Genomic DNA, 57,671 nt, shown 5'->3' on the forward strand with positions numbered 1-57,671 from the left:
ATTATATTCTGAAAAGTATGACAAAAGTTATACAGGATACACTTCTGATTTAATAAGTCGTTTCAGATCTCATAATCAATTAGCTACAAAAGGATTTACAATACGGTATAGACCTTGGAAAGTTGTCTACATAGAGTTTCTTGAAACTAAAAAAGAAGCTTTGATTAGAGAAAAGTTTTGAAATCTGGTAAAGGAAGAGAATGGGTCAAAGATAAATTGATCAAATAGCGAAAGGATTCATATCCGCCTAAAGCGGACGGGACGTGCCCCCCTCTCGCTAAACTAATTCGTTAAAATCCTTATTTTTAAGGGCTTTTTTTTGTTTTTATGAAATAACTCTAAAACTAAAAAAAATCGAGATCAAGTCTCGATTTTTAAATTAACTTAAAATACAAGAAGCTTCATCCACTACCTCTCACATCAACAACTTTTTGAAGACCTGATTTACTTAGCGCCTGAGGTTCTTTAATTTCCTTTTTACCATCTAATTGAGTTTCCAGTCTCTCCAACTCTACCGTTTCTTCATTAATATTGGTTGACTCACAACTAATTAATGACGTTCCGAAAACTGCAAATAGTAGTAATACTATAAATTTTCTTGTTTCCATAATTAAAATAAATATTAATAATAAATCCTTTTCTACGATAATAGAACAAAAGACTGACTATTCTCCCACCCGAAATGGGTGGTTTTTATTTTAATAGATCAAAAAAAACTTTTATCTATACAGAATAAAGTTTCATTAAGTAGACTTTGAATTCATAAAACATCATTTTCAAATCACCTTCAATATGTTATTAAATTCGGATATTTTTAACTAAAACTAGTGTAACGATACTATATAATTTTGCGTCTATATTATATGGGAAAACTTTTGTGGGGGATATTATTTTTTAGTTTATCTGTTGTCAAAGTTGATGCAAACAATAATAATGATATCATTTTTGAAAAAAACAACAAGATAACTTTTCCAACTGCGGAGGTTCTTAATGAGTTTACCACTAGAATTCCCTTTAAATTAATTGATCACTTGATTGTTATAGAAGCAGCGTTATTGAATAAAAAAGGAAACTTCATTATTGATACTGGTTCTAAAACTTTAATTCTAAATAAAATTCATTTCCCTTCTAAATATTCTCACCGTAAAAAAAGAAAAGAAACTTCTGGAGTTCTTGATATTATCGAAGATACCGATACAAGAAAATTAAAAGAATTCATATTACAAAATTTTAATCTTAAGAATAAAGATTCTGATATAATAGATTTATCGCATATTGAAAAAGCAAAAAAAATGAACTTATTGGGAATTATAGGCTACAGTATTTTAAGGGATTATGAAGTTTTTATTGACATGCATCTTCATCAAATCACCCTTACCAAAGTTGATAAATTTGGTAATACTCTAGATAAAAAAGTTTATGCAGAAAAATTTACTGACACCATAAGTTTTAAACTTAAAAAGCACACCATTGTCTTAGACACCTATATTAATAAACAAAAATTAAAGTTTGGATTAGATAGTGCCGCTGAGTATAACCAAATTAACAAAAACAGCAGCAAAAAGGCACTAAAATATTTCTTTCCATCTAAAAGAATAATCTTAACGGGAGCTAGTAAAAATACAATTGAGGTTATGGCAGGAAAATTGTACCGTGTTAGGTTAAGTGAAACAACATATTGTGGGCCGATGATTACACTTCTAACAAATCTGACAAAAATGAGCGAGGCATTCGGGACTCAATTAGATGGCATTTTGGGTTATGAATTTTTAAGACAAAAAAGAACAATCATAAATTATCAAAAAGAAAAGCTTTACTTTGTTGATTATCCTATTATAATACATTGAAAAAAATAACATTATATATTATTTATTCCTTATTTGCTTTTACTAGTATATCAGTATACACTCAAAATGAGTACAAAAAAGTAAAAGGATACCGAATTGATGGCGATGAACTTGTATTTACTTTCGACAAGAGAGATTATGATAGGGTAACATCTGACTCCCAAGGAAGTATTCACGACTTTCAGGATCTAGACATAAAAAATGTAGTTGTTTCTGGTAAATTTAATAATTGGTCAAAAAAACAATGGAGAATGACCAAAATTGATGATAATATATATGAGCTCAGAAAAAATATCCAAGATTTTTCTGACGAACTCTCATGGGAATTTAAGTTTGTTGTTAACAACACCTATTGGGCCGAACCATCAAAAAAAGATCTAAATATAACGCAAGCCAGAAAAAATGGACAGCCTCTAAATGTATATAATTTAAAAATGTATACCGCAGCTTATCCTGATCATCAAGGTAACATGACCTTTAACTTACCTGGGCATACAGAAGCTGATAAAGTTATTTTAAGTGGAAGTTTCAACAAATGGAATGAACACATTTATGAAATGAATAAAACCGAAGATGGTTGGGTGCTAACATTGCAAATAAAACCGGGAGAATATCAATATAAGTTTATTGTAGATGGCGAATGGATGGAAGATCCTATCAACCCTAATAAGGTAGTGAATGAATATCAAGGCTACAATTCCATAATAAATATTAAGAAGCAAATAAACTTTGTTCTTAATGGATATTTAAATGCAGATAAAGTAATATTATCCGGTTCCTTTAATAACTGGTCGGAGAATGATTATGTTATGGAAAAAACAACCGATGGATGGAAATACACGATATTTCTTTCCGCCGGAAAACATCATTATAAATTTATTGTAAATGACGCATGGGTCTTAGATCCGTCAAACTCGGTTATAGAATATGATTATAATGGTAATATTAATTCAGTTTGTATGGTAAAATAAACCTATAATTTAATGATTCATACTATATAAAAAAACCACCTTAAAAAATAAGATGGTTCTCTAATAAAAAAAATATATTATTATAGATTTACATCTGTCGACTCAAAGCATCGATCTGTTTTGTTTTTTCCTGCATATATTTACTCATTTTCTCAATTTCTCCGGCAGGTAATGTAGATATTAATTTTCTATATTGCTTAGTTAAATCACTACTAGATTTGCTCAATTTTAGGAAAGCGTCCATATCCGCTTTGGATTCGACCGCTTTTTTGTATTTAGCAACATATGTTTCATAGTCTCTAACATATTTTCTAGCAGCAGTACTATTAAAAGAAGGCGCACCAGCTGGAACTTCTATAACGTTTGTTTTCGGCTTCTTTTTTGTTGTTTTCTTTTTCTTTTTCTTTTTTACCACTGGCTTCTTTTCCTCAACAACCTCTACTACATCTGTTGAGTCTGCAACCTCTTCTACAACTTCTACTTTATCAGATTTAGGGTCTTTTTTACAAGATACCACAGATACTAGCAAGAGACATAACAATGAACTCAATAAGATATTTTTCATAATTCTAATTTTAGGGTAGTTAAATAGTGTTTATTTTTAGTCTGGCAATTACATTATCTATTGTAAAAGTACTTTTAATTCTTTTAAATTCATTGCTTCCTGAGTACCTGTTTCCATATTTTTAACCGTAAAGCTATTGTTTTCCACTTCTGAAGCACCTGCAAGAATCACGAAAGGAACAGCTCTTTTATTAGCATATTTCATCTGCTTATTCATTTTTGCACTATCAGGATATAGTTCTGCAATCGTTCCATTACTCCTAAGTTGTTGTATAGCTTTTAAGCAATACAACGCTTCGGTTTCTCCAAAATTAATAAATAATGCTTTTGTAGATGGAGCTACTGTTTCTGGAAACAATCCTAATTCTTCTAACACAAGATATATTCTATCTAATCCAAAAGAAATGCCAACACCACTCACATCTTTTAATCCGAAAATTCCGGTAAGATCATCATAACGTCCACCACCTCCAATAGATCCCATCTTCACTCTTTCTGGAGCAGAAACTTCAAAAATCGCGCCAGTATAATAATTTAAACCTCTGGCTAATGTTACATCTAAATCAAGAGAAGTTTTATCTAAAGGAATTTCGTTAATCGTATCTATAATGAATTCTAACTCCTCCACTCCTTTCATTCCTTCTTCAGAAGAAGCCAACAATTCTTTTAGTTTATTTATTTTTTCAGAAGTAGTTCCGTTAAAATTAAAAAGTGGTTTTACTTTGTCAATTGCTGATTCAGAAATTCCTTTGGCTAACATTTCTTTTTTAACTCCATCTTCACCTATTTTATCGAGCTTATCCAGAGCAACAGTAAAATCAATCAATTTATCACTAGCACCAATCACTTCTGCAATACCAGAAAGAATTTTACGGTTATTCATTTTAATGGTAACCCCATCCAATCCTAATGTACTGAATACTTTATCATACAACTGTATGAAATCAACTTCTTGCCATAAAGACTTGCTACCTACTACATCAGCATCACATTGATAAAACTCTCTAAACCTACCTTTTTGCGGACGATCTGCGCGCCATACAGGTTGTATTTGATATCGTTTAAACGGAAAATCTATTTCATTTTGATGCTGTACTACATACCGAGCAAAAGGAACGGTTAAATCATAGCGAAGTGCTTTTTCACTAATCTTAGAAATCATCTTTGCACTTTCTTTATTAGCATACAAAGCATCATCAACTTTACTAAGATAATCTCCACTATTAAGTATCTTAAAAATCAATCGATCTCCTTCTTCTCCATACTTACCCATTAAGGTATCACTATTCTCGAAACTTGGAGTTTCTATAGGATGAAAACCAAATAACTGAAATTGTTCTTTGATTGTATTCATTATATAACTCCTCTTTGCTACTTCTATCGGAGAAAAATCTCGTGTTCCTTTTGGTATGGATGGTTTTTGTGCCATGTATGTTTTTTCTATATATTTTGCAAGATAGAGGTTGTTTTATTCCTATCTGCACCAATAATTATCATTTCTTAAAGGATGTAAATATCTAAAAAAGCTTTAAAATTTTACACGAAAACCATAAAGAGTTTTACTTATATTTAGAAAATTTACTTTTTTGAGTAACTTTAAGCTCGTTTTGTAGTCTTATACTGCAAATGATACTAATTCACCCACTATGTTTTCACTTTTTCGAGAGAATATCCGTATCGCATTAGATTCTATAAAAGGACAGCTTTTGCGTACGATTCTTACCGTTTTGATTATAGCCATTGGTATTACTGCCTTAGTTGGTATCCTAACATTTCTGGGTGCCTTGGAAAATACCATTACCGGTGATTTTGCCTCTATGGGTTCTAACACGTTTAACATTCAACGTTATGAGTTTACCACAAGGCGCGGCGGAAGCGGCGAAAGAGAGAAAATAAATCCTATTATTAGTTATCGTAATGTAAAACAGTTTAAAGAAAAGTTTCAATATCCATTTTCTAAAACTTCCGTATCCTTTACAGGAACTCGAAATGCCGAAGTTAAATTCGAAAATGAAAAGACGGATCCCGAAGCATCTGTAGTAGGTGTAAACGAAAACTATCTAGAGAATACAGGAACTGAAGTTGAGTTTGGAAGAAGTTTTACCTTTTTTGATATAGAGAATAACAATAACGTATGTTTAATTGGACCGGATTTCAAAAAGAACATTTTTAAAGACACCGATCCTATCAACAAAACTATCAGCATTAGAGGCGTTAAGTTTAAAGTTATTGGTATCTTAGAAAGCAAAGGAGCTACCTTTAGAGATAATCAAGATCTTAAAGTACTAATCCCACTGCAAGTTGCACGGTCTATTTACACTTTACCCAGTATAAATTACAATATCAGTGTAAAAGTTGATGATAAGCAATTCTTAGAAGGCGCACAAGACGAAGCAATTATAACCTTCAGAAAGATAAGAGGCTTAAGTCCTGTAGAAGAAAATGACTTTGGTTTAGAACGAAGCGAAGATCTTATTAACCGTATTTCGAGTATAACAGGATATCTATATTGGGCTGCATGGATTATAAGCATCATTACCATTTTTGGATCCTCCATAGCTTTGATGAATATTATGTTGGTTTCTGTTACTGAGCGAACCCGAGAAATTGGTGTACGCAAAGCACTTGGAGCCAAAAAGAACACCATATCGAGTCAATTCTTTATGGAAACTGTAATTATAGGTCAAATTGGTGGCGTAGTTGGTATTATACTTGGTATCACCATTGGAGCTATCATAGTAGCTGTTTCTGGTTTTGAATTTAGCATCCCGTGGTTAGCTATTTTTGCAGCCGTAGTTACCTCTTTTTTGACTGCCGTGGTTTCTGGATCATATCCAGCCGTAAAAGCCGCCAGACAAGACCCTATAGAGTCATTGAGGTATGAATAGTGAATAGTGAATAGTGAATAGTGAATAGTGAATAGTGAATAGTGAATAGTGAATAGTGAATAGTGAATAGTGAAATTAAGAACATAATTTTAAAGCTACCAATAACTTACATTAATGATCTTTTCAGAAAGATAATTTCAAAACGAAATATGATAAGCTTATCTAAATAAAATACAGACTTATACTCTTTCAATAGCCATATCCTATCTAACAAAGGTTTAAAACAATTGCTTACTAAAACTAAAAAATAAAGAATACTAGTTGTTTTTATTCTCTACAAGTTTTTCAAAATACTGATACAATTCCCCTTTAGTAATATTGGCTCCTTGCAAAATAAGCTTAAACTTATCCAAATTAGGATCTTCACTATAATCCTTATTAGCATTATAAAAAGCCACCTGATCATCTAATAGGTTATTTCTTAACCAATCATACCCTTCTTGCGTAGTAATATCTATATCAGGAACATTTACTTTTATAGCTATTAGATTCATTTCGGTTTCTCCCAAATAAAAAAGATGTATTTGATCTTTAGAAAAGTGTTCTAAAAACTGAGCACTACTTAATACTCCTTCCCAAACTAAATCACTAAAGACGTCTAGCTCTTCTTCTGCTACTTCAGGTTTGTTTTCTTTAATCTCACTCCACTCGTCTGCTGTAATAGATTGTGTAGCTAAAAAATTGATAAATTCCTGGTGTAATTCTTCTAATTGTTCTTTGGTAAGCCTTTGATATTTCATCTTTTCTGGTAAAATTGGCTGCAAAAATAAGCATAAATCAATAATCGTTATATAAGTATATTAAGTATGTTTAAAAAACTATTATCTTTTTTGCCGAAAACTCTCAAAAACAAAACTCTCTATGAGGGAAAAATCCGTTCCTAATAAATTAAGAACGGATTTTTTAAATCTGTATAAATCTAGTTATTTAGTTAAAGATGTATCGAAGCCCAACCTGTGCTTGCCATCTGGAATTTAAACTAAAATCATTCGTAAATGTACTTGTTTGAGAAGTATCAAAAGAATACGTAGGTGTATTAGTAGCATCTACGGTAACACCAATAGGCTGATCATTTACAGGAATCTCGATCACTCCCCAATCAGAATTCAACAAGTTTCCAAAATTCAGAACATCTATACTTAATTGTATCGTATTTGTCTTATCGCCGATTTGGAAATTATAATCCTGTAATAACTTTACATCCCATCTTCCTCTCCAAGGACTAAGAATCGCATACTTTTCTGCGTAATTTCCTCTGCGTTCTCTAAGATATTCATCTTGTTGGATAAATGCCTCAAAAGCCACCCTTTGATTTTCTTGTTCTATAGCTCCTCCACTAAAATTATAAGTAGCCAACTCTGCTGCAGTAGGAATATAAATTAAATCATTTAACACAGAACCATCATTATTAATATCTCCCGAATACGTATATGAGAATCTTCCTCCTTGAGCATATTCATAAAAAGCTCCTAATGAAGTTCTCCATTGTTTATTTTTCCCGTAACTAAAAGATTTATTGATCTGCCCTACTATTCGATGCTTATCACCATATCTGGATGCAGTACTTACCGCTTGATTGACATTACCTAAAGCAGGGTTTCTATCATACGCATCACTAGAAATTTCAGCATCTAGTGAGCTTGCGTCTTCAGCTTCTAAGAAATTATAAGCAATACTGGCAAATAATCCGTTTTTAAAATTCTTTTGCAGCTTAAATGACCAGTTAAACGAATATCCTACGTTGGTATTTGTAAATACATATGCATTCGTTGTACCGCCAAATTCATTTACCGCCCTATCAGATGGCAAGTAAATTGGTCTACCATCTGCTCCGCTTAGTGTTCCCGAAGGTGTCGCCAATCCATAGTTTCTAACCATTTGCGCATTGATATCTTCGGTATAAATAATATCTGTAGAAGCGATCAATCCATTTTTAAATTTATAATCGACTCCTAAGCTATTTCTAAACACCTGTGGAAATTGAAAATCCGGTGACGAAGTAGTATAAAAAAAGAAATTAGGATTCGCTACCTGATTCCCGATCCAAACAAAAGGAAGACGTCCCGTAAAAATACCAGTACCACCTCTTATTTGTATTGTTTTATCTCCTTTTACATCATAATTAAAGCCTAGTCTTGGAGAAATCAATAACTTTTTCGATGGTAAATCCAAACTATTCAGATTTGTTGGAGTTCCATTTTCATCAAAATAAGTGATTCCAGGTTGATAATTACCATCAGGAAATGTTCCGCCAGCAGCTCTTTCTATATTTTCTGCAATTTTATCTCTTGTATCAAAAAATAACGGCTGATCTACTCTAATACCATAGGTTAGCGTAAATTTATCGCTCATTCGCCATTTATCTTGAGCATAGAATGCTAATTGTCCAACATTCGTTTCGGCTAATGCCCAATTATCTGTAGCACTATTAGTGTCAAAAACGTTTTGAGCATTGATTAGCGCTGCTTCGATAGTACCATTATTAATTGCATCTTCAAAGCTAGTTCCGGGACTAGAAGGATCTATCCTTACACTTGCAAAAGCATCAAAAAATGTACTAACAGGCCCCAAACCTGCTCCTGGATCTCCTCCAAAATCGTAAACTCCAAGGTTAAAAGAGTTATCAAACTCAAATCGTTCAAAACTTCCTCCCAAGGTAATCGTATGCTTACCTGTTACAATATTAAGATTATTAGTTACCTGATACACTTTCTGCTCTAATCTATTATTAATAGAAAAAGGTTCGTGTCCTGCAACTATATATCGTACACCATCCTGCTGAATATTAATTGGCGGTGCAGGTGCAGAAAAGGGATCTCTACTATCATCAAAAAATGTATATCCAGCTTGAAATTTATTTGATATATTTCCTCTAAAATTAGAATTCAATTCTACCAAAAATGAACTGATCTTATTATTGATTCTATACCCCGAATTTCTAAATTGCAAGGTTGTAAAATCCGGCCCTCTTCTTCCTATTGCTTCAGGGTTTGCAGGTAGATCACGTGAAGCGTCTAGAAAATTATAAATCAGTGCCAGTCGATGATTGTTACTGATATTCCAATCTAGTTTTAAAATACCTTTTGTAGATTCTGTGTTATGCGTATAACCTTCATAAACTCCTGTTTCATATCCTAATAAACTAAGTTGTTGCGAAACATAATCCAAATCATCAGCTGAAACACGAGATACATTAGCTCCTGTTAATCCAGGTCTTGCTGCTACGAAATTAGAACCTAAATCCTCACGATCATCTATTTCGAAATTTCCAAAAACAAATAGTTTGTTTTTTATTATTGGACCACCAACACTTAATCCATATTGCGCTTGAGTCAAATCAGGAACAATAATATCATCATCACCTACCTTATCCCCAGTTAGATCCTGATTACGATAAAAACCATATACAGTGCCTTTCCATTCATTGGTACCACTTTTAGTAACCGCATTAACAGACGCGCCTGTAAATCCTGCTTGAGTTACATCATAAGGCGCTGTTGATACTTGAATTTGATCAATTGCATCCAATGAAATAGGCTGAGCATTAGTCTGACCACCAGGAGTTGCAGCATCCAAACCAAAAGGATTATTAAAAATAGATCCATCTAAACTGAAGTTGTTAAACTGATCATTTCTTCCACCAAAGGATCCATTGCTGGACGCTGTTGGTTCTAAACGATAAAAATCCGCTGCAGAGCGTGTTATTGTGGGTAACGATTTTAATTCTCTATTACCAATACTCGTTTCTGCTCCTGTTCTTTCACTACTAAAGGTAGCGTTCTTACTGGTGGTGATTACAACTTCCTCTAGCTGATTATCATCCTCTATCATAACGACATCTATATTATAGGTTTGCCCTAACTGAAGAAAAACCTCGTCATATACTTTTTTCTTAAAACCTACATAACTAATAGTTACTCGATATGGTCCACCGACTCTTAAATTAATAAGATCAAAACGACCATCAAAATTAGTAGTTCCTCCATACGTCGTTCCTGTTGGAGAGTGTACTGCCATAATGTTTGCTCCAGGCAATAATTGGTTTGCATTATCATATACTAAACCAGAAATGTTAGATGTTGTTACCTGAGCTTCAATTGTTATTGCCAATAATGCAAAAACCAGAGTGATTAGCGTTTTTTTCATTGATTGATATTTTTGTGTGAGTTACAATGAAAATAAACAAAAAAACCGCTCAAATGAGCGGTTTTCTATATTCTTATAAACCAGTTATTAACTGATTATCAGATCTTCAAATTATTTGGCTTGAGCTACAATCTCAAAAGCAACTGGAGCAATTACTGCTCTGTGCAAACGAACAGATGCTTCATACTGACCTAAGCGTTTGATAGTTCCACCAGGTACAGTAATAAACTTCTTTTCTAGCTCTACACCTTGTTTTGCTAAAGCTTCAGCAACATCAGCGTTAGAAACAGAACCGAATAATTTATCTCCAGATCCTACCTTAGCAGCTATCTTGATTTCGAATCCAGTTATTTTCTTAGCTATTTTCTCAGCGTCTTCGATTTCCTTCTTCTCCTTAAAAGCACGTTGTTTTAACGTTTCTTGTAATACTTTTTTAGCAGATGGAGTTGCCAATACAGCTAAACCTCCAGGAATCAAAAAGTTACGTCCATAACCGTTCTTCACCTCTACTACATCGTCTGCGAATCCTAGATTCTCAACGTCTTTCTTTAATATAAGTTCCATAATGTTATGACTAATTTTATTTTAATAAATCACCAACGTATGGCATTAATGCTAAATGTCTAGCTCTTTTTACAGCAACACTTACTTTACGTTGATATTTTAAAGAAGTTCCTGTAAGACGACGAGGTAATAACTTACCTTGCTCGTTTACGAAAGCCATTAAGAAATCTGGATCTTTATAATCGATATACTTGATTCCTGATTTTTTAAAACGACAATACTTCTTCGTTTTTGTAGTATCTATATTTAATGGAGTAAGATATCTAATCTCTCCATCTTTTTTTCCTTTAGCTTGTTGTTCTATAGATGACATAATTAAGCTTTTTGTTTGTTTCTATTTCTTCTCTTTTCAGCCCAAGCAATTGCATACTTGTCTAAACGAACGGTAAGATAACGCATTATTCTTTCGTCTCTTCTGAACTCAACCTCTACAGTGTTGATAGCTTCTCCTGGTACAGTGTACTCAAACATGTGGTAAAAACCACTTTTCTTGTGCTGGATTGCGTAAGCAAGCTTCTTTAGCCCCCAGTCTTCTTTTGATATCATCTTGGCACCGTTAGAAACAAGAATGTCTTCGTATTTCTTAACTGTTTCCTTTATCTGCTCTTCAGATAAAACGGGATTCAAGATGAAAACAGTTTCATAATGATTCATAAAAAATCTATTTTTAATTAAATTGGCTGCAAAAGTAACACTATTTTTTTGATTTTCAAACTAAAAAGCACTTCGACGAAACACATCTTTTATCGATAAAAAGCGTAAAATGTTTGTGGAAATAATATATATTCATTAATATTGTATAGAATATTAACCTATGCAAGTGGAACAATCTCAATTAAAATGTGCAGTAGTGGACGATTCCCGTCTGCAAAGACTGGCTATTGTTAAATTAATAGATGAACATTCATCACTAGAACTAGTGGCTGAGTGGAACAATGCTATTGAGACAAAAAACGGATTATTAGATACTCCGGTGGATTTATTATTTTTAGATATTGAAATGCCAATCCTTACGGGATTTGATCTTTTGGACGATCTGGAAAATAAACCTCATATCATTTTTGTTACCGGAAAAACTAAATATGCTTTTAAAGCTTTTGACTATGATGCTATCGATTACTTAAGAAAACCTCTTAAAAAGGATCGATTTAATGCTGCAGTGGAAAAAGCGTTAAGTATGTCTCGTCTAAATTCGGAACAAGCCTCTCTAGAAGATGATGATTATATTTTTGTAAAAAGTAATCTCAAAAAACGTAAAATATTTTTAAGCCAATTAAAGTATGTTGAAGCTTTAGGTGATTACGTGAAATTAATAATGGAAGATGGCGATCCAATAGTAGTATTGGCGACAATGAAATCTTTTGAAGCAGAGCTTCCAAGTGATCGTTTTCTCAGAATTCACAAATCCTATATTGTAAATCTCGATAAAGTAGAACGTTATAACAGTCGTAATATCGAAATTGCCGATGAGAAGATTCCTTTAAGTAGGCATAAAAAGCATTCTTTAATAGAAGCTTTAAGCGGATAAAAAATTACTATTGATATATTAAAAATCCTACTTTTTTTCTGAAGTGGGATTTTTTGTTTTTAATACAATTTCCTTCTAATTCAAACTGTTTTTTTAAACCTTGAAACGATCAAATTACAATCATTGCCTCACCTATAAATCTAATAATAAAAATAATACAGTAACATAAAGACCTAATACCAAAAACTTTACGACTCAATAAAATACTAAAATTTTATAGTGTAAGATCTTCTTAGTGTAAATACTTTCGGGTAGCATTCAACCAATAAAAAACCAAAAATAAAATAGCAGGAACTAGAAATAGGATTGAAATGGCAAAAGCAAGCTCACTTACATCACCTAAATATTTAATATCAGTATAAGAAAATGCTGCTATAGCTATGGTTATGATATACATTACTTGACTTACTGTATACACATAAAGTCCTATCCTTTTTCTTTTACCAACCATAATAATTGCGCCAATCAATGTTCCAATACCCGAAATAACATAGAGCCAACCTCTATAATACTCCTTATACAATATTGTATTTTGATCATACCAAATATCTGAAAACAATTGATACCAAAAACCTCTTATTATTACAAATAAAGATCCCACAATGGTTAAAACACATAATGCTATAAAAAAGAAGGATAAGGATTTCTTATTTTCATAATTGTTTAAACTTTTATTGGAAATAATGGTTCGATCAAAGTTGATCATATTTTCTCCTCTTGCCTCTTTACTAAGAGCACTATTTTCTTTCATAAAAGGATTTTAACTTCGTGCTAAAAAAATTAATTAGTTAATAATAGACACTAAATATACTTATAAAAACGAATTAATAATTATCTACATTAATTATAATTCTTACTCCCGAAAACTCTTTAATACTTCTAAAAGAGTTTTGTGTTTTTTTGATCACCTCTTTCGTTTTCTTTAGGGATTGTCCATGAGGTATTTTTATTAAAATATTCTTATTATACTGATTTCGAATTCTGGAAATAGGTGGAAATTCAGGTCCGAGTACATTTTCTTTAAAGGTTATTGCTAATGATTTTGCCAACCACATAGTGGCTTCATTGACTTTGTTATAGTCTTTATGACGACCTGTGATCTTAATAATCCGATGAAAAGGAGGATACTTGTATTGATATCGATCCTCTATCTGATCCTTATACATCGCAGTATAATCATTAACTGATACCTGTTGAAGAATTTGATGAAATGGATTATAAGTTTGGATCAATACTTTTCCTCTTTTACTTGTTCTCCCAGCTCTACCCGCTACTTGCTGCATTAACTGGAAGCTTCGTTCATGTGCTCTAAAATCCGGAAAATTAAGAAGATTATCAGCATTCATAATTCCGACCAGCGTTACATTTCTGAAATCTAACCCTTTAGTTAACATCTGGGTGCCAACCAGAATATCTATTTCTCCTTCTTCAAATTTATTTATTATTTTTTCATACCCATGTTTCCCTCTGGTAGTATCCTGATCCATTCTACCAATATTATGATCTGGAAATAACTCCTTGAGTTCATTCTCTATTTGCTCGGTTCCAAAACCTTTGGTAGATAACTCGTGACTATCGCACGCCATACATTTTTGTAACATCGCTATATGATATCCACAATAATGACATCGCAACTGATTACGATAATTATGATAAGTAAGACTAACATCACAATTAGGACACTGAGGCGAATGCCCACAAGTATTGCATTCTACCACTGGAGAATATCCTCTTCTATTTTGGAACAGAATAACCTGTTCCTGCTCTTTTAGCGCCTCCCGAATAGCTGTTAACAGCGTATCACTAAAATGACCGGTCATTTCCTTTTTTTTGTATTTGGTCTTCAGATCTACCAAATTTATATCTGGCATTAACACATCGCCATATCGCCTGTTTAATTCTACCAATCCATATTTTCCCTGCTTCGCATTATAATATGACTCTAATGCTGGTGTAGCAGATCCTAACATTACTTTCGCCCTGAACATATTGGATAACACCACAGCCGTATCTCTAGCGTGATATCTAGGTGCTGGATCATATTGCTTAAAAGAACTTTCATGTTCTTCGTCAATAATAATCAATCCAAGATTCGTAAAAGGAAGAAAAATTGAAGATCTTGCCCCAATAACAATTTGAGCCTTAGACTTAGCATCTTTTACATTATTCCAAGCTTCTACTCTCTCATTTACAGAATATTTAGAATGATATACCGCTAATTTCTCTCCAAAATATTCTCGCAACCTTGTTATTAATTGTGTGGTTAACGCAATCTCTGGCAACAAATACAAAACTTGTTTTCCTTTTTGTATTTCTTCTTCGATCAATTTCACATACACTTCTGTCTTTCCTGAAGAAGTTACCCCATGAAGCAAACAAACATCCTTTTCTATAAGACTTTCTTTAACCTCCTTTAGAGCTTGCTCTTGGTATGTATTTAATTCTTTGGTCGCACTAACTGAATCCTGTTCATATTGAATTCTATCTGTCTGTAAGTGATATTCTTCTAATATATTTTTATCTATTAACGTCTTAATCACTCCCGCATTACTATTTGCAGCTTTTACAAGTTCGCTCACTTTGATTGCATTCTCACTTTTGGCTTGCAGCATAAACAGGTGCATTAACACATCTCTTTGCTTAGGGGCACGAGTCAAGGAGTCTAATAACGATTGCAGACCTTCTTCGCTTGTATATTCTGTTTGTAGTTTAACGTATCTTACCAGCTTTGGTTTATATTGTTCATAAATTTCTTCTTGAACCGTAATGACTTGTTTTTCTATTAATCTTTTAATCAGAGGAAGTACGTTTTTCTTTCCAATGATATCCATTACTTCCTGTATACGCAGTAAACTTTGATGCTGCAGTGCTTCATATACCAGAAACTCATCATCTTTCAATAAGCTTTCATCAATTGAAGCTCTGTCATTTCTTAGAATAATTGTTTCGCTCTCCAATAAAAACGCACTTGGGAGTGCCGCTCGCATCACTTCTCCTTTTGAGCACATATAATATTGAGAGATCCATGACCAAAGCTCCAATTGATGTGTCGTAACTATAGGAGTTTCGTCCAAAATATGCTCTATTTCTTTAGCTTCGTATACCTGAGGAGCTATTTGATGTATTTTCGTAACCAATGCCGCGTACACTTTGCTTTTACCAAATTGTACAGCAACTCGCATTCCTTGTTTTAAGAAATGAGCCTCATTTTCATTAATACTATACGTAAACTCTTTATCAAGAGGAATAGGAAGGATTACATCTATAAAATACGCCATCGATACTTTTGATTCAAAACAAAAATACATCTTTAACCCTATTATATACAACAAAAGCCTGATCAAATGATCAGGCTTTTGTTTATTTTGGGGTAAATTTATTTATCCGTTCTGTCCCAGCATTCCACCTTTAATTAGCTTACAAGCCGGTTCATCACCTAGCCAAATCTTAAATAATGCGTATTTAAAATCTCTTCCTTCTATATATCCTACTTCTTCACCATTTTTAAAGGTTCTTATTCCTTTTCCCTTTATATATACCAGATCAAAAAAATCATTAATCTGAGTACTACTTCCGAATAACTCTAAAAACTGATCAATTCTTTTATCAAGACTTTGGGTATTACCAAACATTGCATCATCAAAACCTTTTCTAAATACTTTGATCATTCTCTTATTGGTTACTTTTTTAGAGTTAATAACCAATCGAATCGACATACTCTCATCTGCATCTAAAACTTTTCTATCATCAGAGTATTTATTAATAGTATATAATCCTCCTGAATATGTTTCAACTCCTAATACTTTTCGAACACCAGCTCCATTAAGGGTAAGTTCTTCTCCTTCAAAAGTTACTTTATATGGAACTACTGCATCTCCAACTCTAATTTGTGCAGTTGTGATAGTTGTAACAACTAATAAGATAGATAGGGTAATGATTTTTTTCATGATTTAGTTTTTAAAAATTACAAGAGCTTAGTTCTGTAATTCTTAAAAAACTAACAGCGAAAATGTTAAAATTTTCTTTAAAAAAAACTCAACATAAAGAAATTATGCTTTAATCCACTTCTGAGTTCTGAATAAAAATGCTATATACCCTCTAACATTCAAAGTGTTAGGATCATCTTCATCAACCCAGATTTTACATTTGTAGACTTTACCATTTTCTGGATCCATGATGGTTCCATCATCATATTCATCCCCGTCTTTCTGTAAACCTTTGAGAATTACCATTCCTTCTATAGGTTTATTATAATCCTCGCCTTCGCATTCTTTACATAGCTTATCCCTGTCAGATTCTTTTAGAATACGGTCAATTTTACCGTATATCTTATTTCCTGTCTTATAAATTACTACGATTGATTTGGCCTCTCCTGAATTATCATCGATAGTTTTCCATTTACCAATAATTTCGCTTTGAGCATTAGCAAACCCCGTTATAAATATCAATGCTATAATAAGAATTTTAGATATGTTCATCTGATTAATAGTTTTAAACTTTTGGGTTCAATATAGAAAATATGATGATAACAAAAAAGCTATCTGAATTCAGATAGCTTTTGTTTTTTAAATTTTATTAGGAAAGAATTACTGGATTCCTAACATTCCGTTTTTAATTCCTTCGCTAGCAGGTTCATCACCTAACCATATCTTGAATAATGAATATTTAAAGTCTCGTCCTTCTACAACACCAAGCTCTTTTCCATTCTTAAAAGCTTTCACTCCCTCATCTTTTATATATACAATATCAAAAATATCATTCTTAACGATAGGTTCATTAAAAAACTTAATAAACTTGTTTATTCTTTCATCTAACGATTTGGTATTGCCAAAAGTTGCTTTGTTAAAACCATCACGAACTGCCTTAATCATTTTCTTTTGTGTTACAAAACCCGAAACTATATTTAACTTTATAGCCATGGTTTCGTTTGCATCGAGAATCGCTCTTGGATCCTTACTCTTTTTTTGTAGATAAAGTCCTCCAGCATATAAATCGATCCAAAGCATTTCACGCATCCCCGCTCCGTTTAACTTAAGATCTGTATCTCCGAAATTTTCCTCGTAAGGTAATACAGCTTTACCGATTCTGATTTGCGCTGTAGCAGTTGTTAAAGAAATAAGTGCTACAACTAGTAAAGTAATTTTTTTCATCTTTGTTAAAGTTTTGTTGGGGTGTATTAATATTTAAATTTTTCCTTCTATTGCAAAAATAATAAAATTTATTATGCATGCACAGGAAAAGTTGAAAAAAAATGTTAAATTTGTGTATTTCACCGTCAAAACAATACTTTTTGTCTTAAGAACCACCTAGCATTTTATTTTTCAAATCTTTATCTGCAGGATTATCTCCAATCCATATGTTAAATAATGCTTTTTTAAAGTCTAATCCTTCTACATATCCTTTTTCTACTCCATCTTTATAGATAACGCTTCCTTTACCTTGCTCATAAACAATATCATAGATCTGTCCTTTTTCGATTTCATCTTTTATGAACCCAACGAACGTGTTGATTCTTTTATCTAAAGAGCTTGTGTTTCCTTTAGTAGATTTTTTAAATCCATCTCTTAACGCTGATTCCATTTTACTTCTAGACATCATACCCGATACTATATGTAATTTTATCGCCATTGTTTCGTCTGCAGCAGCAATTGAACCAGCACTAGCACTTTTTTTCTTAAGATATAATCCTCCATTATAAATATCGAAAAAGAACTTTTCTCTTATCCCTTCTCCATTTTTCATCAAGTCTTCTCCATTAAAAGTTACTGTATCCGGCAGTATAGCATCTTTATCCTGTGCCTGAGTAGTTCCTAGAGTTACTAAAAGAATAAATAATAAGCTTAATTTTTTCATTTTTATTAAATTAATTGTTTGTATAATGCTAAAATATTAAAAATTCTTCTTCAATTTTATAAGTGATGCATTTAATTCGAAACCTAATAACAGTAAATTTGCATTTAACCATATATATACCATTAAAATCAGCATAGCTCCAATTGATCCGTACAATTTATTATAGTTAGAAAAATTGTCTATGTATACACCAAATAAATATGTTGTTACCATAATAAGTATGGTAGTCATAAATGCTCCTGGTGAAAAAAACCTATTCATTTTTCCTTCTGTTGTACCAAAATAAAACAAAGTGGCTATTACCAGAAAAATCATTAAAACGAATAAACCATATTTTCCAAATTGTAACCAAAAAACAGTATTATCCATGACTCCCATCTCTTTTAAATCTTCTAATAAATAACTAAAGTATAGCGTCACTATTACCGTGATAAGCAATAACGATGCCACAATTAGCGAGACTCCTAAAGCTACTATATACTGTTTTACAAAATTACGATTCAGTGTAACGTGATATGAGTATTCAAACCCTGAAAACACTGCATTAATTCCATTTGTCATTAAAAACAATGAGAGTACAAAAACTGTAGATAATAACCCTGTTCTTGGGTTAGCGGAAATATCACTATATATTTCTTCAAAGAATAATTTGGATTGATTGGGTAAGGCTGAAGTTATGAATTCGAAAAAATTCTCCTGAAATCCATCAATGTGTATTATAGGAATTAGATTTAATAAAAATAACAGAAAAGGAAACAGGGATAAAAAAAAACTCCAAGAAATCGCACTGGCTCTTGCAGAGAATGTTCCTTTAACAATTCCTATTGTATAAATTTCAACTAAATCATAAAGAGAAAGACCCTCAAAACCTGGAAGAATAATTTTCTTTCCGATTTTAATCAAAATATTTATAATCGGAATCTTATTGAGTTTATCTTCAACTGCTTTTGACATACGCTATATTGCTTTCAAGCTCAAATCGAGATTATAAACAGAATGGGTTAAAGCGCCACTACTAATATAATTGACACCGCATTCTGCATATTTCCGAACAGTTTTTTCATTTATTCCTCCACTGGATTCCGTAAGACAAGTATTTCCGATAAGTTCCACTGCCTTTCTAGTGTCATCATAATTAAAATTATCTATTAGGATTCTATACACTCCAGGAGTTTTCAATATTTCTTTAATTTCATTGAGATCACGAGCTTCTACAATAATCTTAAGATCTCTATTAGTATCTTCCAGATATTTCTTTGTCTTTTCTATAGCATTGGTAATACCGCCTGCAAAATCAATATGGTTATCTTTTAGCATAATCATATCATACAATGCAAATCTATGATTCTCTCCTCCACCGATCTTCACTGCCCATTTCTCAAGAGCTCTGATTCCTGGAGTGGTTTTTCTTGTATCCAAAATCTTAGTTCCTGTTCCTTCTAATAACTGTACGAATTGATTTGTCTTTGTAGCAATAGCACTCATTCTTTGCATAGCATTAAGAACTAACCTTTCTGCTTTTAGAATCGATTGGGAACTTCCTGATACATAAAAAGCAATATCGCCATATTTCACCTTTGATCCATCTTCAATCTTTACCTCAACCTCCATTTTCGGATCTACATAGTTAAATACTTTTTTAGCAAATTCTACACCTGCTAATATCCCTTCATCCTTCACTAATAATTTAGCTTTCCCTGTTGCTGTATTAGGAATACAGGCCAACGAACTGTGATCTCCATCACCTACATCTTCTCTAATAGCATTTTCAATTATTAATTCAATTTCGTTATCAAATTGAGCTTTTGTAATCATATTGAATGGTTATTTTTGCTAAAGTAGGAAAAGAAGTTGGAAGTACGAAGTTGGAAGTACGAAGTTGGAAGTACGAAGTTGGAAGTACGAAGTTGGAAGTACGAAGTAAGAAGTCAATAAAGAAACTATATCAATGACAATTAAATTAATCGCAGTAGGTAAAACGGATCATAAACAACTAGAGAATCTTATTGCTGAGTATATCAAAAGGTTAGGGTTTTATATCAAATTCACGTTTGAAATCATATCCGATATAAAGAATTCCAAAAACCTAAGCGAGGCACAACAAAAAGATAAAGAAGGAAAATTAATTTTAGCTAAAACCAGTACTTCTGATGTTTTGATACTATTGGATGAAAATGGCAAACAATATGATTCTGTTGCTTTTTCCCAACTTTTGCAGAAACATATGAATAGTGGCATCAAGCAATTGATATTTGTAATTGGTGGACCTTATGGGTTTAGTCCTGATGTATATAATAGAGCTAACAGTAAACTTTCATTATCAAAAATGACATTCTCTCATCAAATGATTCGTCTATTTTTTATTGAGCAATTGTATAGAGGTTTTACTATTCTAAAAAATGAGCCCTATCATCATCGATAAGGCCCATTTAAACAGTTATCCTACTTATTAATCCTTGATTAGTTCTCGTAAATCACTAAAAGCATCTATCAAATCTTCTACCAAATCAATAGACACAGCTTCTTTATCCAAAAAGACAGATAGTTTTCCTTCTCTTAATTTAACTTTATATCCTTCTTCTCCTTTGTTAATATAGTTCCAGGTATAGGATCCATAGTTTTTAGACATTTTTGTATCCAGATGATCATTTAAAAACTTTTTAACCTTATCCGTTTTGTCTGCAGGAAAACTTGCCTTTAACGTATAAATATCATCCGTATTGGAAATAGAAATATTTATTTTATATCCATTACTATCGTCATCGCTAGAATAATTAACGGTTACTTTAGAATTGGAACTTGTTTGTCCGTTTACTGCTGGTATAGCTAACGCTATACATAACATAAAAATGATTGTTTTCATAATATTCGTTTTTTGATTAATGATTGATGTTTATAATTACTTGATTTTAGATCTCTTCTGATTTAGAAGTTATTTTTTTTAATTCTTCTCCTACTTGTTTAAACCTTTTAATCAGTTTATCGGATGCTAATTCTTTACTGACATTGATTCGTAATTTGTTTCCTTTTAATTTTATCTCATACATCTCTTCTTCATCTACCATTTCTGCCCAAAGAAATGTACCGTCTTTGATCTTCATTTTTTCTTCTCCAAACTGATCTATTAAATATGATTTTACATTAGATTTTAAGGATTTCATAAATCTAACTTTTATCCTATAATCATCATCCATGTCTAACACCGTAAAAGATCTATAATATTTTTTATTAGGTGAATCCGTGTCGTATGTAATCGAAAACTCTGATGAAGATTTTGATGAACTAGTTTCTGTTGTCTGCGCCATGGTTGTACATATTCCTAAAATAAGATTGGCTGTAATTAAAATTAATGTTCTCATGATATTTGTTTTTTGATCCGCCCGAGGCGGACAGATTATTGATTGATATATTTTATATGGTATTTATATAATCCTTTTTGTATTGTTTGATCAGCTTCCAAATACTCCTAACAGAATTGATAATATCTTTATCTTCATCTATACCTGTATTCATAAAGAACACTGCTCCTACCTTATCTTTCTTATTAAAATACATAAGCGTTAGAATCCCTGGATCAGATCCATTATGACCCATTTTTCCAGAAGGAGAAACCTCCCAAAAGAATCCATAGTTATCTTTTATTTCCTTTTTAGTATTATACTGCTCTTTAGTTAACTTTGGGGACATCATATCCTGAAAAGAAGTTGTTTTAAGAATACTATCCTCTCCATAATATCCTCTCATTAACTTTTGAAGATATTTAGATAAATCTTCGATAGAGCTTCTAAATCCACCATCGGGATAGGTAATTAATTGATATCTTGGAATTTTATTTCCAGCCTCAGTGTATATAGAAGCATGCTTAGTTTTATCAATAGATTTATATGACCAACCTGAATCTTTCATCTCTAATGGATCTAAGATATATTGTTGTGTATACTCCGTAAAAAAAGTATTTGTAGCTACTTCAATAATATATGCTAATAATGCTGATCCAACATTAGAATATTCATATCTATCTCCCGGTTTTTGCTTTAAAAAATTACGTTGATGATACCATTCACCTTCAGGAGTTAAATGATTTTTAAGAAAGTTTTCCAAACTATATTTTTTATTAATCCCCATCGCCTTCAATTCTTTATATTCGTTTTTAGTGAAGTTTTCTTCCTTTAGTTCAACTTCTTCTTCCAAAACATAACTTTTTTCATACGCATCGGTATCTAAAATTGAAGATGTATGGGTTGCTAAATGTTTTATAGTAATTGGAACTTCTGGGTACTTTGGGTGATTTATGGTAAAAGGTAAAACATCATTGATCGGTGTATCTATTCTTAGTTTACCATCTTCAATGGCTTTCATTAAAGCTATTCCAATAAAAGTTTTAGAAACAGATCCTATATTTTGTATGGTATTTACGGTATATTTTTTCTTTGTTTCTATATCAGCGTAACCAAATCCATTTTGATAAAGTATCTTATCAGGTGTCATTATTGAAACTCCAAAACCAGCTATCTTACTTGTTTTGTATATGGAATCTATTTTTTTATTTAACTGATCAACTGATGTTTGTGCACTGACATAAAATGACACTACAATGCACAGAATTATACTAACTGTTCTCATAAGTATTCGTTTTTTGATTGATGATTGATGATTGATAAAATTTCTTTATTTCAAATTAAATGTGAGACCTACTCCTCTTACACTTTCTATTGTTATATTATTATCTTCCTTAAAATATTTTCTTAATCTACTTATAAACACATCCATACTCCTTCCTGAGAAGAAATCATCATTTCCCCAAACATCCTTTAATAAACGCTCTCTTTTTATCATAGTGTTTTTATGATCATATAAGTACTGAATTAAGATAGCCTCCTTTTCTGTGAGCTTCTGTCGTTCTTCATTTAGTTTTAAGCAATGATTAGTTGCATCAAACTTATAATCTCCAATGGTAATGACTTCTTCCCGTATAGGCTGAACTCTTTGCGATCGCTTTAGAATATTCTGAAGTCTTAGAACCAAAATATCGGCTTCAAAAGGTTTTACGATATAATCATCAGCACCGAGTTTTAAACCACGAATTTTATCTTCTTTCATTTTTTTTGCAGTAAGAAAAACAAATGGAATTTCTGGGTTTAACTCTATTACTTTTTCTGCCAATGTAAAACCATCCATTTTGGGCATCATTACATCAAAAACACAGATATCAAATTGTTCTTCAGAAAAGATTTGCAAAGCTTCTTTACCATCTTGAGCCCAAACTACTTTGTACCCATGCAGCTCTAAATATTGTTTTAAAATGCTTCCAAAATCAAAGTCGTCTTCTGCTAATAATATATGCTGCATAATTATTCGGTTATTGGTAATACTATAGTAAACGTAGTTCCTAAATCAGGTTTGCTCTCTAAAGAAATTGTTCCTTGATGTGCCTTAACGATCTGACTGGTATAAAACAATCCTAAGCCTAAACCCTTTACATCGTGAACATCTCCTTTGCTGACACGATAGAACTTCTCAAAAATCTTACGCTGCTCCTTTTCAGAAATTCCGATTCCGTTATCATGAATAGATATCTCATAATGATCGTCTTTAAGGTATGTTCTAAAAACGATTTCTACTTTTTCTTTACCGTATTTTACTGCATTATCTAAAACATTTAATAAAGCTGTAGTAAACATAAATTTGTCAATGTTTAAATGCACCTCTCTAAATTCAATCTTTGAGACAATACTAACGCTTTTGTTCTGAACAGATAATTCAAAATCCTTCAAAACATTCTGAAAATATGTATCATCTAATACTTCTTCTTTTTTAAGTACTATTTCTTCAGAACCTAAACTATTAGTAACTACCTGATCAACAAGATTCTGCAATCTAATATTCTGACGATCAAGAATATCTAATGTGTTAGCAAATGCATCAGAAGAATTCTGTATTTCAGCTTTTCTTAAACTCTTAGAAGCGATCCCTAAAGTTGCCAATGGAGTTTTAAGCTCGTGTGTAATATTATTTATGAAATCAGTTTTTATATCTGCTAATTTTTTCTGACGAATCAAATTCCTAATAGAATAGAAAAACAGACTAACTACGAAAAGAAATAATAGCACCGAAAAAATAAATAACGTAGCCATCTGTTTAAACACTATTCGTTTCCACCCTATTATATTTATGTAATCTACAGTTCTCACTTCTATGTCCAAAGACATTTTGATTGATCCTTCATTAATTTCGTTTTCATAATCAAGATCAGTAAACCAGCGAGCTTTACTCATCATTACTTCATCTTCCTTAGGAAATTTTTCGCCAAACACATATGCATCTCCTCCAGTAGCAGCAGAAAAAATGGTATCCATCTTTTCTTCTTCAAAAATAACGATACTCTTAATATCCTTTTTATACTGTATATCATATTCTAAATTACGACTTGCTATTTCTTTTTTGTAATACGATATGAATAGATCATTTAAAGAATCAGTTTTAGGTTTAAACCTATTCAGCGCCTCTTTTTTCTGGATATTATTTTTCTTATACTCTGCAAGACTTTCGCTTAAGTACGTATACCAAAGCTCCGCTAAGGAATCCATCTCTTTTGTATTATCAATGTTATTGATAGCACTTTTTGTCTCTCTAATAAATACATCCTTCTTTAGTTGGTATGTATTGTGTATTAGATACGCTTGTATACCACATAGCGCTAACAAAGCTATGATAGATGTAATGATGAGTGTATTTACTTTTTGCTTCATTATAAAGATTCTTTAATGATATCAATCGCTTTTTGCAACTGATCCTGGGTATCTAAGATATAATGTTTTGGACTAAAATCTTCTCTAGGCATTCCATTTATGTGAAATAACTTTTCTACAGGAATCTGAAATCCAATGTTGGTTTCTGGCAATGTGTAGTTATAGATAGCGCCTAACAAATCTCCCATATCTGTACCTACTATTTCTGCTCTATTCAATCCATCAAAACCAATAGTCATACCTTCTCCCATACTGCCAGTCCATCTACCACAGAGAACAACCAGTGGCTTTTCATAAGTTTCTCCTCTTGAAGAAACCAATTCAATCGTATTTCTCCTAACTCCGTATAACTTTTCTTCATATACAAAACTATGACGTTGATAAGGAGCTTCTTTTGCTATAAACCTTCCTATTATAGCTCTTGCTACGGTTGTATTTCCGCCACTTGGTGTATCTCTAAGGTCCAAAATGATTCCATTAGTATTCCATAAGCTATCTAAAACTTTATCGAAAATCTGGATCGTATTATTATCACCTAGAGAATTATTGATTTTTATATATCCAATATTATGATCCATTACTTCTGCTTCTACAAGCGTTGCTAGGCCATTATTCTTTACATTTTCCAGATTGAATGTTAATGAGTCATTAACATTCAATCTCCTTTTTGTATTATGAGTTCCAGCTATTAACAGATTCGCTGCATATTCATACATTCTATTGGTGTGTTTTTTAATGCTTTTAGGCAAAAATCTTTTTATGGCTTCAGAAATTACAATACCATTATATCCTGTTATTTCCATTCCTAATAATAAACCGGATTTTTCTGCAGGAAACCCTTCTCTAATAGCAGATATAATAAAACAATTATTCTTGTATGACACCCATATATCAGTTCCTGTTGGCAATAGTCTACTTGATGAAGCCAGGTTTGTATTTAGACCTATATGACCATTATAAAGTTCATTATTAGTCATTTCTAACAAACGAATAAAATCATCATCATTTTGAATTGTATCCACAGAAGGTTGATAAATCCTTCTTACTTCGTTCCAATCTGTTTTCTGAACATCAAAATATGCAAAGTATTGATCAACTATTTTCCAATAATTTTCAAAATCTTTCTGATACTTAGTTTGTCCAAAGGAACTAGACACTACACATAAAATGATGATGATTCTTAGCATTACTATTCGCTTTTTGATTGTCGATGAGATCAAAACTATAGCATAGTCCTAAATAAACCGAAGAATTCAGTCCTGTTAACCCACCGTTAACGTTAATAAATCTTTATCATCACATAAAACAAAGGGTTTAAGAGGATAAGTTAATGGCGCATCCAAAAGGATAAATTATTACATTTGCGGACTAATACAACCTATCTTTTCATGCAAGCATATTTAAAGCTAATTAAATTCGATAATCTCATTCTTATAGCCATAGCACAATTATGTATTAAATATGGTCTTTTTGAACCTTTTGACATTGCTATTACATTAAATGGATTCGGGATTTCACTTTTGATTATCGCTACAATTTCTTTGGTTGCAGCGGCAAATGTTATGCTATATATTGAAAACAAAGAATATGCTATCAAGAAAGAAAACACAAATGCAATCATTTCGGAAAAGATCGCTAATCGTCTTTTTATAATTTTTAATGTTATTGGAGTTGCCGTTGGTTTCTATCTATCCAATAGTATAGGAAAACCTAAGTTAGCCGCTTTATTTATCATAGTTTCCGGTATATTTTATATCTACGCTACGTATTTAAAGGAAATTTTAGTTCTAAAAAATGTAGTTATAGGCATTCTAATGGCTTTAGGGTTAATTTCCGTTGCCATTTTTGATTTACTTCCTGCCATTACTGATCAGAATAGAGCTTCTCAGAAAGTTATCTTTCTAATTATAGTAGACTATTCTGTTTTTGCTTTTACTATCGTTACTATTCGTGAAATTGTAAAAGACTGCTTCTCAATAGACAGGGATCATAATGCTGGCATACAAACAATCCCTATAGCTTTAGGAAAAGATCGCACTGTAAAACTCATTGGTGGATTGACGATAATTCCGATTGGATTAATTATCTACTATGTTTATACATATCTATTCAGCAATTCTACTGCAGTCGTTTTAGTTTTGGGACTCTTGGTAGCACCTTTATTATATTTTATGTTCAAAAGCTGGAGTGCAGAAACCAATAAGGACTTTAAAACGTTAAGCCTTATTTTAAAAATGGTATTGTTTTTAGCCTCCCTATCTATATTGTTATATCAATTTATTCTACTTTAACATATGCTAAGAGAATTATTAAAGAATCATAACCTTATTCTAGCGTCCGGATCACCTAGAAGACAACAATTTTTCAGGGATTTGGATTTGGACTTCACAATCCAATTGAAAGAAGTCAACGAAATATATCCTGATCATCTTAAAGCATCAGCAATATCTGATTATCTGGCAAAATTAAAAGCAGATGAATTCATACAACTAAAACCAAATGATATTTTGGTTACCAGTGATACGATCGTTTGGCACCATAATAAAGCTATCGGAAAACCTAAAGACGCACAAGACGCTAAAAATATGATAGCCTCATTATCCGGAGAAACTCACGAGGTAATTACATCGGTATGTTTTAAGACGGCTACTACTACCAAAATTATAAATCAAACCACAAAAGTTACTTTTAAACCGCTTACCACCGAGGAAATAGACTATTATGTAGACACCTTTTCTCCAATGGATAAGGCAGGCGCCTATGGCATACAAGAGTGGATTGGATATATAGGTATTACCAACATAGAAGGAAGCTATTTTAATGTTATGGGACTTCCCGTACAACTTGTTTACGAAACGTTAATGAAACTTGCCGGATCATAGCTTTATCGTAATTTGCTATATAAAAGCATAAAAAACATATTATGAAAAAGTCATTGCTCCTATTCGGAATATTAGGTGTTTTGGTAATTATTGCTTGCAGTAATATCAAAGCAGATGAAAAGACCAAAAATGCGGAAAAAGTAATTACCGAAAACACAACATCAGCTTTAAAACCAGCAAAAGAGCTTTCGGAAAGTTTTAAAAAATACTGGTATGCCGGTAATGCAGAAATTACATCTTATCAGTTAGAACAAGCTCGATATGGTGAAATCAGAGAAGGAAAAGCTGTTCTTATTTATGTAACTGAAGATTTTCTTAGCAAGGAACAAGTCAAAGCGGATTATCAAAACACAGAAAATGTACCCGTTCTAAAGCTAAATGCTACTAAAAAGTTTAATACAGGTATATATCCATATTCAATTATGCAAAGTACCTTTTATCCTGTTGCAGACAACCAACACGCTATTAAAATATCTAGCTCAATGCAAGAGTGGTGCGGGCATGTGTACGCACAATTAAATAATCGCAAAAAGTTTGATGTGATGTCTCACTCCTACTTTCAGGGAGAAGCAGATCAGAATTTTGCATTAGAAAAAGATATTCTAGAAAACGAATTGTGGGCAAAAATCAGAATCGACCCTGATAACTTACCGCAAGGAGACTTAAAAATCATTCCTTCTTTTGAATATTCTAGACTCAAACACAAAGAGATTAAAGCATATTCGGCAAAAGCTACCTTACAAAAAGATGCAACTTCTAATATTTATACCATAAACTACCCAGAATTGAACAGAAGTATCAGTATTACTTTTAATAGTTCTTTCCCATACGAAATAGAAGGCTGGTCAGAAACTTTTAAAAGTGGTTTTGGTGCTAATGCTAAAGAATTAACCACAAAAGCTACTAAACTAAAACGCATCAAATCTGCTTATTGGGGAAAGAACAGTAATAAAGATGAAGTGCTAAGGCAAGAATTGGGACTTTAAAACAACATTACAAATAATAATTTTAAATAAAAATCATACTATTATGAAACTAACTGAAACTGAAATTGCCTCTCGACTAGAAAAAATGGATGGTTGGGAATATGAAGATAATGCACTTCATACGTCATTCGAATTCGAAAACTTTAAAGATGCTTTTTCAGCTATGTCTCGTATTGCTTTTGAAGCTGAAGCCCTAAACCATCACCCCGATTGGTCCAATGTCTATAACGTAGTTAATGTAAGTCTATCTACACACGATGCCGATGGTGTTACTGAAAAAGATTTTCAACTTGCCAGAGCCATTGACGGAATTGTAGAAGAAGAATAAAAATTAAGTGGAAATGAATATGTATTTGTGAAACATTTGGTTTCTACTTATGTTTGTATTCAGATTTTAAATTTAGATTATGGGAAGAGCTTTTGAGTTCAGAAAGGCACGTAAAATGAAACGTTGGTCAGCAATGTCCAAAGCATTTACTCGTATTGGTAAAGATATTGTAATGGCGGTAAAAGAAGGTGGTCCTGACCCAGCTTCTAATTCACGCTTAAGAGCAGTCATACAGAATGCAAAGGCTGTAAATATGCCAAAAGACAATGTAGAGCGTGCTATTAAAAAAGCTTCTGATAAAGACCAAAGTGATTATAAAGAAGTACTGTTTGAAGGATATGCTCCACACGGAATCGCTATACTAGTAGAAACTGCTACTGATAACAACAATAGAACAGTTGCTAATGTGCGATCTTATTTCAATAAGTGCGATGGCAACTTAGGAACATCTGGTTCTGTAGAATTTATGTTTGATCATACATGTAACTTTAGAATTAATGGAGAAGGTCTTGATCCTGAAGAATTGGAACTGGAATTTATAGATTTTGGAGCAGAAGAAGTGTTCCAGGATGAAGATGGAATTTTAATTTACGCTCCTTTCGAAAGCTTTGGTGCTATCCAAAAAGAATTAGAAAGTAGAGAAATTGAAATCTTATCATCCGGTTTTGAACGTATTCCACAAGTAACTAAGAAACTTACTCCAGAACAAGCTGCTGATGTAGAAAAGCTTCTAGAAAAAATAGAAGAAGATGATGATGTACAAAATGTATATCATTCTATGGAAGAGTCATCTTCTGAGGAGTAAACAAAAGAATAACAATACTTTATGAAAAGACTGTCTGATAAGGCGGTCTTTTTTTGTTATGTTTAAAAAGTATTTACGACCTAATTAAAAATCAATACAATTATGAAGCATTGGATCTTTTTGGTATTTCTTTCTATGGGATTATTTTCTCAAGCTCAAAACATGAATAATGACACCTTAGGTGAGATTATTACCAAAAAAGCTGATACCTTGACTGGAATCCTGGGAAACTGGCAGTTTGTTTATAAAGAAACTCCAATGTTATGTATTACCGATGCAAAAAATAATAGAATGCGAATTATAGCTCCTATTACGGAATCTAATAATCTTGATAAAGATTTGTTATTAGATTCTATGACCGCGAACTTTCATTCGGCTCTTGATGTTAAATATGCGATTTCTAATGGAATTCTTTGGTCTGCGTATGTACATCCTTTAAAAGAGCTAAGCACAGAACAAGTAGAAAGTGCTATATCTCAAGTTTATCTTGCAGCAAAAACTTTTGGAACAACATTCTCCAGTACAGAATTGCTTTTTGGGGCAAGTGCTTTAGAAGAAGAAAAAGAAGAACCTAAAAAGGAGATAATTAAAAAAGAAAATACTAGAAAGTTTTAAATATCTGGTTCAAAACTATATTCAGGAATCTTTCCTTTTACACCTTTAAAGAAACCATACATAGATTGTAAGTCTTTATCAATATCATCAGTAGGATAAAATGGAGGTGACACTACTACTTGCTTCTTTCCAAAGTCAAAAGCAACCATAAGGATAGGTACATTAGCCGCCTGAGCAATATAATAAAACCCCGTTTTCCAAGACGACACCTTTTTCCTTGTTCCTTCTGGAGCTAAGGTTAATCTAAGCTCGTCACGCTTCTCAAACTCTTTTGCGATGGCTTCAACTTTATTTTGACCGGGAGTTCTATCCAATGCAATTCCTCCAACTTTTCTAAAATACCAACCAAATGGCCATTTAAAAAGTTCTTTCTTGCCCATAAAACTGATTTTAACACCCGCAACCTGTCGGATAAGTAAACCTATATAAAAATCATGCCAACTAGTATGTGGAACTGCAATAACAACACACTTCTTTATATTATCACCATCAAAATCTCCTATCATCTTCCACCCCATAATTTTGTGAAATATAAAAGATGATAGTTTTCTCATTGTTATCTGATTATAGGATTATAGTGTACGATAAATTGCCTTCAAAGTATCAGCATTCATCTTTTCTTGCCAATTTTCGCCTAAAGCGTTTTCCCACAAAGGGACTAAACCTAAGGCTACAGATGCCATAGTATCTAACTGTTGTTCTGTTGCATTAGCACAAATTCCTGCAGGCAGTTCAATATTATGAACTTCTTTCATTTTCTTAAAAAGTGCTACACCCTCAGGGTAATAATCTCCAAGCTTGTCAAAAACAATACAGTTTCCTATTCCATGCTTAGTTCCTAAAACGTAAGCTAATCCATAACTCATAGCATGTGCAACTCCAACCTGCGAATAAGCAATACTCATACCTCCATGCCAAGAAGCCATCATTAGTTTTGCGTCTGCTTCTTCTTTATCTAGCGTGTTTTCTAAAAAGATCTCTTTGCAAAGGTCATATGCTTTTTCGCCATAACTTTGACTAAATGCATTCAGATACGTACCATTTAAAGATTCAATACAATGAATATAACAATCCATCCCTGTATAAAACCATTGATCTTTAGGTACCTCTTTTATTAATTCCGGATCCAGAATTACCTGATCAAAAGGGGTGAAATCAGAATTGATACCTAATTTTTTTTCAGGGCCTGTCAATACTGTTGTTCTTGACACCTCTGCTCCTGTTCCAGAAATTGTTGGAATACCCACATGATACACCGCTTTATTATCCACAAGATCCCAACCTTGGTACTCTGTAGCACTACCAATATTGTTCATCATAATAGCTACAGCTTTTGCCAGGTCCATTATAGATCCGCCACCAATACCAATAATACCGCTTGGTGTAAAACTGTATGCACTTTTAAATTCTGATACCAGTTGGTCTACCTGAGACGTTTTAGGTTCTTCTTTTGTAGATACGTAAACTATATTATCATTACCTGATAAATTTATCCTATCTTCAATAAACGTTTTATTATTTTCAAAAACATCATCAATAAGATAAATAAAAGGGGCACCATTTTTTCTTTCTGGAGAAAGGATTTGCTCTAGTTGATTAAAGGATCCTTTGCCAAAAACCACTCTTGGCACCATAGGAAAATTCTTATGGATTGATTCTTTAACCTTAGAAGTAACCGTAGATGTAATGTTCAAAAGATTTTGTTTATTAATTAAATTCTTTGCTTTTTCTAAATCTTCCGGGGTATCTATTTCCACACCTTCGTGATGTGTTTCTATCATTTTTATATTCTTACCATATTCCAGATATCTAATACATTCAATCTTTTCAGAAGCCTCTAAAGTTCTCATCGGTAGGCGATAAAAATCTAGAATTGCTTGCTTTCTGAATGCATAAATTCCTTTATGTTTATAATATGTATGACTAATTTCTTTATCTCTAGGATATGGAATTGGAGCGCGAGAAAAGTATAAAGCATAATCATCTTTATCTACAATTACTTTCACGCTATTTGGGTTCACTATATCATCCCAATCATTCATTGGGGTCATAAGACTTGCCAGATCTATTTTCTCTGCATCATCTCCTTGAAATACTTCCAAAACCTTTTCAAGGCTTTCTCTTTCGGTAAAGGGCTCATCTCCTTGAACATTGACTACAATATCAATATCCATATTTTCTACAGCTTCAGCGATTCTATCACTTCCGCAGTCATGCTCTTTAATACTCATGATAGCTTTACCGCCATGAGCTGTAATTTCTTTAAATATAATATCGCTATCAGTAACCACATAAACCTCACTAAATAATGATGTACTTACTGCGGCTTCGTATGTTCTTAGAATAACAGATTTCCCTTCAAGATCCTGCATTAATTTCCCAGGAAATCGGGATGCAGCATATCTCGCAGGAATCATTGCGATGGTTTTCAGATTAGTTTTGTTCAAAATTGTGTGCTTTTCGAAGGTCCAAAAATAACTTTTTTAAATCGATTTTCAAGAAGAGCGAGTAAATAGTTTTTTATAAACTTTTCTTAAACCAAAGAACAGCAGTATTACCAAAATAATTGCTAAGGGTGCTATAAAAATAGATATCAGAGACATCACAGATGCTGTTCCCGTTTCTACAGTTGCGATAACAGGATTTGCCAATCCTCCTGTAGTTGCTGTAGATGTTAATCTAGATGCTCCCATTGTGCTTTTTACTGTGGTTGCTGTTCCTCCACCTGCAATAATGGCCAGTGCCCAAGTTACTATAGGACTCAAATTAGCAACAGTTGATACCATAACTGCCGTACCAGCTATTGCAGCAAGTGGAATCGCTATAGTATCGAGTAAATTATCAAACCAAGGGATGTAATAAGCTAAAATTTCAACTACTGTAGCTATAGATAGAACGATTAAGGCTACATTACTCCCTACCCATTGCCAACTAGAATTTAAAGGAATAACACCATAATGACCTGCCAAACTAACTGCTAATAATGGCAGAAACACCCTAAAACCAACAGAAGCCGCTAGTCCAATTCCTAAACATATGCTTAAAATTGTTTCTTGCATTTATAAATAATTTAATTCTCAATAAAAAAATCGTCTTTAAACCCAATAAGATACAATTTTTCTTTAGCTCTAGTAACCGCAGTATATAACCAACGTAAATAATCTTTATTGATTCCATCCGGAAGATAAGGTTGCTCTATAAAAACCGTATCCCACTGCCCTCCTTGTGATTTATGACAGGTAATTGCATAAGAGAATTTTACTTGTAACCCATTAAAAAACTTATTGTTTTTCACTCCAAGAAACTTCTTGTATTTTGATTTTTCTCCTTCAAAATCTTTCATTACTTCCTGATACAACTTATTGGATTCTTCATAGGACAAAGAAGGTGTTTCTGAAGTTAACGTATCCAAAATCAAAACGGTTTCCAATGGTTTTTGATCTGGATAATCCACCATAGCAATTTTCACTTCCGCGAAACGAAAGCCATACAATTCCTTTATAGCATATATTTCCAGAATTTTGATAATATCCCCATTAGCTATAAATCCTGCATCACTCTTATTGTCTAACCAAAAATAATTATTCTTTACAACCATCAAGTAATCTCCGGCAGAGAGTTCTTCTTCCTGAAAAAGTATTCTGGAACGAATCTGTTGGTTGTATATATTGGCTCTTTTGTTCGACCTCAAGATAATTACCGATTCCTCGTGACCAGAACTAGCATACGAATCATTTAAGGCATCCATAATATCATGTCCATCAATCAATCTTATAATGTCAGGATACCCTTCTATATTAAATTGAAAAGACTCATAAAACCCATCATTCAGCAGTTCTCTTAATGATGTTGCATTCATTAGAATACCACTATCTTCAGCCTGTCTTACTACTTCATCTAATTCAATTTGGGTTACATCCTTATTAAAACCCATTGATAAATTATCAGCATCCAAAGCAGGACTTACTTCTAACCTAACTGGTGGTAACTGAGCTGTATCACCGATAAAAAGGATTTTGCAATTATGACCTGAGTACACATACATCATTAAATCATCTAATAATGATCCATTCTCGAATAGTTTACTATCACTAGGTGTGTCTGGGATCATAGAAGCCTCATCTACTATAAATATGGTATTTCTGCTCTTGTTTTGTTTTAATTGAAAAGCAAGACCTCCACTACTTGTTTTTTTTGGATAATAAATATTTCTGTGTATCGTTTGTGCTTGCCTACCCGAATAATTACTAATTACCTTCGCAGCGCGACCTGTAGGAGCTAATAAAACAGAATTTAATTTCGCTTTTCCCAGATTTTTGACCAAAGTTCCTATTAAAGTTGTTTTTCCTGTCCCCGCATACCCTTTTAATAAAAAAAGTGAATCTTTTGTGCCTGATAAGATAAAAGCGGAAAGCTTCTGAAGTACAATATCCTGTCTTAGAGTAGGTTCAAAAGGAAAATCGTCTTTTAATAACTGATAAAACTCTGTTTCCCTCATGAAATATCCATAATCCTTAAATTCATATTCTGTTAATAAATCAAAGATAGTAATGATTTTTTGGCTATAAACTTTTACGATTGAAAAAAAATTGTAGATTTGCGTATACACTAATGTCTAAAAGCTAAATTATAAAATGAAAATTGTTCTTCAATTAGTTCTATGGGTAGTTATCGCAGCCTTGGGTTACATGGTATACAATTCTGTAATGGGTCCTGTACGATTCAACAAGATTAAAAAAGTGCGTTATGCAAAAGCTATCGAAAACTTAAGAGATATTCGACAAGCAGAACTAGCCCATAATACGGTAGTTGGTAGATTCGAAAAAGATCCGGCCAAGTTAATTGCTTTTATAGATACTGCTAAATTCACTCTTACTCAACGTAGAGATTCTAGTTTTATCAGATTTAATAAAATTTTACAAATAGACGAACCAAGAGATACTGTCGTAGTAGATACGCTTGGTTATGCGGCTATAAAGGATTCTTTGTTTGGAGGAAGTGATCGTTACAAAACTATGATGAATGTACCTGTAGATGGTAAAGATGCTAAGTTTGACCTTGATGCTGGTTTTATTGATAAAAATGGAATTAGAATTAGCGTTTTTGAAGCTAAAGTATCTAAGGATATTCTATTACACGATCTAGATAAAGATTTACTATATCAGGAAAAACAAGTAAAATCTGTGGAAGGTGTAGATGGACCATTCTTATCAGTTGGTTCTATGCAAGAAGTAAATACTACCGGAAACTGGCCAAAAACTTATGACTCAAACACAAAACAAGAAGAGTAATACTTTTGGTAATACAAAATATACATTGTCCATTCAGGTAAGCCTGAATGGACTTTCTTTTTGTACAGTAAATTCCGATAATGAGATAATTGCTTTAGAGCAAGATGATTTTGGTATACATTTATCTCCAGAACAAGTATTAGAAAAAATAAAATACAACTTCGATCACAATACAGATCTAATACACAACTTTGATGTTGTAGAAGTTATTTATCAGAACGATCTATATACTTGTGTTCCTAAAGCTTTGTTTAATTCTGAATCTCTAAAAGATTATTTAAAACACAATATTAAAGTATTAGAAAATGATTTTATAGCGTATGATGAATTGGATCAACACGAAATAGTGACCGTTTATATCCCGTACACCAATATTAATAATTTCTTTTTTGAAACTTTCGGATCATTTACCTACAAACACGCTTCAACGATACTCGTCGATAATGTTTTATCAAAAGAGAAGAATAGTGAAACTACGAGAGTTTTTGCACATATGAATTCTAAAACATTTGATCTCGTAATTACTAATAAAGGAAAACTGCTATTGAGTAATTCATATATTTATGAAACCAGTGAAGATTTTTTATATTATACAATGTTTGCTGCAGAGCAATTAAGATTGAATCCAGAAGAGTTTAAATTAGTTTTCTTAGGTGATATTTCGAAAAACAGCCCTTGTTACACCATTGCACACAAATACATACGTCATGTGGATTTTGGGAATAGAAACAACGATACCAAATTCTCTGAAGCTTTACCTCCTATTGATGATCACCAACATTTTGTTTTATTAAATCATTTTTAGTATGCGAATTATCTCCGGAAAGTATAAAGGAAAAAGATTACAGGCTCCCAAAAGATTACCTGTGCGGCCTACAACTGATATGGCCAAAGAAGGATTGTTTAACATCCTTAATCATCATTATGTATTTTCTCAGGTTACACTGCTTGATCTTTTTGCCGGAACAGGTAATATTAGCTATGAATTTGCCTCACGCGGTGCAGAACATATTACAGCCGTTGATACGCACTATGCCTGTGTTGGCTATATAAAAAGTATAGCCAAAGAGCTTGATTTCGATATCGATACCATAAAAAGTGATGTATATCATTATCTGGGAAAAGTAAAACGGAAATCAGATATTATCTTTGCTGATCCACCTTATGACTTTACGAATGAGCAGTTTACAAAAATTGCCGAATTAGTTTTTGAGCACGATTTACTCAACGAAGATGGTGTTTTGATCATAGAACACTCTAAGCACACCAAACTGGATGATGTTGCCAACTTTAGCAATGCTCGCAAATATGGAGGTTCTGTTTTTAGTTTTTTTGAAAAAAAATCACCTTAAATCATTCTTTTTCAAGGTTAACCTCTTAAAAAGACCATCCTTTTACACAGTTACTAGAATTAACAAACTATTCTTCTAAGGAGCTATTATGTTAAAAAATAATATTATTTATTTTTTGATGGTAACAAAGTTGCTACTTATGACACTATTCAATGTAGCATCACTCAAATAACATCAATAATATAAACATCAGAACCTTAGGAATATAAAAAAAGTATATTTTTGCACACCTAAAAATAAACTATCAATTAATTTATGAATAATAAATATAAGATATACAAAATCAAAGCATTTAACCTTCAGGAAATGCTTTTGGTTTTAGCAATTATAGGAATATTATTACTAATAGCATTACCAAACTTCTTACCCCTTATTGCGCAAACCAAAGCACAAGAAGCTAAAATACAATTGAAAACAATTAGTAATATGCAAACTCAGTATAGGTATCTTAATTCTAAGTATTCTTTAGACTTTAATGAAATAAATTATGAAGCTCCGAACACAGTAAAAAATGGAGGTACTGCGAACTACAGTTATGAAATCCTCGAAGCGTCTATTTCTAATTTCAAGGCTAGAGCAACGGCTGTAGTAGATTTTGATGGTGACGGAGTATTTAATATCTGGGAGATTGACGAAAACGGAAGCCCCAAACAAATTACTAAGGACTAATGCTGATTCTAAAAGGACTTATAATTTTGAATTTAGGATATATTACACAACAAGATCTCCGCAATCGAGAAGTCTACTGGTTTTTATTTCCAAGCCTCACTATTTTACTAGGATTCTTTCATTATCACAATGTACTCCCGCTTCATTTTAAAAATACTATTTTAATGAATACAGGACTAATACTTTCAATACTCTTGGTACTTTATCTATATACACTAATACGAATAAAACGTCCATTTTTTAAAGAAGTATTCGGTATAGGAGACGCTTTGTTCTTTTTAGCCTTAGCAATCGCTTTTCCAACCATAACTTTTATTATACTGTTTGTATTTTCTCTACTGTTTTCTTTAGGGATTTGGTTAATCGCAAAAAACAACACCAAGTACAACACTATCCCATTAGCCGGATATATGTCTTTATTTTTAATACTAATTTTTATGGGTAGTTGGATTACACATAAAATTAACCTGTATTTACTATAATGAAAACAAAATCTTTCGAAATACCGGTTCATATCAAACAGCTGATTACTCCAAATCAAGCATTTCATTATAGAATAATTCCATTTTCTAAAGAAGATGATACGATACAATTCAAAACAGATTCAGAAAATCTAGATAATCTTCAAAAAGAGCTTTCTATAATTCTCAATCAAGAGGTTGTACTCATACCAGAAACACAAGAAAACTTACAATCATATCTTACACTAAATTATAGAAAAACAACCGCTAGCTCTAATCAAAAACTACATTATGAAGACAATTTTTTACAAAAATTAATTACAACTGCAAAAGATTTTGGCAGTAGTGATATTCATATGGAACCCTATGAAAAATTTTGTAGAGTACGATTAAGACTGGATGGAAAATTGAAAGAGCAGTATACTATTAGTAATAAAGAATATCCTCAACTAGTTAACCAAATCAAGATACAATCAGGATTGGATATTTCACAAAAAAGACTGGCTCAAGATGGGCGAATTACCTTTAAAAATGGTTCTGAAGAGTTTGATATTAGGGTATCCACAATGCCTACACTATATGGAGAAAAAATTGTATTGCGATTATTAAGTAGAGACACACAAGACGTACAACTTAATGATCTTGGATTTACTAATAAAGAACTAGAATTATATAGAGAAGCCACCAAAAAACCACAAGGAATTATCTTAATATCGGGTCCAACTGGTTCTGGAAAAACGACAACGCTGTATGCTACTTTAAAAGAGCTTAACAAAGAAGTTTCTAATATTTTAACTATAGAAGACCCAATTGAGTACACCTTAGAAGGTATAAATCAGGTACAACTTAGAGAAGATATAGAATTTGATTTTCCGGCGGCGCTTCGAGCTTTTTTACGTCAGGATCCAGACATAATTATGGTTGGTGAGATTAGAGACGACAAAACCGCTAGTATGGCTATTAAAGCAGCATTGACTGGTCATTTAGTCTTATCCACAATACATACCAACTCTGCTTGGGCTACTATCTCCAGGCTTATTGATATGAAAGTTCCATCTTTTTTATTAGCAAGTACACTGACAATGAGTATTGCGCAGCGACTTGTGCGCAAGCTGTGTCTGCATTGTAAAATAGAGAAGAAATCAGAAACCAAAGATTTTCCTTTAGGATATGATATTCCTGAAGAAATAAAGACACATTATATCGCAACTGGTTGCAATCATTGTTATCAAACGGGATATTTTGGTAGAAAAGCAATATATGAACTACTACCTATTACCAAACAATTAGAGACCGCAATACGTCATAATGAGTTGCAAATTGATGACTACATTGCCACCCAAAATATTGATACGCTACAAATTAATGCAATACGCCTGGTAAGGGAAGGTGTAACTTCTGTAGAAGAAGTATATGCGTTATTGGCAAACAACTAATACTATGAAAAAAAACATACTTTTAATATGTTTCATTTTTAATTTTGGAATACTATCCTATGCTCAAGATACTTTTCAAAATCAATCTGAAAACAACACCAGAATTGCTACACTGGAAAATAAATTACAATTACTAAGTGTAGAGATTCCTGGTTTAACAGAAAAAATAAACGTAAACATTTCTAATACTACGCTAGTTAATTTTTTAAGAGCAGTTTCGCAGGTTCATAAAATTAATATTAATCTTTCTGATCAACTTAACTCTATTAACATAATTAATGGTTTTAACGATGTTACTGTACAAGACTTGTTGATTTTCCTGGTTAAAGAATATCAACTCGACATTCAATTTACTGGCAACATACTATCTATAAAAAAGTACGCTCCACCTACAGAAGTAGTAAAGGAGAAGGAACTCATCATTAATTATGATTTGGCAGCAGGTACTATATCAACAGACCTAAGAAACGATCCATTGCCTAAAGTATTCAGAAAAATAACAGAAGTTTCAGGCAAAAACCTACTATACACTCCAGAATTAAACGCTAAAAACCTGTCATTATATCTAAGTAATGTACCAATTGAAGTTGCATTACAAAAACTAGCAGAAACCAATGATTTGGATTTTAATAAAACCAGAGATGGGTTTTATGAATTTGAAAGCATTCCTGGTTTAAATGATGGTTCAAACAATTCTAGTTCCAGAAGCCGAAGAAATAGACGAAACGTTAACTATAAGATTGTAGACACATTAAATAGAGTATTATCCGTTGATTTAAAAAATTCTTCCGTTGGAGAACTTATTAATAATCTATCAGAAGACTTGAAACTAAATATTTTTACAGCTTCTCCACTAGAGAATGCTGGTAATGTTACTGTAAAAGCAGAAGCCATTAGTTTTGATGATTTACTAATCAAAATTTTTGAAAGTAATTCTAATGCTGCAACGCAAAATCCTGCACCAAATAATCAAAACAACAGAAATAATAGTCCTAATCAACAAGGAGGTTTTCAAAGTAGTCCCACTACTCCAACGTCTAATAATTTCACCTTCAAAAAAGAAGGAGATGTTTATTATTTTGGAACAGAAAATCAATTGACCATCAAAAAAATAGAGATGGTTCAGATGATGCACCGATCGATTGCTATGTTGGGTGATGCCAACCCTGCGGGAGGACTAGGAGGAAATAGTTTTGGAAACAATAATTTTGTAACTGGAGGAACCAATTTCTTTGGAAATCAAGGAAACTCTAATCTTAATCAAAATAGAGGTAATAATAGAAATCAAGTAGGATTGAACTCCGGAACATCAAGAAACTCCTCGAGCACTAGCACTAACAGTGCACAGGCTGGATCTATTTCAGATATTTTTCCTGCTTCTATAACAGAAGGGCTAGATATTAAAATAGATACTGAACTAAACAGCTTTGTAGTAAGTGGATCTGGAACAAGAGTAGAAAAATTTAAAAATTTCATAAAATATATAGACAAACCTGTTCCACTCATACTAATTGAAGTTATGATTCTGGAAGTTAGCAAAAGTGCAACTGTAGAAACAGGCGTAGAATTTGGAATAGGCAAAGAACCCACCACTACAGAAGGAGCTACTTTTCCAAATACGAATATCACTCTTGGCGCACAAACAATCAATAGAATTATAGGTGGCTTTGATGGTTTTGGATCCTTAAACCTTGGTAATGTGGTTCCTAATTTCTATATGGATATAAAGGCTATGGAGTCTAACGGAAATGTAAAAATATTGTCCACGCCAAAACTAAGTACATTAAATGGTCATAAAGCTTATTTGTCTAGCGGACAGACAACGTATTATGCAGTTACTAGTCAGAACATTTTTGGATCACAAAATCCTCAGACTTCAGAAATCGTCAATTACCAACCTATAGATGCAGAATTAGCCTTAGAATTTAAACCTTTTGTTTCCGGAGATGGTCAGATTACGCTGGATATACAAGTGATACAATCTAATTTTAGTGGTGAGCGTATTGCAGAAGATGCTCCACCGGATATTAATAGCAGACGATTTTCGTCTATTATGCGAATGCAGGCCAATGATGTAGCAATTTTAGGAGGTATTGAGGAAAAAGTAAAGAATGATTCCGGATCAGGAACACCTATATTATCTCGTATTCCTATAATCAAATGGCTATTCAGTAAAAGAAGAAGAGAAGACTCTAGGAAAAAATTAAATGTAATTATAAAACCCACCGTGTTTTATTAATGGGAGCATCATTATTATCATATAATCCAATAAAAAAGTCTTTTCTTGCTTTTGAGCAATCAGAACGAGAAAACAATCCCATAATCATCGGGATCGAGGTAGAACAGAAGAAAGATGAGCTAGATGTTATTCAACATTTCGTTCTAAAAGATCTTACTATGCTATCTCAGTATATTAAGATTACTACAAAAGCAAATCTTAGTATTACTGATAGTAATGTATTAAGTAAAGAGATACTCTCTACTGGCACTGATCAAGAAATTCTAACTGAAGCTTATCCTAATCTGGATCTAAATGATTTTTATTACCAAATCTTAAAGACTTCAGAAAAGTCTTTTGTTGCAATTTGTAGAAAACAATATGTCGACACACTCATTTCAGCCTATAAAAAAGTAAATATTCAGATCACTAATATTGATTTGGGAGATCTTAGAATCTCATCATTATTATCTTATTTTCGGGACACAGAATTATTAACATATTCTTCTACTATCCTAAGTAACAATGGCGAAATTTCCTCAATTGAATCCAACAATAGTAGTATTGAAGAATACAAAATTGAAACTATAGTTATTCCCAGTACGCATACATTACCTTTTGCGTGTATTCTGGATACGGTGACCAATCAAACCTCTATTTCCGGCAATACTGAGGAGAAAAACGCAGAACTTCTACACACCTATAAAGAATCTCAATTCTTTAAGAAAACACTACAATACGGAATTGGTTTTTTGCTAATCTCATTGTTAATCAACTTTTTTGTCTTTAATAGCAAGTATACAGCCTGGCAAGAATTACAAGAAGAGCAGCAAATATATAGTACTCAAAAAAAAGGGATTGAAAAACAACAATCAATTGTTAATACGAAAGAGGCGATTGTACAAAGTATTGTAAATACAGGGTTCTCTAAAAGTTCATATTATATAGATCAAATTATACAATCGTTACCAACAACGGTAACGCTAAATTCTTTTACATATCAACCGATTGCAAAGACCATACGCACTGAAAAACCTATTGTTATTAGAGAGCGCACCCTTTTAATCACAGGTAATTCATCAGACAAAGCTGCTTTTACAGCCTGGTTAGATAGCATAGAAGATGTATCCTTTGTAAAGGCAACCACAATTAATTATGGATGGGATAAAAAAAATACGTCCGCATTCGAAATAGCAATTAATCTAATTGATGACACAGAAAAATAAAAACATAGCGTTAATCATAGGCCTGATTTTAGTCTTATTCATTGCCTATCAATATGGTTTTTCTAAAACCTTTGCTGTGAGTAAAAAAGTAGCTACACTCCAAAGTCAAAAAGAAGCGTACCAATCTGCTCCTGCACAATTAGCAACATTAGCCAATAAAGAAAAACAACTGGATGAAATTCTGAAAAAAAATAATGTAGAAGGAAACTCATTACAGAATAACATACTTAAAGTCCTTAACACCTTGTCTGTCAATTCAGAATTTAAGATAATTATTTTTGAAGAACCACACGTTTATGTTGATGAAACCTCTAAAGAAACGACGACAACTTATAATTTCACATTACAAGGAGATTATAAATCTTTGATCAATGTGGTATACGCTTTGGAACAAAAATATAGTTTTGGCAATGTAATCCATGTTAGCTTCGAAAAGAAAAAAAATTTCAGAACCGGAAAGAGCTTTTTGCAGTGCGGTGTTTTATTGCAACGATTGAATTAAAAACACTTCGTTTTAAACCACTAAACCCTCGGACTTCGAAACTCTAACTCCTGACCTTCAACTTTTTACCCTGAGCTTATCGAAGGGCTGACTCCTGACTTACGACTCCCTACTTTTTACCCGGATCGCAGTCGAAGGGCTCACCTCTAACCATTATTTATAAAATAATTAAAAAAAAAACGGATTTCTCCGGTAACATTTATCCTATTACTGACACTTTATTATATAAAAAAGAAAGTAACAGTTAGAATTGAGAAGGAAAAGATAAATTTTAACAGGGAAAAACACAACAAAACATTGATTAACAACTACTTAAATCTAATAGCTTTTTACACTATTAAGAAACTATTAACTAAAGTAAAAATTCCCTTACGGTTATACCATAAAACTTTATATTTGCGCCTTCTTTTTTTTAGCCCAAAACAGAAGATTTTATAAGAATTTTTAATCATATCATTTTTTAAATTATGAGAAACTTATTATGTAGTAGTATCACTTTAATTTTATTCAGTGTTTGCACTTCGCAAACCGTCGATGTCACTTATTTAAACCCTAAAATAACATCCGACACTAATTATGAATATCTAAGATTTGGTAATCCCTCGGCATACAAAGGTGGATTAATGTGGAATAAAACTTCTCAATATTATGGAGATGGGGATGATATTTCTCTTTTTACCTATAACAATAGAGATTTAACTTTTTTTACAGGAACGGGAAACTTTATTGTTTTTCCTCACAGTGGAGGTAATGTAGGTATTGGAACTGCTAACCCTCAATCAAAACTTCATATATCCAATGGAAGCTCTGGAGGTATAGTACACGATTTTTCAGATCTAACTATTGAAGATAATGACAATACAATGATGAATCTATTATCACCAAATAACAAAACAGGATATTATGGCTTCTCTGATCCCGAAGACAACTATGTTGGTGGAATACAATATGTGCATTCTACTAACAGCATGATATTTAGAGTTAATGACCATTTAAATGATATGGTAATCGATGCAAACGGAAATTTAGGTATTGGAACAACAAACCCTAGAGCAAAACTACAAGTAGAAGGACAAACCAAAGTTGGAAAATGGGGTGTATTAACATTAGATTGGACCAACGAGACCAATTGGGGAGGAAGTTCTAACAAATGGGCCGGTTACATCGGGTTCAATTCTTCTAGAAATAATGAAGATCCTAAAGATCATTACAAAGGAACAAATAAGTACACTTCAAAAGGTGTTTTTGAAGGTTCTAATTATGGTTTCCGATGGTTATATAGAAATCATAATAATTACGATTCTGATGCACAACATCAACTTACTGAATACATGCGTTTAACAAACGATGGAAATCTTGGTATCGGTGTAACAAATCCAGACGCAAAACTCACCGTAAAAGGGAACATTCATACCCAAGAAGTAAAAGTAGATCTTAACGGAGCTGTGGCACCAGATTATGTGTTTTTAGAAGATTACAAGCTAAAATCAATCAATGAAGTTGAAGCTTATATAAAAGATCAGGGACATTTACCAAATATTCCTTCTGCAGCGGAGATGGAAGAAAATGGTATCGAATTAAAACAAATGAATCTTAAACTCCTAGAAAAAATCGAGGAGTTGACACTCTACACGATTGCTCAAGAGAAAGAACTTAAGAAACAGGAAGAAAAGATTAAGGCTTTAGAAAAACAAAGTAATAAAATCAAACAATTAGAAGAAAAACTAGAATTAATTCTAAGCAAACAATAAACAAATCCACTATCCATGAAGAAAATAATCCTATTTAGTTTCGCTGTACTAGTTGTAAACATACTGACCGCCCAATCTTTGAATCCAAATGATGATAACGCTACCACCGGAAATATAATAGCAAAAAATCCAAATAATACAGAAGCTGTAAATATGCTTTCATGGCATAACGATATAGCCAGAATTCGTATCGGTGGAATGGGAAATGGAGCAAGTAATGGTTTTGTTTTTCAAGGGCCTTCTGATACCAATTTATTTAGGATTATGGGAAATGGAAATGTAGGTGTTGGAACAACAAATCCAGCTGCAAAGTTGCACGTAGTAGGAGATGGAATTAGGGCTGATCGATTTTCTCTTTCTAACATAACAGACCAAACGAACGCCAGTCCTTGGTATGGTTTAGGAAGAGGAACCTTCACAGATCTTTCTAACGACGACACAAAAGCTTCCGTCCAACTTGCAGGTTATTATGGACTTTTATTAAAAACTGCTGCTGGTTCATTGGGAATTCATCAAAACGGGAATGTCGGAATTGGAACAAACTCACCAACAAGACTATTAGACGTATATGGAGATGCAAAAATAGGAAAAACAAATTCCCGTCATTATTTAAAAATTTCATCTTCACAATGGCCTGAGTTACGTTTTCAAACTCCCTTAAGTAATGAGAAAATAAGAATTGGTGTTGCGCATGAAAATCATACAGGTTATGGAGTTTCCGAAGGAGATTTTTATGTTTTTACTTCAACAATAAGCTCAATGCCCTTAATTGTAAAGAAAAATGGTGATATCTCCCTTAGTTTAAAAAATGGTAATGTTGGAATTGGAACAAACACTCCAGATGCAAAACTAACTGTAAAAGGGAACATTCATACGCAAGAAGTAAAAGTAGATCTTAACGGAGCTGTGGCACCTGATTATGTGTTTTTAGAAGATTATAATCTAAAATCTATTAATGAAGTAGAAGCCTACATAAAAGATCAGGGACACTTACCTAATATTCCTTCTGCGGCAGAAATGGAGCAAAATGGTATCGAGCTAAAGCAAATGAATCTCAATCTTCTAGAAAAAATTGAAGAGTTAACACTCTATACAATTGCACAGGAAAAACAACTCAAAGAAGCCAACAACAAACTTCTGATATCCGACACTCGACTTCAGACGTTAGAAGACAAAAACAAAGAGCTCGAAACTCGATTAGAAAAATTAGAAAAAATATTAATTAAAGAATAGAAAATTAGAAATTAAAACTGTCACTGAGCCTGTCGAAGTACAGACCAAAACAGACTAACTAAAAATTAAAACTGTCACTGAGCTTGTCGAAGTGCAGACTAAAACAGACAAACCCAAAATAAAAACCGCCACTGAGCCTGTCGAAGTGCGGACTTAAAAACAAAAACATGAATAAAATAGCATTACCCATCGCCATTATTGCACTAGTAGCATCCGTAGCCTCTTTTTTCTACTTACAATCTTCATCGGATCTTGTATATGTAGATGTAAACAAACTTTTGGATGGTTATAAAAGAACCAAAATCGTAAAAGCTGAGTTTGATGAGAAAGCAAAAACTATGAAATCAAATGTTGATAGTCTCTTAGCGGATTGGCAAAAAGAATTGAAAACATACGAAAAAGAACGTAGTGGTCTTAGCAAAAAGGAATTAGAGCTAAAACAACAATTACTTGGTAACAAACAACAACAGATCAACAATTACCAACAAGCAGTACAAAAGCAATTACAAGAAGAAGATAAAAAAGTTACACAGACTGTTATTAATGATATCAATGATTTCGTCAAAGAATACGGTAAAAAGAACGGATACAAAGTGATTTTTGGAGCAACCGGTAGCGGAACCATTATGTACGGAGAAGAATCTGCTGATCTAACCGATAAAGTACTGGAAGAATTAAATGCTGAGTTTGAAGGGAAGTAATTGAAGACGGAAGTCAGAAGTCAGGAGTCAGAAGACGGAAGACGGAAGTCAGAGGGCTGAAGTCAGAGGTAGGAAGATGGAAGACAGAAGCTTCGCTTCAAAAAAACTTCGGACTTCTGACTTCGGACTCCCGATAAAATAATAAACCATGAAATTTAAATTCGAAGAACTAAGAATTTGGCAAAAGGCGATGGATTTAGGAGAAGAACTCGATAAAGTATCTAAGTCTTTTCCAAAAAATGAAATGTACAATCTCACCTCTCAAATGATGCGAGCAATTGATTCTGTTGCTTTAAACATTTCTGAAGGATCTATCGGACAAACCAATCCAGAATTTAAAAAGTTTATGGGATATAGTATACGTTCACTTGCTGAAGTAGTAACCTGTTTACATAAAGCAAAAAGACGAAAATACATACCGGAAGAAGAATTCGATAAGCAATATATAAAATGTTTTGATTTAACGAATATGATGACAGCATTTAGAAAGAAGATTAATTGATAAAAAGTCAGGAGTCAGAAGGCGGAAAAAATGAAAAACAGAAGAAGCTTCGGACTCCCGACTCCAGACCTCTGACTTCTGACTCCTGACTTCGGACTTCCGACTCAAAAAAACAACACTATGAAACAAACATTATACATCATACTGGCAGGTCTGCTTCTATCCTCCTGCTCCACTAAAACCTTCGACAACAAAGAAGAACTATGGAACTATCTCAACAATCCAGAGAATGAATATATCCATACCAAAACTGTAAACGGGGTAGATTTCTCTCTTATATATAAGCCTACTGATTTATTGGTAGATCAAGAATTAAGTGGAGAAACGGATGATGCTAAAATCGACAGTTTACGAAGCAAATATGATCAATATCTATATTTCAATTTGTCTATGTCCAAAAACAACCAGGAACTCTTGAGCAATGTAGCGGGCAACAAACAGCGATTTGGAGCAATGGTGAATCAACTAGCTTTTGGGATGGAACAAAAGGTATATCTGTATACACCCAAAAAAGATACTATTGAGATGGCGGACTATATCTACCCCAGAATGTATGGAATGAGTGGGGCTACTACCATTTTATTAGTATATCCTAAAGATTCTATGGTAACAAATGCCGAACATATGACACTTAGTATAGAGGACCTTGGATTTTACACAGGAGAAGTAAAGTTTAAGATCCCAACAAAAATATTTAAAAACGAAATACAATTAAAGTTTGAATGAAGACGGAAGACGGAAGTCAGGAGTCAGAAGACAGAAGACAGAAGTCAGAAGACAGAAGTCAGAGGTCGGAAGACGGAAGACGGAAGAAGAAACTTTATTTCGGACAACTGACTTCGGACTTCGGACATAAAAACAAAAAACACCTGACTTCGGACATCCGACTTCAGGCATAGAATAAATAGAAACTAGAGAAACACCAATGAAAACCAAAAGCTCTATGAAGATTATTAAATTACTAAAAGAAAAACTTTCCACTTTTAATACCGAGCGCGGCCGAAGGGCGGACTCACGACTTGTCACCCTGAGTGCTACACTGAGCGGAGTCGAAGTAATGCCGAAGGGTCGAACACCCGTTCGCCACCGGGCAATCGCAATGTTTTTCGTACTAACATTTTTAAACACACTGATTCCTTATAATCAGCTTTGGGCCAACAATAATGGACCAAATGCTCCGGAAGCTGCTGCTTTCGAGCCCGTAGATGCTACAGATATGGTAAATCTTTTAACAGGTGATTTTTCTTACGTTTTACCATTATTGAATGTCCCTTCTCCAGAAGGAGGTTACCCATTAGCATTATCATATCACGGTGGTGTCGCTCATAATCAAGAAGCATCATGGACAGGATTAGGTTGGAACTTAAATCCCGGTTCTATAAACCGTAATATAAATGGGTTTCCTGATGATTGGGGAAAAACGAACTATGAAGAGTTTTTCTATGATGCAGGATGGGAGGAAAACGAATATAACTTTAGTTTAGGTATAAATATTAATGGTTTTAACATTGGACAAGGTGTAGCCTGGGGCTCGCATAGATCTACTGGTGGTTTTGTATCATTAGGATATGGATTTAATGATGTCGGTGCAAATGTGACAGTAGCGTCAGAAGGTTCAAGCATTGGTTTTGGGTATCAAGGGTTTAACGTGAATGTAGGAACAAATGGCGTTGGCATAGGGTATGGTAGTGATTTCAAAAACAGTGAGTTAGGCTATGGCATCAGTCTTAATTATAATTATAATTCTGGTTTATCAGGAGGTCTATCATTAGCAGGAACAGAATCAAATAAATCTTCAAAAAGTATTTTAAAATCTACATCTGTCGGGATAAGTTTTAGCTCAAATGGTCCTTCCTTAAATGGGTCAATTAATGGAAAAGGAGGAGGGATATCCACCGCAAATTATGGAGTTTCGAGTAATGATTACAATGTAGATGTAGATGGATTTCAAACTTCAATCCCAGTCTATATTTTTTATGTAGGTTTTGGTCATAAAAGAATTACTTATTCTTTGTTTAAAAAAAACAACCTAACTACATCAGGATCCGTGTATCCTTATCATGCTAATGAAACTAAATCATTTTCTGACGGTTCAGAACCAAGCTATTTAATGAAAGAAAACTATTTTATGGATGTAAATGAATTCCCTGCTTTTTCCCATAAAAACATGAGTCTGGATTATTTGGTAGAACAAAATTATAAGATTGATAAAAACAATATATCTCTACCAGGCTATGATAACTATACTGTTACTTCTCAAGGATTATCTGGAAGCATAAAACCTGCAAGCTATTATGAACTTAACTTAGTAGATAGAGGAAGAGCGGAAACTAATAATGATAATATCTACACTACATATGTTGCCGATAATTTTGACAGTTATTTAGATGAAACAAATGATTTAGGAGGAACAACTCATTTTTATTTTGAAAATGAAATCAACTCATTTTTAAGATTAGACCGTACAAATATTTATAAAAATCCAACAACCAATGGAATAACGAATCCATCTGATAGGGTTTTACTCGAAGGCTTTGAAACTTCTAATACAAGTTTATATAATCAACAAATATCTCCAAAAGGTGATCAATTAAAATTGGGTAATAGAAAACGTACAGGCAATTACATAGAAACTTTTACGAATAAACAAATTCGGGATAATAATACTATTGGTTTTATTGAAGCAAAAAACATTAATAGAAATGGAGAAATCGATACGTTTTTAGATGAGGGGATTGGAGCCTTCAAAATTACAGCGTTAGATGGTAAAACATATCATTATTCTCTCCCTGTTTATAATTTTGAAACATTTTACAAAAACTTTAAAACCGAAAATCAAGAGAATACAAACTTCTTTGAAATCAAAAAGACCAAACCCTATGCTACACATTGGTTATTAACTGCAGTTACTGGTCCAGATTACGTAGATATAAATACTAATGGACAGGTAGATAAAGAAGATTATGGATATTGGGTAGAATTCGATTACGGAAAATGGTCTGACGGCTATGTTTGGAAAGGCCCTTTTGATGGATATGAAGAGCATGAAAATAAAGAAGATCCTAATGATAAAACCTACTCTTATTATTGGGGTAGAAAACAGATCTACTATCTGGATGCAGTAAAAACGAGAAGTCATACGGCATTGTTTGTAAAAGATCTTAGAGCCGATAATACATCTAAAGAATTAAACATCTACAAGAAATTATATACTGGAGGCACCTTTAAGGCCGATGAATATAGCGAAGAGATTCAATCTGGTAAAAGTATATATATATCTCCAACCATAGGCGAACCTGGTGATGTTGTTTATAAAGGTGATGGCAATACATATACACTTCCCGATTATCCCTTTATGCCAGTCCATTCAGGGTCCAATTATAAAGAAGTATTAAAAGGAATTAAAATGAGTTCAAAGTATATAGATATTCCAAAAAACAGGCTTTTAAAGCTTAGCAAAATTATTCTTCTTAAAAATGATCAATCAAATATAGATAAAGGGAGAGGTAACATTACATCAACACTTACCGGGTATTCAAGTATCAACAATGGTTACAAGAACATACAACCTTGTGAATACGATACGATTGATCAAAGCACTAAATTATGTGCAGAAGTGGTAGTGCTATCAAACGGATATTTAGATCCTATCATTCTTAAAAGTTTTCAAATACATCAACATGACAAAGTTTTAGATATAAAAGACATTGAAGGATTAAATTTAGAGGAACAGGCAGCCCAAGTAATTGATTTTAATTATGACTATTCATTAGCGCAACAATCCCCTAATTCAGTAGCTTCAACTAAAGGAAGATTATCTCTAAAATCTGTAGATTTTGCTGGTAAAAAAGGAATCTCTTTAGTACCACCATATAAATTTAATTATAATTTACCATATGTTACCTATAATAAGGAAAATCAAGATGAATGGGGGTATCATAAAACTAATCCTGAAGCTTGGAGTTTAAATGAAATTACTACTCCCACTGGTGGGAAAATTAAAATTAATCACGAAGCAGATTCGTATTATTCTGAGGCAGCTTATAACTCCTCTGAAATCTTCAATAATGCTATAATAAACAAGAATGAAAACAGTGATATTATAGAAATTGAATTTCTCAATTCAAACATTAATTTAAATGAATATTTCAATCTAAATGTAGAAACTAATTTATTTTTAAACTTAAGAATTAGATCTGCTGGAGGAGGTAATTATAATCCGAATATAGAGGTTAAAGTCACTAACATTGATAATTCTAATAACAAATTAACAGTTCAGGTAATAAAATATGAAGACGATGGGTATAACTATCACATAAATAACATCCCCATTTCTAATTTAGGAAGTAGTGGAGAGTTCTGTCATAGTTCATTTTGTTTTTCTAAACCTTCTATCAAAAGTACGAAAACACCAAATCTTTATTATACCGATACAGAAGCAAACGGTAAAACTGGTGGAGGTATTCGAGTTGCTAGTATTGAAGTCAAAGGTGAAAATACAACTTTAAAAACGGTATATGATTATACCAATTTAGATGATGATAATATTTCTGGTATAACCTCCTATGCTCCTTCAGAAGAGCAAAAAGGAATACCTTATGTTAGTGAACTTCCTGCACCTTTAATTACCTATGGAAATGTAACTATGAAAAATTATGATCGGAATAACAGATTTTTAGGAAGTACTTCTTATGAGTTTGATGTTCTTAAACCTTATGAAGAACATCCGGATTATATCTTTTGTTTAGGGGATTTCTTTAAAGTAGAAGAACAGCAAAATGAGAGTTTCTTCGATGGAGAAGTAAAAGCCAAAAAATATACTATTTATAATAAGATAAGTGATATAGGTCGAGTATTATCTGTTGCCTCCCATAATAAGAATGGACAATTATTAAATAAAACAGTCAGCAGTTATAAGACAAATTTAGACAATGATGGTCAAATAGGAGTTTCTCAACAATCATACAAGAGTATTAAAAAACTCCAAAAAGACAATGAGGAGAGCTTTCTAATAACTTCCTCAAGTAAAATAGATTATCCTAGTGTTCTAGAAAGCACAACAACATCACAAGGGGGATTTACAAATACTACCTATTACGATAACCATGATTTCCTAACAGGTCAGGTAATGGAGACGAGGACAGTTTCTAGTGAAGGTACAGAATTCAAAACCAAAATTACTCCAGCATATCAAGTAAGTAATTATACTGATAATACCAATGGTTATAGTATGGGTGCTAAAGTAGATAGCCCAACAAACAAAAACATGTTAACCCAAACGGCTGCAAGCTTAACTAAAATTAAAAATGCTTCAGGAGATTGGAAAATTATGAATGCTTCTGTCAATACCTGGAATAATGATTGGACCTATCGTTCGTATAACGGTACAACTTCGACCCCGAGCAATGATGCAGAAAAAATCTGGCGTAAACATCAAACCTTTGCCTGGAAAGGAGAAGTAGATGAAGATGGAGCGTATGCAGAATACACTGGAGATGATGACAACTTCAATTGGTCTGATCCCGATAATCAATCCAATGCTAAATGGATCAAAACCTCTACTGTAAGTCTATACGACCACTACTCTATGCCATTAGAATCTATTGATATTAATGGAAACAGAGCTAGTACCAAAATGGGAGATGATAATTCTAAGGTATTTGCAGTAGCCAATGCTAGTTATACAGCCATGTATTATTCTGGTGCAGAAGATTTGATAGAGAACACGAACTACTTTAGCGGAGAAGTATCTAAAGGTAGTACCGCTACCCTATCCGATACCTACCATACGGGCGCTAAAGCCGTACAAGCCTCGGCAAATATGAAAGCTTTTTCTGTTACACCAGAAGCAGGAACCTATAAAGCATCTGTTTGGGTACATAAAGGAAATAATAATGACAATTACACTAATACTAAACTACGAGCTGGTGGTTCTGTAATTGACTATCATCCTACAGAAGTAATTCCTGCCGGAGATTGGGTACAACTTAATTTCTATACTGGTGATATTGCAGCGAATCAAGAAGTATACGTCTATAATTCTTCAGGAACTGCTATATATGATGATTTCAGAATGATTCCTACAGCCTCCTCTATGAGTAGCTATGTGTATAACGAACGGGATGAACTGACATATATCATTGGAGCTAACAACTTGGCTACGAAATATGAGTACGACGATGCAGGTAGACTAAAAAGGACCTATGCAGAAGCGATGGATACTCCAGAAGTAACAGGAGGGTTCAAACTGAGTAAAGAGATCAATTATAATTATGGAACTCTTATAAGTAGTAACACAATAAATCCGAATGCGCTAAGTGTAAGTTTAGGTATTAGTAACCCCAACGTATCAACTACGACCCTCACCGCAACAGCAAGCGGTGGGAGTTATGAATATCAGTATCGATGGGCGATCAGTACTAATAACAGTAGTTTTAGTTTTGGTGGTTGGACTTCTTCTAATACCACTTCACTAACCACCAGTTGTGGAATTGGCGGTAGACGCTACTACAAATGTGAAGTAAGGGATAAAAATTCTGGAACTATTGTAACAGGTTCAGGAAATCACCAAAGAGGAAACTGTGGAATCGACGGTGGTGGAGATGGTGATCCTATCCAAATTATCCAACAATAATAATCAATTTAAAAAAGAAAAAATGACAAAATTTAATATATATATAAGCTGCTTTTTCTTAGTATTGGTATCTTTCATAGGTACGGCTCAAAATTTAAATTGGTATCAGAATACCGGTTTTGATATTATCGATGCTAATACCGTATCAGGAAATGGAAACCTATTATCATTTGAAGTATTATCGGAAGAACAGTCTACAGGGTATTTTGAAGTAACCAACTTTAAAGTAAACGGAAATAATCTTGCTGGTTTTTTAGAAACCAAATTTACAGTTGCTTCCATCTATTTTTCACGAACAACCCAAACTTCATTAAATAATACAAATCAATATATTCTTAAAATCGATCATAATGGAAATTCAGGACTTGTAGGCAATAGATATACTATTTTTGCATATAACCTTGATGGTACGGAAATAGGGCGTTTAGAAGATATCACTCTACAAACCTCAGATCGAGTGCGTATTGAGAAGACGAGCAATTCACAACTGCGCTTTCTTTATAATACCCAAGTAATAGGAACAGTGACAAATCCTAACCTATCTTGGTATAGAGCGGGAGTATCAGGCTATATTCTAACTGATAATTCTTCCAACTCTGTGTTATCCTTGACGTATACCCAACAAGGTTTTGAAATTACTAATAATAGTTACGGTCCCTTTAACGTAACGGATACCGATAAAAACTGGGTGTCCGTGAATAGTTATGGAATTACCGAAAATGTAGTAGGTAATTTCAAAGGAGCTAGTGTAAGCTATTATGATGATCTTGGGAAAGGAACGCAATCTCAATCATTTGATCAAAAAACCGGCAAAACCTGGGCAAGCGAAGTTCGATATGATCATCAGGGAAGGCCTGCTGTAGGTACTTTGAGTGCTCCTATAGGAAACGATGGTGCATTTACCTACAAAGAAGGATTTATCAAAAAATCAGGAAATGCAGATTTTAATAGTAGTGATTATGAAAATGCTGATCTAGAAAATCCAGAACCCGTAACTGCCGAAGCAAACACCTTAGGCTGGTATTATAGTGAAAACAACACTAGTGATCCTTATCAGGATGTAACCAACAGACCGTATTCTAGAACAATTTATAGTGAATTAAATCCTGGAACAGCCCTTAAATCGGTTGGTGGTAACAAAATAGCAGGTGAATGGAAACAAGGCTATGTATTTTCTATGCCTGCTGGGCAAGAGTTATCAAAACCTGGAGCTTTTGGAGAAACTAAATACAATGATTATAAAATCGTAAAAACGGTAGCCAGAGATGTTCACGGAGTAGAATCTGTAGTCTTTACAGATACCGATGGTAAAACATTAGCAGCAGCCAGAAGTGGTAACGAAGAAGGCGGTATTGACAATTCAAGAACATCCGCAGTAAAAATCGGGGAACAAGGATTTGTAGATGTCCATATCCCTGTTGAACGCACAGGAATATCAGTATCTGGTAGTAGTTCTATCACTATATATGACTTAATCACAGAACAAATCGTTACTGCAAGTGTAGGAAGTTTATCCAATGGTTTTTATAGAATTGCCGTGAACGATCCGGAAACCTATACTGCAAATAGCATAACAGTAACCTATCCAGAAAACTACTACGACTATAGCCTCAATGAATATGACAAAGCAGGAAGATTGCTGAGTAGCAAACAACCGTTACAACAACTAGAAAGTACTTTTGAGTATAATACGCTGGGGCAATTGACACAAACTCATAGTCCTGATGAAGGAGATGCATGGTTTTCGTATAGAGAAGATGGACAAATACGTTTTTCTACCAATAGTAAACAATGGGAAAACAAAGAATTTTCATATACCAATTACGATCATTTGGGTAGACCTGTAGAAAGTGGGGTATATAAAGATAATAGCCTAGCGTATTTACAAGCTTCCATTCCTATAGATCAGGTGGCAAAAACGACGGATCCTTTTAAAACGGCATTAAAAAACCTAATTGATACCCCGGATGGAGATGGTTTAACAGACGCTAATTGCGCTGAAGTTCATATGACCACATATGATGCACTACTACAATCAGATAAAAATTATCTATCAAGTGTAAACAACAGTTATACCAATCCATCTTTTTTATCGGGTAACGTAGCCAAAACCGAGAACGAAAATACAACAACGTACTACAGTTATGACATCTACGGCAGAGTGCAATGGATCGTACAGAACATTGCAGGTTTAGGATCAAAAACCATTGATTATGAATATGATCCAATTACCAGTCAGGTAAATCGTGTACTGTATCAAAAACATAGTACTACCGATCTATTCATTCATAGATATACCTATGATGAAAATGACTATAGCTTAACCAAAGTAGAAACCTCTACAGATGGAAACAACTATAAAGAACACGCTACCTATGAATATAACGAGACAGGAGCATTAAAACGATTGAATCTAGCAGAAGGATTGCAAGGGATTGATTATGTGTATAATCTAAACGGTGCGCTAAAAAGTATTAACAGCGCAAACCTAACGGCAGCTACCGATCCAGGTGGAGATAACAATGACCTTTTTGGGATGAACGTACATTACTACAATGAGGACTATAGACGTACAGGAACTCCTAAAACCATACCAACGACCCCAAATGGAATCGAACAATATAACGGAAATATAAAATCCATTATCTGGAACACATTAGGGCAAAACAATAGCAGTCCTGACTCTTATTATTATTCTTATAATAAAAATAACTGGTTAACAGGTGCTAGTTTTAACCAAAATGTAAACGAAGCAGACACGAGTATTCCATTGGATTTAGATCCGCTAAACCAGCCTGTAAGCAGCACTACCAATGCAGAAGCTAGAAGATCTATCACCTTAGAAAATGGTTTTAGCATCACAGCAACAAGTGGTCGTACTTTTAGTGCTAAAATTGTAACCGACGGAACGGTACAAGGAGATGCTGATTACAACGTATATAACATTACCTATGACGCTAATGGTAACA

At 33.1% G+C, this 57,671-nt stretch carries 55 protein-coding genes (1 of these 55 running past the window's edge); 29 read left to right on the forward strand and 26 right to left on the reverse strand.

The window, feature by feature from the left end:
- A partial coding sequence (locus Q0910_RS26105; RefSeq protein WP_299223199.1) for a GIY-YIG nuclease family protein occupies nucleotides 1-181 on the forward strand: 181 nt, incomplete at its 5' end.
- Between the two features lie 220 nt (nucleotides 182-401).
- Here Q0910_RS26105 and Q0910_RS26110 read toward each other — a convergent pair.
- Nucleotides 402-608, reverse strand: coding sequence for a hypothetical protein (locus tag Q0910_RS26110; RefSeq protein ID WP_299223201.1), 207 nt, complete (start codon nucleotides 606-608; stop codon nucleotides 402-404).
- A 255-nt stretch (nucleotides 609-863) separates the two neighbouring features.
- Here Q0910_RS26110 and Q0910_RS26115 point away from each other — a divergent pair, with 255 nt between their 5' ends.
- Nucleotides 864-1,847, forward strand: coding sequence for a hypothetical protein (locus Q0910_RS26115; protein WP_299223203.1), 984 nt, complete (start codon nucleotides 864-866; stop codon nucleotides 1,845-1,847).
- A complete protein-coding gene (locus Q0910_RS26120; protein WP_299223205.1) occupies nucleotides 1,844-2,818 on the forward strand; it encodes a glycogen-binding domain-containing protein in 975 nt (324 codons plus the stop codon). The genes Q0910_RS26115 and Q0910_RS26120 overlap by 4 nt, the downstream gene beginning before the upstream one ends.
- Before the next feature lie 88 nt (nucleotides 2,819-2,906).
- Here the strand turns inward: Q0910_RS26120 and Q0910_RS26125 are convergent, their stop codons facing one another.
- Entirely contained in the window at nucleotides 2,907-3,383 is a 477-nt protein-coding gene (locus tag Q0910_RS26125; protein WP_299223207.1) for a hypothetical protein, read from the reverse strand.
- A gap of 57 nt (nucleotides 3,384-3,440) precedes the next feature.
- The gene (gene hisS / locus Q0910_RS26130; protein WP_299223209.1) at nucleotides 3,441-4,811 is read right to left on the reverse strand and encodes a histidine--tRNA ligase; all 1,371 of its coding nucleotides are present in this window, start codon (nucleotides 4,809-4,811) and stop codon (nucleotides 3,441-3,443) included.
- Nucleotides 4,812-5,028: 217 nt separating this feature from the next.
- Between hisS and Q0910_RS26135 the strand changes: the two genes are divergently transcribed.
- Nucleotides 5,029-6,270: an ABC transporter permease gene (locus Q0910_RS26135; RefSeq protein WP_299223211.1), complete on the forward strand. Its 1,242-nt coding sequence runs from the start codon at nucleotides 5,029-5,031 to the stop codon at nucleotides 6,268-6,270.
- 257 nt (nucleotides 6,271-6,527) lie between these two features.
- On the opposite strand, the gene Q0910_RS26140 is transcribed toward Q0910_RS26135, so the two are convergent.
- From Q0910_RS26140 to rpsF, 5 genes are all read right to left on the reverse strand, one after another.
- The gene (locus Q0910_RS26140) at nucleotides 6,528-7,010 is read right to left on the reverse strand and encodes a DUF6495 family protein (RefSeq protein WP_299223213.1); all 483 of its coding nucleotides are present in this window, start codon (nucleotides 7,008-7,010) and stop codon (nucleotides 6,528-6,530) included.
- Nucleotides 7,011-7,197: 187 nt separating this feature from the next.
- On the reverse strand, nucleotides 7,198-10,416 hold the full coding sequence (locus tag Q0910_RS26145) for a TonB-dependent receptor (protein ID WP_299223215.1): 3,219 nt from the start codon (nucleotides 10,414-10,416) through the stop codon (nucleotides 7,198-7,200).
- A 111-nt stretch (nucleotides 10,417-10,527) separates the two neighbouring features.
- A complete protein-coding gene (gene rplI, locus Q0910_RS26150; protein ID WP_299223218.1) occupies nucleotides 10,528-10,980 on the reverse strand; it encodes a 50S ribosomal protein L9 in 453 nt (150 codons plus the stop codon).
- 16 nt (nucleotides 10,981-10,996) lie between these two features.
- On the reverse strand, nucleotides 10,997-11,296 hold the full coding sequence (gene rpsR / locus Q0910_RS26155) for a 30S ribosomal protein S18 (protein ID WP_189457518.1): 300 nt from the start codon (nucleotides 11,294-11,296) through the stop codon (nucleotides 10,997-10,999).
- Entirely contained in the window at nucleotides 11,296-11,634 is a 339-nt protein-coding gene (gene rpsF, locus Q0910_RS26160; RefSeq protein ID WP_118463382.1) for a 30S ribosomal protein S6, read from the reverse strand. The genes rpsR and rpsF overlap by 1 nt, the downstream gene beginning before the upstream one ends.
- 160 nt (nucleotides 11,635-11,794) lie before the next feature.
- On the opposite strand from rpsF, the gene Q0910_RS26165 reads away from it, so the two are divergent.
- Nucleotides 11,795-12,508, forward strand: coding sequence for a LytTR family DNA-binding domain-containing protein (locus tag Q0910_RS26165; RefSeq protein WP_118455195.1), 714 nt, complete (start codon nucleotides 11,795-11,797; stop codon nucleotides 12,506-12,508).
- Between the two features lie 232 nt (nucleotides 12,509-12,740).
- Here the strand turns inward: Q0910_RS26165 and Q0910_RS26170 are convergent, their stop codons facing one another.
- From Q0910_RS26170 to nadC, 8 genes are all read right to left on the reverse strand, one after another.
- Nucleotides 12,741-13,259, reverse strand: a complete 519-nt coding sequence (locus Q0910_RS26170; protein ID WP_299223221.1) for a hypothetical protein — start codon at nucleotides 13,257-13,259, stop codon at nucleotides 12,741-12,743.
- A gap of 73 nt (nucleotides 13,260-13,332) precedes the next feature.
- Nucleotides 13,333-15,786: a primosomal protein N' gene (priA, locus tag Q0910_RS26175; RefSeq protein WP_299223223.1), complete on the reverse strand. Its 2,454-nt coding sequence runs from the start codon at nucleotides 15,784-15,786 to the stop codon at nucleotides 13,333-13,335.
- A gap of 102 nt (nucleotides 15,787-15,888) precedes the next feature.
- Entirely contained in the window at nucleotides 15,889-16,455 is a 567-nt protein-coding gene (locus Q0910_RS26180; protein ID WP_299223225.1) for a chalcone isomerase family protein, read from the reverse strand.
- A 102-nt stretch (nucleotides 16,456-16,557) separates the two neighbouring features.
- Nucleotides 16,558-16,986, reverse strand: a complete 429-nt coding sequence (locus Q0910_RS26185; RefSeq protein ID WP_299223227.1) for a DUF2147 domain-containing protein — start codon at nucleotides 16,984-16,986, stop codon at nucleotides 16,558-16,560.
- A 108-nt stretch (nucleotides 16,987-17,094) separates the two neighbouring features.
- Nucleotides 17,095-17,658, reverse strand: a complete 564-nt coding sequence (locus tag Q0910_RS26190) for a chalcone isomerase family protein (RefSeq protein WP_299223228.1) — start codon at nucleotides 17,656-17,658, stop codon at nucleotides 17,095-17,097.
- Between the two features lie 145 nt (nucleotides 17,659-17,803).
- Nucleotides 17,804-18,361 (reverse strand): chalcone isomerase family protein, encoded by a 558-nt coding sequence (locus tag Q0910_RS26195; RefSeq protein ID WP_299223230.1) that lies wholly within the window; start codon nucleotides 18,359-18,361, stop codon nucleotides 17,804-17,806.
- A 36-nt stretch (nucleotides 18,362-18,397) separates the two neighbouring features.
- Entirely contained in the window at nucleotides 18,398-19,315 is a 918-nt protein-coding gene (locus Q0910_RS26200) for a YihY/virulence factor BrkB family protein (protein WP_299223232.1), read from the reverse strand.
- A 3-nt stretch (nucleotides 19,316-19,318) separates the two neighbouring features.
- Complete coding sequence (gene nadC, locus Q0910_RS26205) at nucleotides 19,319-20,176, reverse strand: carboxylating nicotinate-nucleotide diphosphorylase (protein ID WP_299223234.1); 858 nt, start codon at nucleotides 20,174-20,176, stop codon at nucleotides 19,319-19,321.
- 133 nt (nucleotides 20,177-20,309) lie between these two features.
- Here nadC and rlmH point away from each other — a divergent pair, with 133 nt between their 5' ends.
- The gene (gene rlmH, locus Q0910_RS26210; protein ID WP_299223236.1) at nucleotides 20,310-20,783 is read left to right on the forward strand and encodes a 23S rRNA (pseudouridine(1915)-N(3))-methyltransferase RlmH; all 474 of its coding nucleotides are present in this window, start codon (nucleotides 20,310-20,312) and stop codon (nucleotides 20,781-20,783) included.
- A 27-nt stretch (nucleotides 20,784-20,810) separates the two neighbouring features.
- Here rlmH and Q0910_RS26215 read toward each other — a convergent pair whose 3' ends face one another.
- Genes Q0910_RS26215 through Q0910_RS26240 form a run of 6 tightly spaced genes read right to left on the reverse strand, consistent with a single transcriptional unit; the run spans nucleotide 20,811 to nucleotide 26,297 of the window.
- Nucleotides 20,811-21,224: a hypothetical protein gene (locus Q0910_RS26215; protein WP_299223238.1), complete on the reverse strand. Its 414-nt coding sequence runs from the start codon at nucleotides 21,222-21,224 to the stop codon at nucleotides 20,811-20,813.
- Nucleotides 21,225-21,270: 46 nt separating this feature from the next.
- Nucleotides 21,271-21,720, reverse strand: a complete 450-nt coding sequence (locus Q0910_RS26220) for a hypothetical protein (protein ID WP_299223240.1) — start codon at nucleotides 21,718-21,720, stop codon at nucleotides 21,271-21,273.
- A 52-nt stretch (nucleotides 21,721-21,772) separates the two neighbouring features.
- The gene (locus Q0910_RS26225; RefSeq protein ID WP_299223242.1) at nucleotides 21,773-22,984 is read right to left on the reverse strand and encodes a serine hydrolase domain-containing protein; all 1,212 of its coding nucleotides are present in this window, start codon (nucleotides 22,982-22,984) and stop codon (nucleotides 21,773-21,775) included.
- 45 nt (nucleotides 22,985-23,029) lie between these two features.
- Entirely contained in the window at nucleotides 23,030-23,710 is a 681-nt protein-coding gene (locus Q0910_RS26230) for a response regulator transcription factor (RefSeq protein ID WP_299223244.1), read from the reverse strand.
- 2 nt (nucleotides 23,711-23,712) lie between these two features.
- Complete coding sequence (locus Q0910_RS26235) at nucleotides 23,713-25,110, reverse strand: HAMP domain-containing sensor histidine kinase (protein WP_299223246.1); 1,398 nt, start codon at nucleotides 25,108-25,110, stop codon at nucleotides 23,713-23,715.
- Entirely contained in the window at nucleotides 25,110-26,297 is a 1,188-nt protein-coding gene (locus Q0910_RS26240) for a S41 family peptidase (RefSeq protein ID WP_299223248.1), read from the reverse strand. The genes Q0910_RS26235 and Q0910_RS26240 overlap by 1 nt, the downstream gene beginning before the upstream one ends.
- A 201-nt stretch (nucleotides 26,298-26,498) precedes the next feature.
- Here Q0910_RS26240 and Q0910_RS26245 point away from each other — a divergent pair, with 201 nt between their 5' ends.
- The 6 genes from Q0910_RS26245 to Q0910_RS26270 all read left to right on the forward strand — a co-directional run bounded on the left by Q0910_RS26245 (nucleotide 26,499) and on the right by Q0910_RS26270 (nucleotide 30,726).
- Complete coding sequence (locus Q0910_RS26245; protein WP_299223250.1) at nucleotides 26,499-27,401, forward strand: geranylgeranylglycerol-phosphate geranylgeranyltransferase; 903 nt, start codon at nucleotides 26,499-26,501, stop codon at nucleotides 27,399-27,401.
- Between the two features lie 3 nt (nucleotides 27,402-27,404).
- Nucleotides 27,405-27,992: a Maf-like protein gene (locus tag Q0910_RS26250; RefSeq protein WP_299223252.1), complete on the forward strand. Its 588-nt coding sequence runs from the start codon at nucleotides 27,405-27,407 to the stop codon at nucleotides 27,990-27,992.
- A gap of 41 nt (nucleotides 27,993-28,033) precedes the next feature.
- Nucleotides 28,034-28,978, forward strand: a complete 945-nt coding sequence (locus Q0910_RS26255) for a septum formation inhibitor Maf (RefSeq protein WP_299223255.1) — start codon at nucleotides 28,034-28,036, stop codon at nucleotides 28,976-28,978.
- A gap of 40 nt (nucleotides 28,979-29,018) precedes the next feature.
- The gene (locus tag Q0910_RS26260; protein WP_299223391.1) at nucleotides 29,019-29,306 is read left to right on the forward strand and encodes a 4a-hydroxytetrahydrobiopterin dehydratase; all 288 of its coding nucleotides are present in this window, start codon (nucleotides 29,019-29,021) and stop codon (nucleotides 29,304-29,306) included.
- 79 nt (nucleotides 29,307-29,385) lie between these two features.
- Entirely contained in the window at nucleotides 29,386-30,111 is a 726-nt protein-coding gene (locus tag Q0910_RS26265) for a YebC/PmpR family DNA-binding transcriptional regulator (protein WP_299223257.1), read from the forward strand.
- Between the two features lie 102 nt (nucleotides 30,112-30,213).
- Nucleotides 30,214-30,726, forward strand: a complete 513-nt coding sequence (locus Q0910_RS26270; RefSeq protein WP_299223259.1) for a hypothetical protein — start codon at nucleotides 30,214-30,216, stop codon at nucleotides 30,724-30,726.
- Here Q0910_RS26270 and Q0910_RS26275 read toward each other — a convergent pair.
- From Q0910_RS26275 to Q0910_RS26290, 4 genes are all read right to left on the reverse strand, one after another.
- Nucleotides 30,723-31,280, reverse strand: coding sequence for a 1-acyl-sn-glycerol-3-phosphate acyltransferase (locus Q0910_RS26275; protein WP_299223261.1), 558 nt, complete (start codon nucleotides 31,278-31,280; stop codon nucleotides 30,723-30,725). The two genes, Q0910_RS26270 and Q0910_RS26275, sit on opposite strands and share 4 nt — an antisense overlap.
- Nucleotides 31,281-31,298: 18 nt before the next feature.
- Complete coding sequence (gene kdsB, locus Q0910_RS26280; RefSeq protein WP_299223393.1) at nucleotides 31,299-33,143, reverse strand: 3-deoxy-manno-octulosonate cytidylyltransferase; 1,845 nt, start codon at nucleotides 33,141-33,143, stop codon at nucleotides 31,299-31,301.
- Between the two features lie 78 nt (nucleotides 33,144-33,221).
- Nucleotides 33,222-33,785 carry a DUF4126 domain-containing protein gene (locus Q0910_RS26285; protein WP_299223263.1) on the reverse strand — a complete coding sequence of 188 codons (564 nt, stop codon included), beginning with the start codon at nucleotides 33,783-33,785 and terminating at the stop codon, nucleotides 33,222-33,224.
- Between the two features lie 11 nt (nucleotides 33,786-33,796).
- On the reverse strand, nucleotides 33,797-35,224 hold the full coding sequence (locus Q0910_RS26290; RefSeq protein ID WP_299223265.1) for an AAA family ATPase: 1,428 nt from the start codon (nucleotides 35,222-35,224) through the stop codon (nucleotides 33,797-33,799).
- Nucleotides 35,225-35,360: 136 nt separating this feature from the next.
- On the opposite strand from Q0910_RS26290, the gene Q0910_RS26295 reads away from it, so the two are divergent.
- From Q0910_RS26295 to Q0910_RS26375, 17 genes are all read left to right on the forward strand, one after another.
- The gene (locus Q0910_RS26295) at nucleotides 35,361-36,017 is read left to right on the forward strand and encodes a hypothetical protein (RefSeq protein WP_299223267.1); all 657 of its coding nucleotides are present in this window, start codon (nucleotides 35,361-35,363) and stop codon (nucleotides 36,015-36,017) included.
- Complete coding sequence (locus Q0910_RS26300) at nucleotides 35,989-36,822, forward strand: DUF3822 family protein (protein ID WP_299223269.1); 834 nt, start codon at nucleotides 35,989-35,991, stop codon at nucleotides 36,820-36,822. The genes Q0910_RS26295 and Q0910_RS26300 overlap by 29 nt, the downstream gene beginning before the upstream one ends.
- Before the next feature lies 1 nt (nucleotide 36,823).
- Nucleotides 36,824-37,369 carry an RsmD family RNA methyltransferase gene (locus Q0910_RS26305; protein ID WP_299223271.1) on the forward strand — a complete coding sequence of 182 codons (546 nt, stop codon included), beginning with the start codon at nucleotides 36,824-36,826 and terminating at the stop codon, nucleotides 37,367-37,369.
- Between the two features lie 255 nt (nucleotides 37,370-37,624).
- On the forward strand, nucleotides 37,625-38,038 hold the full coding sequence (locus Q0910_RS26310) for a prepilin-type N-terminal cleavage/methylation domain-containing protein (RefSeq protein ID WP_299223273.1): 414 nt from the start codon (nucleotides 37,625-37,627) through the stop codon (nucleotides 38,036-38,038).
- 164 nt (nucleotides 38,039-38,202) lie between these two features.
- A complete protein-coding gene (locus Q0910_RS26315; protein ID WP_299223275.1) occupies nucleotides 38,203-38,520 on the forward strand; it encodes a hypothetical protein in 318 nt (105 codons plus the stop codon).
- On the forward strand, nucleotides 38,520-39,935 hold the full coding sequence (locus tag Q0910_RS26320) for a GspE/PulE family protein (RefSeq protein ID WP_299223277.1): 1,416 nt from the start codon (nucleotides 38,520-38,522) through the stop codon (nucleotides 39,933-39,935). The genes Q0910_RS26315 and Q0910_RS26320 overlap by 1 nt, the downstream gene beginning before the upstream one ends.
- A gap of 4 nt (nucleotides 39,936-39,939) precedes the next feature.
- Nucleotides 39,940-42,174 (forward strand): general secretion pathway protein GspD, encoded by a 2,235-nt coding sequence (locus tag Q0910_RS26325; protein ID WP_299223279.1) that lies wholly within the window; start codon nucleotides 39,940-39,942, stop codon nucleotides 42,172-42,174.
- Nucleotides 42,174-43,379 carry a hypothetical protein gene (locus Q0910_RS26330; RefSeq protein WP_299223281.1) on the forward strand — a complete coding sequence of 402 codons (1,206 nt, stop codon included), beginning with the start codon at nucleotides 42,174-42,176 and terminating at the stop codon, nucleotides 43,377-43,379. The genes Q0910_RS26325 and Q0910_RS26330 overlap by 1 nt, the downstream gene beginning before the upstream one ends.
- Nucleotides 43,363-43,881: a hypothetical protein gene (locus Q0910_RS26335; RefSeq protein WP_299223283.1), complete on the forward strand. Its 519-nt coding sequence runs from the start codon at nucleotides 43,363-43,365 to the stop codon at nucleotides 43,879-43,881. Before Q0910_RS26330 ends, Q0910_RS26335 begins: the two co-directional genes overlap by 17 nt.
- A 467-nt stretch (nucleotides 43,882-44,348) precedes the next feature.
- On the forward strand, nucleotides 44,349-45,632 hold the full coding sequence (locus Q0910_RS26340; protein WP_299223284.1) for a tail fiber protein: 1,284 nt from the start codon (nucleotides 44,349-44,351) through the stop codon (nucleotides 45,630-45,632).
- Between the two features lie 15 nt (nucleotides 45,633-45,647).
- Nucleotides 45,648-46,865, forward strand: a complete 1,218-nt coding sequence (locus tag Q0910_RS26345) for a tail fiber protein (protein ID WP_299223286.1) — start codon at nucleotides 45,648-45,650, stop codon at nucleotides 46,863-46,865.
- Between the two features lie 167 nt (nucleotides 46,866-47,032).
- Nucleotides 47,033-47,566: an OmpH family outer membrane protein gene (locus Q0910_RS26350; protein ID WP_299223288.1), complete on the forward strand. Its 534-nt coding sequence runs from the start codon at nucleotides 47,033-47,035 to the stop codon at nucleotides 47,564-47,566.
- A gap of 148 nt (nucleotides 47,567-47,714) precedes the next feature.
- Nucleotides 47,715-48,068 (forward strand): four helix bundle protein, encoded by a 354-nt coding sequence (locus Q0910_RS26355; RefSeq protein WP_299223290.1) that lies wholly within the window; start codon nucleotides 47,715-47,717, stop codon nucleotides 48,066-48,068.
- Nucleotides 48,069-48,188: 120 nt separating this feature from the next.
- Complete coding sequence (locus Q0910_RS26360; RefSeq protein ID WP_299223292.1) at nucleotides 48,189-48,794, forward strand: hypothetical protein; 606 nt, start codon at nucleotides 48,189-48,191, stop codon at nucleotides 48,792-48,794.
- Entirely contained in the window at nucleotides 48,791-48,967 is a 177-nt protein-coding gene (locus tag Q0910_RS26365; protein WP_299223294.1) for a hypothetical protein, read from the forward strand. The genes Q0910_RS26360 and Q0910_RS26365 overlap by 4 nt, the downstream gene beginning before the upstream one ends.
- Before the next feature lie 44 nt (nucleotides 48,968-49,011).
- Nucleotides 49,012-54,702, forward strand: a complete 5,691-nt coding sequence (locus tag Q0910_RS26370) for a hypothetical protein (RefSeq protein ID WP_299223296.1) — start codon at nucleotides 49,012-49,014, stop codon at nucleotides 54,700-54,702.
- Between the two features lie 22 nt (nucleotides 54,703-54,724).
- On the forward strand, nucleotides 54,725-57,671 hold the 5' portion of the coding sequence (locus Q0910_RS26375; protein WP_299223298.1) for an RHS repeat-associated core domain-containing protein. The gene runs 1,451 nt beyond the window's last position; 2,947 of the gene's 4,398 nt are visible here — the first part of the coding sequence; its start codon is at nucleotides 54,725-54,727; its stop codon lies beyond the right edge, outside the window.

This window comes from uncultured Aquimarina sp. (assembly GCF_947495315.1).
In the GTDB taxonomy this organism is placed as follows: Bacteria; Bacteroidota; Bacteroidia; order Flavobacteriales; family Flavobacteriaceae; genus Aquimarina.

What these genes read in the sequence shown, in the direction of transcription:
- Q0910_RS26110 (WP_299223201.1), bottom strand. Translation starts at nt 608, where the DNA reads ATGGAAACAAGAAAATTTATAGTATTACTACTATTTGCAGTTTTCGGA.
- Q0910_RS26115 (WP_299223203.1), top strand. Translation starts at nt 864, where the DNA reads ATGGGAAAACTTTTGTGGGGGATATTATTTTTTAGTTTATCTGTTGTC.
- Q0910_RS26125 (WP_299223207.1), bottom strand. Translation starts at nt 3,383, where the DNA reads ATGAAAAATATCTTATTGAGTTCATTGTTATGTCTCTTGCTAGTATCT.
- hisS (WP_299223209.1), bottom strand. Translation starts at nt 4,811, where the DNA reads ATGGCACAAAAACCATCCATACCAAAAGGAACACGAGATTTTTCTCCG.
- Q0910_RS26135 (WP_299223211.1), top strand. Translation starts at nt 5,029, where the DNA reads ATGTTTTCACTTTTTCGAGAGAATATCCGTATCGCATTAGATTCTATA.
- Q0910_RS26140 (WP_299223213.1), bottom strand. Translation starts at nt 7,010, where the DNA reads ATGAAATATCAAAGGCTTACCAAAGAACAATTAGAAGAATTACACCAG.
- Q0910_RS26145 (WP_299223215.1), bottom strand. Translation starts at nt 10,416, where the DNA reads ATGAAAAAAACGCTAATCACTCTGGTTTTTGCATTATTGGCAATAACA.
- rplI (WP_299223218.1), bottom strand. Translation starts at nt 10,980, where the DNA reads ATGGAACTTATATTAAAGAAAGACGTTGAGAATCTAGGATTCGCAGAC.
- rpsF (WP_118463382.1), bottom strand. Translation starts at nt 11,634, where the DNA reads ATGAATCATTATGAAACTGTTTTCATCTTGAATCCCGTTTTATCTGAA.
- Q0910_RS26165 (WP_118455195.1), top strand. Translation starts at nt 11,795, where the DNA reads ATGCAAGTGGAACAATCTCAATTAAAATGTGCAGTAGTGGACGATTCC.
- Q0910_RS26170 (WP_299223221.1), bottom strand. Translation starts at nt 13,259, where the DNA reads ATGAAAGAAAATAGTGCTCTTAGTAAAGAGGCAAGAGGAGAAAATATG.
- priA (WP_299223223.1), bottom strand. Translation starts at nt 15,786, where the DNA reads ATGGCGTATTTTATAGATGTAATCCTTCCTATTCCTCTTGATAAAGAG.
- Q0910_RS26180 (WP_299223225.1), bottom strand. Translation starts at nt 16,455, where the DNA reads ATGAAAAAAATCATTACCCTATCTATCTTATTAGTTGTTACAACTATC.
- Q0910_RS26185 (WP_299223227.1), bottom strand. Translation starts at nt 16,986, where the DNA reads ATGAACATATCTAAAATTCTTATTATAGCATTGATATTTATAACGGGG.
- Q0910_RS26190 (WP_299223228.1), bottom strand. Translation starts at nt 17,658, where the DNA reads ATGAAAAAAATTACTTTACTAGTTGTAGCACTTATTTCTTTAACAACT.
- Q0910_RS26195 (WP_299223230.1), bottom strand. Translation starts at nt 18,361, where the DNA reads ATGAAAAAATTAAGCTTATTATTTATTCTTTTAGTAACTCTAGGAACT.
- Q0910_RS26200 (WP_299223232.1), bottom strand. Translation starts at nt 19,315, where the DNA reads ATGTCAAAAGCAGTTGAAGATAAACTCAATAAGATTCCGATTATAAAT.
- nadC (WP_299223234.1), bottom strand. Translation starts at nt 20,176, where the DNA reads ATGATTACAAAAGCTCAATTTGATAACGAAATTGAATTAATAATTGAA.
- rlmH (WP_299223236.1), top strand. Translation starts at nt 20,310, where the DNA reads ATGACAATTAAATTAATCGCAGTAGGTAAAACGGATCATAAACAACTA.
- Q0910_RS26215 (WP_299223238.1), bottom strand. Translation starts at nt 21,224, where the DNA reads ATGAAAACAATCATTTTTATGTTATGTATAGCGTTAGCTATACCAGCA.
- Q0910_RS26220 (WP_299223240.1), bottom strand. Translation starts at nt 21,720, where the DNA reads ATGAGAACATTAATTTTAATTACAGCCAATCTTATTTTAGGAATATGT.
- Q0910_RS26225 (WP_299223242.1), bottom strand. Translation starts at nt 22,984, where the DNA reads ATGAGAACAGTTAGTATAATTCTGTGCATTGTAGTGTCATTTTATGTC.
- Q0910_RS26230 (WP_299223244.1), bottom strand. Translation starts at nt 23,710, where the DNA reads ATGCAGCATATATTATTAGCAGAAGACGACTTTGATTTTGGAAGCATT.
- Q0910_RS26235 (WP_299223246.1), bottom strand. Translation starts at nt 25,110, where the DNA reads ATGAAGCAAAAAGTAAATACACTCATCATTACATCTATCATAGCTTTG.
- Q0910_RS26240 (WP_299223248.1), bottom strand. Translation starts at nt 26,297, where the DNA reads ATGCTAAGAATCATCATCATTTTATGTGTAGTGTCTAGTTCCTTTGGA.
- Q0910_RS26245 (WP_299223250.1), top strand. Translation starts at nt 26,499, where the DNA reads ATGCAAGCATATTTAAAGCTAATTAAATTCGATAATCTCATTCTTATA.
- Q0910_RS26250 (WP_299223252.1), top strand. Translation starts at nt 27,405, where the DNA reads ATGCTAAGAGAATTATTAAAGAATCATAACCTTATTCTAGCGTCCGGA.
- Q0910_RS26255 (WP_299223255.1), top strand. Translation starts at nt 28,034, where the DNA reads ATGAAAAAGTCATTGCTCCTATTCGGAATATTAGGTGTTTTGGTAATT.
- Q0910_RS26265 (WP_299223257.1), top strand. Translation starts at nt 29,386, where the DNA reads ATGGGAAGAGCTTTTGAGTTCAGAAAGGCACGTAAAATGAAACGTTGG.
- Q0910_RS26270 (WP_299223259.1), top strand. Translation starts at nt 30,214, where the DNA reads ATGAAGCATTGGATCTTTTTGGTATTTCTTTCTATGGGATTATTTTCT.
- Q0910_RS26275 (WP_299223261.1), bottom strand. Translation starts at nt 31,280, where the DNA reads ATGAGAAAACTATCATCTTTTATATTTCACAAAATTATGGGGTGGAAG.
- kdsB (WP_299223393.1), bottom strand. Translation starts at nt 33,143, where the DNA reads ATGATTCCTGCGAGATATGCTGCATCCCGATTTCCTGGGAAATTAATG.
- Q0910_RS26285 (WP_299223263.1), bottom strand. Translation starts at nt 33,785, where the DNA reads ATGCAAGAAACAATTTTAAGCATATGTTTAGGAATTGGACTAGCGGCT.
- Q0910_RS26290 (WP_299223265.1), bottom strand. Translation starts at nt 35,224, where the DNA reads ATGAGGGAAACAGAGTTTTATCAGTTATTAAAAGACGATTTTCCTTTT.
- Q0910_RS26295 (WP_299223267.1), top strand. Translation starts at nt 35,361, where the DNA reads ATGAAAATTGTTCTTCAATTAGTTCTATGGGTAGTTATCGCAGCCTTG.
- Q0910_RS26300 (WP_299223269.1), top strand. Translation starts at nt 35,989, where the DNA reads ATGACTCAAACACAAAACAAGAAGAGTAATACTTTTGGTAATACAAAA.
- Q0910_RS26305 (WP_299223271.1), top strand. Translation starts at nt 36,824, where the DNA reads ATGCGAATTATCTCCGGAAAGTATAAAGGAAAAAGATTACAGGCTCCC.
- Q0910_RS26310 (WP_299223273.1), top strand. Translation starts at nt 37,625, where the DNA reads ATGAATAATAAATATAAGATATACAAAATCAAAGCATTTAACCTTCAG.
- Q0910_RS26315 (WP_299223275.1), top strand. Translation starts at nt 38,203, where the DNA reads ATGAATACAGGACTAATACTTTCAATACTCTTGGTACTTTATCTATAT.
- Q0910_RS26320 (WP_299223277.1), top strand. Translation starts at nt 38,520, where the DNA reads ATGAAAACAAAATCTTTCGAAATACCGGTTCATATCAAACAGCTGATT.
- Q0910_RS26325 (WP_299223279.1), top strand. Translation starts at nt 39,940, where the DNA reads ATGAAAAAAAACATACTTTTAATATGTTTCATTTTTAATTTTGGAATA.
- Q0910_RS26330 (WP_299223281.1), top strand. Translation starts at nt 42,174, where the DNA reads ATGGGAGCATCATTATTATCATATAATCCAATAAAAAAGTCTTTTCTT.
- Q0910_RS26335 (WP_299223283.1), top strand. Translation starts at nt 43,363, where the DNA reads ATGACACAGAAAAATAAAAACATAGCGTTAATCATAGGCCTGATTTTA.
- Q0910_RS26340 (WP_299223284.1), top strand. Translation starts at nt 44,349, where the DNA reads ATGAGAAACTTATTATGTAGTAGTATCACTTTAATTTTATTCAGTGTT.
- Q0910_RS26345 (WP_299223286.1), top strand. Translation starts at nt 45,648, where the DNA reads ATGAAGAAAATAATCCTATTTAGTTTCGCTGTACTAGTTGTAAACATA.
- Q0910_RS26350 (WP_299223288.1), top strand. Translation starts at nt 47,033, where the DNA reads ATGAATAAAATAGCATTACCCATCGCCATTATTGCACTAGTAGCATCC.
- Q0910_RS26355 (WP_299223290.1), top strand. Translation starts at nt 47,715, where the DNA reads ATGAAATTTAAATTCGAAGAACTAAGAATTTGGCAAAAGGCGATGGAT.
- Q0910_RS26360 (WP_299223292.1), top strand. Translation starts at nt 48,189, where the DNA reads ATGAAACAAACATTATACATCATACTGGCAGGTCTGCTTCTATCCTCC.
- Q0910_RS26365 (WP_299223294.1), top strand. Translation starts at nt 48,791, where the DNA reads ATGAAGACGGAAGACGGAAGTCAGGAGTCAGAAGACAGAAGACAGAAG.
- Q0910_RS26370 (WP_299223296.1), top strand. Translation starts at nt 49,012, where the DNA reads ATGAAGATTATTAAATTACTAAAAGAAAAACTTTCCACTTTTAATACC.